We start from the raw sequence: 57671 nt of genomic DNA on the forward strand, positions 1-57671 counted from the left end.
CAGTTTAATGTATAGATATAAAAAATTGAAGTCCAGCTCTACAATATAATGTGTTCCTTCGGAACTTTGAAAGAGCCTTCGGCTCGAACTATATTGTAGAGCTGGATTTTAATCCAGTTAATGTATAGATATAAAAACCTGAAGTCCAGCTCTACAATACAATATGTTCCTTCAGAGCCTTGAAGAGCCTTCGGCTCGAACTATATTGTAGGGCCGGATTTTAATCCGGTTTAATGTATAGATATAAAAACAAACCCGATAACTTTTAGAAAGTTGTCGGGTTTAAATTTAATTATAAAAAAAAGCTGTCGAAAAAATCGACAGCTTTAGTTATTTATTATTCCTCAATAGGTTTCATTTTGAAAGTATCCATAAATGCAGTTGTATAATCCCCTGCAATATATTTTGGATCATCCATTAATTGTCTGTGGAAAGGGATTGTAGTTTTCACACCTTCAATTACAAATTCGTCAAGAGCTCTACGCATTTTGCTGATTGCTTCTTCACGAGATTGCGCTGTTGTAATTAACTTAGCAATCATTGAATCATAATTTGGTGGAATGCTATATCCTGAGTAAACGTGAGTATCTAAACGAACTCCGTGTCCTCCTGGCATATGAAGCGTAGTAATTTTTCCTGGTGAAGGACGAAAATCGTTATAAGGATCTTCTGCATTAATACGACATTCAATAGCATGTAATTCTGGTAAATAGTTTTTTCCAGAAATTGGAATTCCGGCAGCAACCATAATTTGTTCACGAATTAAATCGTAATCAATTACTTGTTCAGTAATTGGGTGCTCAACCTGAATACGAGTATTCATTTCCATGAAATAGAAGTTTCTGTGTTTGTCTACAAGAAATTCTACAGTTCCAGCTCCTTCGTATTTAATGAATTCAGCAGCTTTTACAGCAGCTTCTCCCATTCTTGTACGCAAGTCATCTGTCATGAAAGGCGAAGGTGTTTCTTCAGTAAGTTTTTGGTGACGACGCTGCACAGAGCAATCTCTTTCAGAAAGGTGACACGCTTTTCCGTAAGAATCTCCAACAACCTGAATTTCGATATGACGTGGTTCTTCAATAAGTTTCTCCATGTACATTCCGTCATTTCCAAAAGCGGCAGCAGCTTCCTGACGTGCACTTTCCCAAGCTTTTAAAAGCTCTTCTTCTTTCCAGATTGCACGCATTCCTTTTCCACCACCACCAGCAGTAGCTTTCATCATAACTGGGTAACCAATTTCAGCTGCTGTTTTTTGTGCGTGTTCATAAGAATCAAGTAATCCGTCTGAACCTGGTACACATGGTACTCCTGCAGCTTTCATTGTAGCTTTTGCAGAAGCTTTATCTCCCATTCTGTCGATCATTTCAGGAGCCGCACCAATAAATTTGATTCCGTGCTCTTGACAAATTTTTGAGAATTTAGCATTCTCAGAAAGGAAACCGTATCCTGGGTGTATTGCGTCTGCATTTGTAATTTCTGCAGCAGCAATAATATTTGACATTTTTAAATACGATAAGTTACTTGGAGGAGGTCCAATACAAACCGCTTCGTCAGCAAATTTAACATGTAGACTTTCTGCATCGGCTGTAGAGTAAACTGCTACAGTTTTGATTCCCATTTCTTTACATGTACGAATTACACGAAGTGCAATTTCTCCTCTATTCGCAATTAATATTTTTTTAAACATCTTATTTTAATTAGATAATTAGACAATTTGATAATTAGATAATTTTAGATGGTTAAGAAAATTTTCGAACCATTCTAAAATCTAAAATCTAAAATCTAAATTTATTTATGATGGATCTACTAAGAATAAAGGTTGATCAAATTCAACTGGAGACATATCGTCAACAAGAATTTTTACAATTTTACCTGAAATTTCTGATTCGATTTCGTTGAATAATTTCATTGCTTCAATTACACAAAGAACATCTCCTTTTGCAATAGTGCTTCCTACTTCAGTGAAAACTGGCTTATCTGGAGATGGTTTTCTATAGAATGTTCCAATGATTGGAGATTTTATAGTAACATATTTAGAATCTGCAGCAGCAGGCGCCTGAGTTTCAGCAGCAGTATTAACAACTATTGGAGCTGTAACTTGCGGTGTAGCTTGTGGCAATGCAGCCTGAGCTGGTAATTGCTGTACATAAGTAGTCTCAGTAACATTTCCTTCTAAAGTTGTTCTAATAGTGATTTTTACATCATCCATTTCTAACTTTACTTCCGCAACTCCCGAATTTGCTACAAATTTGATTAGGTTTTGAATTTCTTTTAAATCCATAATGATTCGTTTTTAGTTTTAATTTATTTTTTATCGTAAGCCCATTTTAAGTAAATAGATCCCCAAGTGAATCCACCACCAAATGCAGCAAAAATAACATTATCTCCTTTTTTAAGCTTATCTTCAAAGTCAGCTAATACTAATGGTAAAGTTCCAGAAGTAGTATTTCCATATCTTTCGATATTAACTAATACTTTAGATTCTTCTAATTCTAGTCTTCCGGCTGTAGCATCAATAATACGCTTATTAGCCTGATGCGGCACTAACCAATCAACATCCTGATTTGTTAAATTGTTTCTTTGCAGAATCAATTCGCTTGCATCGGCCATATTAGTAACAGCAAATTTGAAAACTGTTTTCCCGTCTTGCATAATATTGTGCTGTCTGTTTTTTACAGTTTCTTCGCTTGGCGGAATCAAAGAGCCTCCAGCAGGAATTTTAAGAAAATCGCGTCCTACACCATCACTTCTTAAATATTCATCCTGTAAACCTAAACCTTCATAATTTGGTTCAAATAATACTGCTCCAGCTCCATCACCAAAAATAATACAAGTTGCTCTGTCTGTATAATCTACAATTGATGACATTTTATCGGCACCAATTAACAATACTTTTTTGTATCTCCCAGATTGTACATAAGCCGCAGCAGTCGACATTCCGTATAAGAAACTTGAACAAGCTGCCTGCAAATCGTATGCGAATGCGTTTGTAGCTCCAATGTGTGTTGCAACATAAACTCCTGTAGAAGCCACCATCATATCTGGTGTTGCAGTTGCCATTATAACCATATCAATTTCTAAAGGATCGATATTAGCTTTTGCTATTAAATCCTTTGCTGCTTGTATGGCAAGGTACGACGTTCCTTTGTCAGCATCTTTAAGAATTCTTCTTTCTTTAATTCCTGTACGAGTGGTAATCCATTCGTCATTGGTATCTACCATTGTTTCCAATACTTTGTTAGAAAGTACAAAGTCTGGAACGTAGCCTCCAACAGCGGTAATTGCGGCTGTGATTGTATTCATTATATTCTATTATTTCCTTTCAAATATTATTATTTGAAAAATTTTTAAAAGACTTGAAAATTACAAAAAAAAACGAAGCGAATTTGCCTGTATTTTCTTAAAAAACGAAAATTATAACCAACAAAAAAAACTCTCACTATGTGAGAGTTCCAGTATAATTTACAAAAACGTATTAAGCAACCGCTTCAGATTTATCGATAACAACTTGCCCTCTGTAGTACATTTTACCTTCATGCCAGTAAGCTCTGTGGTATAAATGTGCCTCACCAGTAATAGGACATGTAGCGATTTGAGCTACAGTAGCTTTATAATGTGTTCTTCTCTTATCTCTTCTTGTTTTCGAGGTTTTTCTCTTAGGATGTGCCATTTTACTATATTATTTATCCGTTAATAGTTTCTTTAATTTTTCCCAACGCGGGTCAATATCTTCTTCTTTATTACTCTCTTCCTTCTGTTCTTTTACACTTAATTCATTCAATTTTGTCAAAGCTTCGGTTTGTAATGTACCGTCTTTAACGCCAGGATGAATTCTTTTTTGAGGCACCGAAAGTGCAATCATTTCATAAATGTATTGTGACACATCTAATTCATGTTCTCCATGCGGCAAAATCAACAATTCTTCATTATCATTATTGAACTCATCTCCAAAACGAACAATTAACTTCATTTTCCCTTTAATAGGTAAATCAAAATCTTCGCCGGTTAAATCACAAGGTACATTTACAGTCCCTTTGTGTTTGAATTCTAACTCTAACATTGTGCTTTTCTTATCGAAAACCAAATTCACTTTAATATCTGAACTTTGAAACTCTTCGTAGTCAAAGTCCTTAAAGAACGTGTTATTTATTTGATACTCAAAATGGTGTTTTCCCAGCTTTAACCCTATAAAAGGAATTAAAAATTCTTTTGATTTGCTCATTTCAACATCAATTTGTTTAATTCAAATACAAAACTACATATCTGAATTGGGGTGCAAAGATATAAAATTATTATAAATCTAATAATCTTATTCGCCTTTTTTTGTTTATAACTGTTTTTCTTTTATTTTAAGAGGTTTTTCGCTAATCTCCTCATACTGATTACGCGAGCGAAAAATATCAAGTGCAAGGTAAACTGCTTCTTTAAACGAATTAAAATCTGCCATGTCTTTTCCAGCAATATCATATGCTGTGCCGTGATCTGGCGAGGTTCTAACCTTATTTAAACCTGCTGTGTAATTAACTCCTTTTCCAAACGAAAGCGTTTTAAACGGAATTAATCCCTGATCGTGATATGTTGCTACAATAGCATCATATTTTTCATATTGACCGCTTCCAAAAAATCCATCGGCAGAAAATGGGCCAAAAACCATCGTACCACTGTCAAATATTTTCTTCAAAACTGGTTTTAAAATCAAATCTTCTTCTTTTCCAATAACTCCGCCGTCGCCGCTATGCGGATTTAACCCTAAAACTGCAATTTTTGGTTTTACTATACTAAAATCCTGAATAAGAGATTTTCTGATGGTTTCGATTTTTCTGGTAATTAATTCTTCTGTTAAATGAGATGAAACTTCATTTAACGGCACATGATCTGTCAACAAACCAACTCTTAAACTATCCTGAACCATCATCATCAGTGCATTTCCTTCTAATTCCTGATCTAAATAATCTGTATGTCCCGGAAATTTAAAATCTTCTGACTGAATATTATATTTATTAATTGGTGCTGTAACCAAAACATCAATCAAACCTTCTTTTAAAGCTTTAGTCGCCGCTACAAAAGATTTTATTGCATACTCACCAATTTTTTCATTATTAGAACCTAAATTAATATCTACTCCTTCTCTCCAAAGATTTAAAACATTTACTTTCCCCGGAATTACCTGATCTAATTTATCTACACCGTGAAACTGCACAGTCGAAGTAAAACTTTTTTTAACGAAAGAAAGAATTTTAGCATTTGCAAAAATAACAGGTGTACACAATTCTAACATTCGGGAATCTTCGAATGTTTTTAGTATAACTTCGCTTCCAATACCGTTTAAATCTCCAACTGAAATTCCAACAATTATATTTTCTGCTTTTTTATTCATGAGCTCAGCTTATTTATTACTAATTTTGATGTGCAAATTTAGTAAAATAAAACTACAATGTTTACAGGAATTATTGAAACCCTTGGAAGAATCCACGAAATACAAAAAGACAAAAACAATCTGCATGTTACTGTTGAGTCATCAATCACTAATGAATTAAAAATTGACCAAAGCGTTTCGCATAACGGAATATGCCTTACAGTTGTTGCTATAAAAGATTCTCACTATACCGTTACTGCTATTGAAGAAACGATTTTAAAAACCAATATTGGCGACTGGAAAGCTAATGATATTGTAAATTTAGAAAGAGGAATGAAACTTGGCGACCGCCTTGACGGACATATTGTTCAGGGTCACGTAGACCAAACGGGAACATGCATCAAAATCGAAGAAGCAAACGGAAGCTGGAATTATACTTTTGAATACGATCAAACCTTAAACAATATTACTATTGAAAAAGGATCGATTACCGTAAACGGAGTCAGCTTAACGGTTGTAAATTCTAAAACAAACGAATTTAGCGTTTCGATAATCCCTTATACTTTTGAAAATACCAATTTTAAAGATTTCAAAGTGGGCACTAAAATAAATTTAGAGTTTGATGTTGTTGGAAAATACATTTCAAGACTTTACGCTATAAACAAATAAGCAAGAAAAGTTATCGCATAAAAAAAGCTTCAATTTAAATTGAAGCTTTTTTTATTTTGTTTCGATATATAATTGTCATTCCTAAAACGAATCCTGCTGCAATTAGATACGGTATATGATCATTAATTGGCAAACCTGGAGGCGTTATATCATCATCATCAGCTGTTCCTGATGTTTTAGCTGCTTGCGGCGGCGGTGGAGGTGTGTTGTCAGCTAAAGTAACCGACACACTCGATACAATTAAAAAAAGTGCTAATAATATATTCCTTATCTTCATAGGTTAAACGTGCTGAAATTCAATAAATAATACTAGGGGCAAATATTTTTATAGAGATACATCACAAAAATGTTATCTACACGGAAATTCTTTGGCAAAAGTATACGATTTTTACAAAAAAACAACTTTAAAATCAATTAAGTGATGTAAAAATAATATACGTATTATGATGTAATTTGGATTTTAAGGCAAATAAGTTCAAATTTAAAACATCGATTAAATACTTAATTCATCGATCAACTGTAGCAAACAATACAATTATCAAACGCTGACTTTCAATTGTTTATTATAAAAAGCATTTCTTTTTTGCATCATGTATGGCTTTCTACAAATTTTCAAGGTCACAAGAATATTCTTATGCAATAATTTTTTAGAAAACATGCTCTAAATTTCAATAAGTCAGAAAGAACTGTAATTTATAAAAACACAATTACGTACTTGTTTTAATTCTGAGACAGTAAATATTTCCTAATTAATATATTTGCATGAAAAGAAAAGCAAAAGAACTTTTTAAAATACAATTGAAAAATTAGTTAATGAAAAATAAATATACAGTTGGAAGTTTGTATGCAGGCGTAGGCGGTATATGTTTAGGTTTTGAAAAAGCTGGTTTTGATTTAAAATGGGCCAATGAATTTGACAAAAAAGCCTGTGTTACGTATAGAAACAATTTCAAACATAATCTTATTGAAGGCGATGTTATGGATCTTGACGTAACAACTCTCGAACAAGTAGATATTTTAACTGCCGGTTTTCCTTGTCAGCCTTTTTCACTCGCCGGTCACCGAAAAGGTTTTGACGACAGAAGGGGGAATCACTTTTTTAAGATTCTGGATTTCATCGATGAAATTAGACCCAAAGTGGTTTTCCTTGAAAATGTAAAAAACCTAAAAGGGCACGATAAAGGAAATACATTAAAAGTTATAAAGAGTGAAATAAAAAAACGCAACTATACTTTTGACAGTTCTATTTTAAATACCAAAGATTTTGGAAATACTCCGCATAACAGAGAAAGACTTTTCATGATTGCTTTTGATAAAGACTTCCTAAATAATAAAAGTTTTAAGTTTAAATTCCCCGAAAAGGAGCAATTAACGAAGTCTATTAAAGATTTAATTATTACAGAAAAAGTTTCTGATAAATTTTATTATGGCGAAGAGAAGTATATGTACAATAAATTGAAGGAAGCGGTTGTAAACAAGAACCACATCTATCAATTTAGAAGACAATATGTTAGAGAAAACAAATCTGGTTTATGCCCCACTCTAACGGCCAATATGGGAACGGGTGGACACAACGTTCCGATTATTACAACCGATTTTGGCTTTAGAAAACTGACTCCTAGAGAATGTTTTAGACTTCAGGGTTTTCCTGATGATTATAAACTGCCTCCTATTTCCAATTCAAGTTTATACAAACAAGCGGGAAATTCGGTTAGCATGCCGGTTATTCAAAGACTGGCTGAAGAAATTTTTAAGGTGATTGAAAAAGTCGAAGCAAAAGCAAAGAAGAAAGAAAAAGTATAAAATTTCAACTCTTTTTTTCTTCTGTTTTTATTTTTGAGGATTCAATTTCTTCCCGAATTTTTGCGACACAAGTATCTAATTCTTTTTGAACTTCTTTACTCCAAAACCGAATTACTTTCCATTTTTTAGCAATTAAAAAAGCGTTGACCTCAACATCCCGTTTCATATTCCGTTCGATTTTCGGAATCCAATAATCACGATTTGATTTAATACGCAATTGCTGCGTTTCCCAATCTTTGCCGTGAAAAAATTCGCTGTCTATAAAAATGGCGATTTTATACTTTGCAAAAGTCAAATCCGGTTTACCGAATATTTTTTTATTATTCTTTCGATAGCGATAACCCGATTCCCACAAAGCTTTGGCAAGCCTGACTTCTTGCGTAGTTGCCGTGCTTTTTATAGCCTGCATATTTTTTCTCCGTTGTTCGGGAGTTAAATTATCCATCTGAAGATTAAATTTGTTTCTAACAGATAAAGTTAGGTATTTATGGAATATGGAAGTTTAATTATTCGAGCTTAGAAATTTCATTTTTCACAGCTAAAAACAAAAAAGCCTCTACATTTCTGTAAAGGCTTTTTATTTCTAAAGAAGTGGTCCCACCTGGGCTCGAACCAGGGACCACCTGATTATGAGTCAGGTGCTCTAACCAGCTGAGCTATAGGACCGGTTTAGAGGATGCAATATTACTACTATTTTTCGTTCACTCCAAATATTTTAAGACATGATTTGCATTTAATTTCAATTCAAAGTCGCAGTATTCAAAACAAGATTGATTTTCAAGACCTTATTTAAAAACAAAAAGTGATATTTTTTATTTAATTTCCTGACAAAGCTCGACCAAAACGCCATTTGTGTTCTTCGGATGCAGGAAAACTACCAATTTATTGTCGGCGCCTTTCTTCGGAACTTCGTTTATCAGCACAAAACCTTCGCTTTTTAAACGGGAAATTTCGGCATGAATATCTTCAACATCAAAAGCGATGTGATGGATTCCTTCCCCTTTTTTTTCCAGAAACTTTGCAATTGGACTTTCGGGATTTGTCGCCACTAAAAGTTCAATCTTGTTATTTCCTGTTTGAAAAAATGAAGTCAAAACACCTTCACTTTCTACCGCTTCCATTTTATAAGATGGAACACCAAGCATTTTTTCGAACAATACATTTGCATCATCCATATTTTTTACCGCGATTCCGATATGTTCTATTTTATTAACCATGATTTTCTATTATTGATTAATGTAAGTATTAAAATAACCGCATTCAGCAATTACGTCTTTATAGTATTGAGTGTCTGAATAATCCTTTTTCAACGTTTTAAAACCGTTCCAGGCAATAAAATTAATTTTATCGTCTTCAACACTCCACCAATTTGTAACATTGTTATATTTATTATTGTAATATTCGTTTCGCTCGCATTTCGCAATCAAATAAACACATTTTGCTTTTTGCTCTTTTGTTGTTGCAGCCAGCAGTGCTTTTTGATAATACCCTTTAGAAACATCACAATTGGTAATCATTTTTTTCATCGAGTCTCTAAACGAATACGGACTTGAACCGTAACCAACAATACTAATTTCATAAAAAGTTCTTCCGTTTCCAAAATGCGAAATATTGTAAAATGCATTTCCAAGCAATAAACTATTCGTATAAACATCTTCTTTTTGAGCCAGTTTATCCTGCATTTCTTTTACTGTATTTAGGAAATCAATAAAAGTATATTTTCTTTTTTGATACGCCGCATGATCACAATCGTGACAATCTTTAATACTTCCGTTAAACGGATTTCCCAAAAATTTATAATACTGAACAGAATCTGTTTCCTTCATAAAAGTAATCGCTTCAGGAATTTTATTTTTAAAAGTTGCCTGAACCGCTTGGAAATTGCTAATATCTTTCAATTTCAAACTATAAATTCCAGCACCAATTTTCTCGATTTCGGTTTTATTTGGCTTTGCCAAAAATGTTTTTATATCCAGCAGATTTTTTTCATTGTCATAAAAAGCATTTCCGTCATTCCAGTAACTGTAACGCGATTCTCCAAAAATCTCTGCCATTACCGGATCTGATTTTCCTTTATAAAGTGATGAAAGATAACTTCTGCTCCAAGAAGAAGCATTTTGATAACGAAACTCTCCTTCTTTATATGTTTTAGGAAGTTCATAATACAGCCAGTTTAAATCGGCTAGAATTGTTTTCTCGTTTTTATCTGTCAGTTTATCAATTTTATTCAAATTATTTACAAAGCGTAACAAACGAAGCTGCATTCCCGCCAATTCTGTTTTCGGAAGCGTTTTGACCGCTTTATCAAAACTTTTATCCGCATTTGCATAATCGCCTTTTAAAGTCTGTAAATAACCCAAAGACAAATCCCATAAATAAGGTCTTGCTGTATTATCGGCAGCCGAAATTTTGGCAACTAAATCAAAAGCACTTTTATCTATTTTAGATTGATTTTCAGTTTTATTCTCCGCAACCGTTTGGTTTTTCACCGGCTGATTTTCTTCTGCTTTTTGCTGAAATGAATTATTAAGCGCCTGTTCTTGCTTGTTTACCAATCGAGTTGCCAGATAATTTAAGTGTTCACTTTTTGGATCTAACTCATAAATTTTTTCAATAGCTTGTTTTTCATCTTTATAAAATCCGTGAATCGCCCAAAGCGCCGCTTTCTCTTTATTATTTTTTGCCATTGCCAACGATTTTGTCCAGTCAGTCTCATTTTTTGGATGAAAACTATACGCCGTTACAATTCTCAGTTCCGGACATTTGTCAAAAACCTGTGCATACAAATAATTAGAAACTGCATATTTTTTCTGCTGATAATTGATTCCGGCAACATATGAAAGTGCACGATAATACAATACATTTTTAGGAACAGAACTTTCGGTTTTATTAAAAAAGTCAATTGCTTTTTGTTTGCTGTTGCTGTAAAAACGAGCTTTCATCGTTAGAAACCAATATCTGTTTTTCAAAAATGGATCGGCAGTCGTGTTGTAAACATTTTCGATCGACTGGATCATTTGCAAATCCTTAAAAGTTTTGGCCACAACAGGATCATAACTCCAATAATCTTCGCCAATTGAAACGGTTTCTATTTTTTGTGCCAAATACAAAAACTCAACAAAGCTTTTCACTTTTGCGTCTTTCAATGCCATTTTTTTACCCCATTTTATGGATGAAGGATTTTGCTTTTTGTTTTTATAAAAAACATGAAGATCTGTAATTTCTTCTTTGTTTTTAATGGTATTTTTTTCATCCGAATAATATCTTGGCTTATCATCTCCAATTAAAAAATAATTGACAGTCGTAGTGTCAACAACACCTTTTAGATAAGTTCCCCAATCTGATTTTATGTTTTCGTTGAAACGCGAATTGTGTTTAGTGTCAAAACCAACTCCGTAAAAGATATCTCCGGCCAAAAACAATGGCGAATACGATTTATCTGCAAAAGTTTCGGGCGTGAAATTAGAATTGTAGCCGAAAAAACCCCAGTCATCTCCGCCGCCGCAGGCATATAGTATTCCGTAAGCCGAAAGTATCGTGACACTAGAAACAAGAAACAACTTGCTCAAAAATATTCTTTTCATAACTTTTTAAATTGAATTCGTCTAAATCGTAAAATATAATTTCTTTTGGGGCTTTCGCCGAGTTTTCGCTCAAATCTTCCCCCATTTCTTTTAAATCTTCGGCAGAAATGGATTCTATTTTAAGGAGATCATTTTCTTCATAATAAACACCATTTTTATAATTTGATTGTCTGGCTTTAAAAAAAACAGAATTTATCTGAACAAAATTTGTATCCTTTTTGAGTTCGCTGAAATTCAGTTTTGAACGGAGTCCAACAACTTTTTGATTTCTGATATGAACCGCCCAAGAATATATTGGTAATGCATAATCAAGATTGAGCGGATATTTCTTTAAACTCTTTAAATAATTGGCCGAGATTTTTTGGCTGTAAATAGAATTTAACGAATCTGGCGCAATAGTTCCCATATTGTAAAACATCAAAACGCCGTGATCTACATTTGGGATTTTTGTTTTTCTGAAATATTTTACCTGATGAAGCCTGATTGTTGCCGAGAGTTTTTTCTGTGAAAGCTTTTTAATCTGTTCAATAAACTTCAAATAATTGTCTTTGCTGTTTAATGTCCAATCGCAGTCAATTTGAATTTCAGTATGATTGATTTTATTATTTGTATTGATTTCATCAATTAAATGAATCGTCTTTTTGGCCAAATCTTCAATATCAAGATTGGTTTGCAGCATTACTTTATTCTGAATAAAAACCACGGGAACAATTTCAAAATTTTGAGTATTTTCCTGAAAATGAATTGGACTTATGGGAATTGGAGACTGCGTTTCAGGATGAAGTCCGATGTCAAAATAACGAACATACAATTTGTGAACGTCATTATCTTTTAAAACTTCCTTTTCTGTTTGAGAGAACTTCAAATTGGTTTTCCAATAATAAAAAGCAATTACAGGTTTGTCATTTTTACTGCAGGCAGAAAACAAAACAACCATTACAACCAAAAAAATTCTTTTTATCAAAACCGGAGGAAATTATATTTGAACTCAAAAGTAAGAAATTATAGCCTATTGTTTATTTCTTATTCAAAAAAAGAAGTAAATCTAAAAGCTGTAAATCCTAATAAATGGCCAAAAAATTTCAATTAAAGCAAATATAATTGTTATTTTGTGCAATCAAATTTAAAAACCGCTATGTTTAAAAGCAAACTCAAATACATTTCATTTTTATTGGTATTATTAATGATGAGCTGCGCCAAAAGAGGCAGTATAACTGGCGGATTAAAAGATACTTTGGCTCCTGTTTTGGTTTCGAGTGTTCCTAAAAATTTCAGTACTGATTTTAAAGGAAACGAAATTACATTGGTTTTTGATGAATACGTAAAGTTGAAAAACCTCAACAAACAGCTTGTTATTTCACCTCCAATGAAAAATGAGCCGTTGATTTATCCAACTGGTGTTAGTAAATTTTTAAACATAAAAATTAAAGATACTTTACAGCCTAACACAACGTATAGTTTTAATTTTGGACAAAGTATTACGGATAATAATGAAGGAAATGCGATAAACCAATTTAAATATGTTTTTTCGACAGGACCTTATATTGATTCGCTAAAACTTAGAGGAAGTATTAAGGATTCGTATGAAAAAAAGGTAGATAATTTTGTTTCTGTAATGTTGTATGAAGCAAATGATAAATACAAAGACTCTGTTATTTACAAAGATTTTCCGCGTTACGTTACCAATACTTTAGACAGTTTAAGAACTTTTGAATTTGAAAATTTAAAAGCCGGAAAATATCTTTTGGTTGCTTTAAAAGATAAATCAAGCAATAATAAATACAACCCAAAAGATGATAAAATCGGGTTTATCAAACATTTTATTACGGTGCCAAATGACACTGTTTTTGACTTGGAATTATTTAAGGAAACACTTCCGTTAAAGGCTGTAAAACCAATTCAGGCGTCTGGAAACAGATTACTTTTACCTTACGAAGGAAAACAAAATTTCAAGATCAACAAACCAACTATTGTCCTTAAAAACAACGATCAGGTTCTTGAAACCATTATAACGCAGTTTCCTAAAAAAGATTCGCTTCAGGTTTGGTATAAACCTTTAAAAGCCGATTCTTTATCTTTAGAAGTTAGTCGAGATACCTATAAAAAGAGGTTTACTTTTAGGGTAAAAGACCAGAAAAAGGACACGATGAATATTAAAGCGGTTCAAAACGGTATAATCAATTTTAGAGAAAGATTTACTTTAGAAACCGAAACGCCTTTGGTGAAATTCGATAAAACGAAAATTAAATTAGTCAATAAAGATTCGACAGCTGTTGATTTTACTACAGAATATGACGAATTCAATCAGAAACTGTATGTTGATTTCAAAAAAGAACCTCAGGAAAAATACAATTTTACATTTTTCCCGGGCGCGTTGACTGATTTCTATGAAAAAACAAACGATACTTTATCATATAAACTATCCACAAAAGAAGCTGCCGATTACGGAAATTTAGTTTTGAATTTGAAAAACGTAAAACGTTTCCCAATCATTGTTGAAATAACAAACAAAAAAGGCGATGAAGTTTTGGCCAGCGAATATTCTGAAGGAAATACTAAAATTGAATTCAATTTATTAGTTCCAACTCAGTTTACGGTTAGGATTATTTACGACGATAATAAAAACAAAATGTACGATGCCGGAAGTTTTCTCGACAAGCGTTATGCCGAAGAAGTTTTTTATTATCAGCAGGAAGTCGATGTCCGCAGCAATTGGGATGTTGATCAAAGCGTGGATTTAAGTATTCCGTATAGTCCCGAAATAGAGAAAAAAGAAGACGAGAAAAAGAAGAAAAAAGAGGAAAAACAACGAAAAGCTTTCTAGATTTTAATCTCAAAAATATCTTTGTCGCTTAAAAAGTCGAGCTTTTTTCGGGTTTCCAGCATTTCATTTTTATCTAAATCAACTACAAAAACACCTTCTGTTTCTTGTGGTTCTAAAATGTAATTTCCTAAAAAGTCAACAACCTGCGAATGTCCTGTATGTTCGTAGTTGTTGGCGTCAAGCCCAATTCTGTTTACACCCACAACATAACTTAGGTTTTCAATCGCGCGCGCTTTAAGCAAAGCGTCCCAAGCGTTGGTGCGTACCTTTGGCCAATTGGCCACATATAAAAGTAAATCGTAATTTTCGACATTGCGCACGAAAACCGGGAAACGTAAATCGTAGCAAACCTGCAGGCAGATTTTCCATCCTAAATAATCAACCATTACTTTTTGAGTTCCGGCAGTGTAGAATTTGTCTTCGCCGGCTAATGAAAATAAATGTCGTTTGTCATAATACTGTATCTCTCCTGACGGAAAAACAAAAAACATTCTGTTATAATAATTGCCATTTTCGGTAATTACAACACTTCCGGTAACGGCACTATTTTTTTCTTTCGCAATAAATTTCATCCACAAAACAGTTTCCCCTTCCATCGTTTCTGCAACTGCCGACGGATTCATAGTAAATCCTGTCGAAAACATCTCAGGCAAAACAATCAAATTGACCTGCTGATCGATCTGTTTTATTTTCGATTCAAAGTTTTTTCTGTTTGCAGAAGCTTCTTCCCAAACCAATTCTGATTGAATAAGTGCGATTTTCATTTTTCAAAAATACGAATTTTCAGCCAAAATTATTTTTTTAATGAAAAAGCTCATTTTGCAAAATTTTCTCAGAACACCTTTAAAAATCAAATGTTTTTAAGATTAAAAAAATACTTGGAGAAATTTTATTGCAAAAAAAATGCAGTTATTGCAAAAAAAATGCAAATGTTTAAAATTAATCTATATATTTGATTTGCCAATAAAAAACCAAAAGAAAAACATGAAAACCAAACTATTATGAAAACAAAGCTTATTTCATTAGTGTTTATTGGAGGAATCATCTTCTCCACAAACGCCAAAGAGATTGCAATAAAAAAGCATCTTTTTGAACAACAAAGCAATCAAGTTGAAATTTCGGGCCAGATTTTAGGTCAGGATGATGGAATGCCAATTGCCGGAGCTACTATTTATGCCGAGAGCAATAATAAAATAGCAACAATATCTGATGAAAACGGAAAATTCAAATTAAAAGTTCCGGAAAACGAAGTTCATATTATTATAAGTTACATGGGCTATGAAACTTTATCATTTGCCTTACTTAAAACGTCAGATTTAACGATTCGATTAAAACCTGCCGAAAATGTTCTGGAACAAGTTTTAGTTACCGCATTGGGAGTTAAAAAAAGTACTAAATCTGTTGCTTATGCTGTTACTGAATTAAAAGGAACAGAATTTACAAAAGCAAAAGAAACTAATATTTCGAATGCATTGGTTGGAAAAATTGCCGGAGTAAACGTGAGCAGTACCTCAACCGGAGCAAATGGTTCAACGAGAGTTGTAATTCGTGGAAACGGATCTTTAAACGGAAATAACCAGCCGATGTATGTGGTTAACGATTTACCTATTGATAATACACAGCTTAATTTACCGGGAATTGGAAACGGTGCTGGTTCAACGAGAATAAATGTGGATCGTGGTGACGGAACTTCTGTTATCAATGCCGATGATATTAAAACGATTACGGTTTTAAAAGGTGGAACGGCTGCCGCCCTTTATGGTGCAAATGCTGCAAACGGTGTAATTTTGATTCAAACAAAAAGAGGTTCTGCCCAAAAAGGAATTGGAGTTGAATATAATTCTTCATTTACATTCGAAACGCCTTCCATTATTCCAGACTGGCAATATGAATATGGTTCTGGAGCAAACGGAAAAAAACCAACCACGCAGGCAGAAGCTGTTGCAGCCGGACGCTGGTCTTGGGGTGCTAAAATTGACGGAAGCAACGTAGTTCAGTTTGACGGTGTTTCAAGACCTTATGTGGCGCAAAAAAATAACATTAAAAATTTCTACGAAACAGGAACTACATTTATTAACTCTCTTGCTTTATCTGGAGGAAACGAAAAAGCTACGGGACGCCTTTCGTTCTCGAATATGGATAATCAAAGTGTGGTTCCAAATTCTGATTTTAACCGAAAAAGCATCAACATTGCGAGTAATGTGAACTTAACAAACTGGTTAAAATTTGATGTCGTAGCACAATATAATTTAGAAAAATCAAACAACAGAGTAACGGTTTCTGATGCGGAGGCAAATCCAAACTGGGGGACTTACATGATTGGTAATACTGTTGACATTCGAAATCTTGCCCCAGGTTATGATGCAAACGGAATTGAAGAAGCATGGAATCCTGTTGCGGTAGCAACAAACCCTTATTTTGTTGTCAATAAAATTAAAAACAAAGACACTAAAAATCGTTTCATCGGGATGTTGAACGTAAAGGTAAATTTCACTCCGGAATTATTCCTTCAAGGTAGAATTGGACAAGATTATACGGATTATGATTTCTTCGGATACATTCCAAAAACAACTTTAAACAATCCGGTTGGATATGCGCAGGGTTCAAAAATGAAATTATCCAATCTAAATTCTGAAGCAATTCTTAATTATACTAAAAAGAATTTTTATAATGATTTCTCTTTAAATGCTTTAGTTGGAGTTAACTCTCGTACTACATTGAGAGACGAAACCAGAGTCGAAGGTTCAAATTTTGTATTAAATGATTTTTATGCTTTAAGCAATTTATCTACACTGGCTTATAGTTATCCTTACGGAAAAACTAAAACCAACTCGGTTTACGGTGCTGCCGATTTTGATTATAAAAACATCGTGTTTTTAAACGTAACAGGTCGTCAGGATTGGTTTTCTACGCTATCAAAAGAAAACAATACCGTATTTTATCCTTCTGTTGGAACGAGTATAATTGTTTCAGACATTTTTACAATGCCGGAATTTGTTTCGTTTGCCAAACTTAGAAGTTCATGGGCACAAGTGGGAGGCGCAACGCCAGATCCTTATGCATTGAACCAATCATACTCAATGATTCAGGGCGGACATAACGGTCAGCAGGTTCAAGGACCAACAAGTTCAAGAGTTCCAAATGCAACTTTAAGTCCGCTGACTTCTACAACATTTGAAATTGGAACAGATTTAGGATTTTTCAACAATCGTTTAAATCTTGATTTTGCTTGGTACAACCGTGCCACTACAAATGATATTGTCGAAACTACAATTTCTACAGCTTCTGGAGCTAATACTGCTTTATTGAATTTAGGAAAAATGAGAAACAGAGGGGTTGAGTTTTTAGTAAGCGGTAAAATCATCAATTCTGATAAGTTCTCTTGGGATGCAAGTTTCAACGGATCTTATAATGAAAATAAAGTTGAAGCACTTACAGATCAGTTAAACTCGATTACAATGGCAACTTCTGTAAATGGATATGTAACGATTACAAGTGATGTTGGACGTCCGTACAGTATTATAAAAGGGTACAGACCTCGTAAAGATGCTAACGGAAATACGGTTTATAATGTAAGCGGCGGATCTGCAACTATTGCGCAGGGACCACTTGAAGAATTAGGTCAGGGCGTTCATCCTTGGGCTGCGGGACTTACCAACGAATTCAAATACAAAAACATTTCATTGAGCTTTTTAATCGACGGGAAATTTGGCGGAAGCTTATATTCAGGAACTAACTTGTACGGAACTCGTATGGGATTGACAAAATTGACGCTTGAAGGTCGTGAAAGCGGTTTGCCAATTAAAGGTGTTGATGTTAACGGAAATCCGGTTGATATGGTTATTGCTCCGGAAAACCTTAGAACGTATTATGATGGTTTAAGAAACATTTCTTCTGAATTTGTTTATGATGCAAGTTTCATCAAATTAAGACAAGTAATTCTGGGTTACGATTTACCTATTGAGAAAATAAAAGGATTATCAAAACTTCAGGGTGCTTCTATTTCATTTGTAGCAAGAAACTTATTCATTCTTTACAAGAAAACACCAAACGTAGATCCGGAATCTGTATTTAGTGCCGGAAATGCTCAGGGTGTAGAACAATTTGGAGTACCAAAAACAAGAAGTTTCGGTTTAAACTTAAATGTCAAATTTTAAGCTTGCTTTATTTCTAATAATTAAATTAAAAGACATGAAAAAGATAACCCTTTTATATATCGCAGGCTTACTTTTAGGAAGTATGACAGCTTGTACCGATGATTTTGAAGAAATCAATACGAACCCTAATTCAGTTGAAAAACCAGATCCAAATTTTGTTTTCAGTAAAGCACAGCTTGACGGACTAAACAACAATTATTTTGCAACTAATATTTTAGAATGCGGCGGAATGTTGCAGCATTATGCAACTTACAAAGAAGCATCTGGAGCTGGTGATAAATATTTGAGTAATGAAGTTTATTATTCTGCTTATTTCAATCAGGCGTATCCAACTGCTTTAAATGAAACAGAAGTTGTAATCAATGAGGTAAAAAACAATCCAAACGAAAGCAATAAATTGAATATTGCAAGAATCTGGAAAGCTTATTTATACCACAGAATTACAGATTTATATGGAGATATTCCATATTCTGAAGCTGCAAAAGCAAACAGCACACAAATCTTTCTTCCTAAATATGATTCTCAGGAATTTATCTATAAAGATTTATTGAAAGAATTAGACGAAGCGGCTGCGGCATTAGATCCGGCAAAACCAAGTTTCGGCAAATCTGATTTTATTTATGATGGAGATGTTGCCAAATGGAAAAAGTTCTCTTATTCGTTAATGCTTCGTTTAGGATTACGATTAACAAAAGTTGATGCTGCATTGGCACAAACCTGGGTAACAAAAGCGATTGCCGGAGGCGTAATTTTAAATACTGCAGATAATGCAATCATGAAATACACGGATGGCCCAAATGATTTTAACCGAAATCCGGTTGGTTTCGACTCCAGAAAACAAGATTTTACAGCGGGTTCTTACGGTACAAAAAATGTGGAAGGCGGAAAATTAGCCAAAACATTTATCGATTTATTACAATCAACTGCCGATCCTAGAATTAGTGTTTATGCGGGAGTTTGGCAGGGAACAACTCAAAATACAGCGCTTGCCGTTCAAAAAGGTTTCCCTAACGGAACTAAAATTGCCCCAACTCCTACTGAACAAGCAACGTATTCTGAGCCTAACCAAAGTACCGTTTTTAAATACGATGCGCCGCTTGTATTGATCAGCAACGCCGAAACTAATTTATATTTAGCCGAAGCTGCTGCAAGAGGATGGTACGCTGCATCTGATAAAGATTTATATGAAAAAGGTGTTCAAGCTTCTTTCTTAAACATGGGAATTTATGGAGTAGCCTATACTATTCCAGATGCAACACCATATTTAACGGCAAATCCGTACAATGCAGCAGGATCTTTTGAGGCTAAAATGAATCAAATTCATACACAGGTTTATATTGCTCTATTTGTGGACGAGCAGGAAGTTTATGCTAACTGGAGAAGAACAGGTTATCCGGTTTTAGTTCCTGTAAACTTTCCGGGTAACGTTACAAACGGCACAATACCAAGACGTTTCAAATATCCAACCAGTGAATATTCAGTGAATTCAACTAACTTAGCAGAAGCGGTTAAGCGACAAGGTCAAGACCTTTTTACAACAAAAATCTGGTGGGATAAATAAACGAATCAAGAGTTGAAATGTGCCATAGGCACTTAATATCGGTAGAAAATTAGTTTCAAATCCATTGGCGTGCCGTAGGTACGCAACAAAACAACAATAATTGCGTACCTACGGCACGCTCGAGATATTCTAATTCATGTTTTCTACCGGTATTAAGTGCCTGACGGCACAAATTGAAGAATTTTAATCCTTAGACAGGGATAAAAATAATATTATACAAAAAGATAAATGAGCATTTTAATTCTTACGGCATGCATTGCGTTTTTAATCATACAAATAGCTTGGCTTAAAATCAATCCGTTTATTGCCTTTATCATAACAGCTTTATTAGCAGGTCTGTTTTTAGGCCTGCCAATAAGCACTTTATCACAAACCGTTCAAAAAGGTTTGGGCGAAATGTTAGGATCTATTACGCTGATTATTGTTTTCGGAACCTGTATTGGGAAACTTACCGTTTCATCAGGCGCCGCCAATGTTATTGCCAAAACAGTCATGGGATGGACGGGCAGAAAATACGTTCGACTCGGCTTAATGATTACCGGATTTATTGTTGGGATACCTCTATTTTATAGTGTTGGATTTGTTTTGTTAGTACCTCTAATCTTTTCAGTAGCCCATCAATTTAAACTGTCAAAAGTATATCTGGGAATTCCAATGCTGGCGTCGCTTTCAGTAGCACACGGTTTTTTGCCCCCACATCCGTCACCAATGGCTTTGAGCAGTATTTTAAATGCTGATATTGGACTTGTTTTAGTTTACGGAATAATAATCGCAATCCCGACTATTTTTATTGCCGGACTATTATTTTCTAATCTGCTTAAAAACATCAAAACCGAATCGGATCATGAAATTTTGAATGTCGAAGAAGTCGTAAACTACGGTAAACTTCCGAGTTTTTCGCTTAGTTTATTCTCGGCTTTATTTCCGGTTTTTGGTTTGACTATAACTTCAATATTGCCTTTAATTTCAACTAATGAAACGTTGATTGAGATTTGCAAAACAGTTGGAGAACCAAGTATGATTATGTTGATTTCTTTACTTCTTTGTACTTATACTCTAGGAATAAGAATGAACCGAAGCATCACATCTGTAATGGACGATTACGCCGTTGCGATAAAAGATGTCGCTTTGATTGTTTTAATTGTAGGCGGTGCCGGAAGTTTGAAAGAAGTTATGATTGTAAGCGGTGTAAACGAAACTATTGTTGCGGCCTTAACACAAATAAACATTCATCCGTATTTATTGGCCTGGATGATGGCAGCGATTATTCGCGTTTGTGTGGGTTCTGCAACCGCAGCCGGATTAATGACTGCGAGTGTTTTATTACCTTTGTTACAAACTACTGGTCTCGATCCCAATCTATTAGTTTTATCTGTTGGAGCCGGAAGCTTAATGTGCTCGCATGTAAACGATCCGGGTTTTTGGATGTTCAAAGAATATTTTAATATCAGCCTGAAAGACACGTTCAAATCATGGACGGTTATGGAATCTTTAGTATCTGTTTTAGGAATTGTTTTCGTATTTATTTTAAACTCAATTATACATTAATATCATGAATTTATTACCACAAGAAAAATTTGAAACCCTTGGCCTTTCATTACCGCCAGCACCTCAACCTCTTGGTATATATAAACCTTATTTAGTCGACGGAAAATACTTGTATCTTTCTGGTCATGGCCCTGTTCGCGACGATAAATCTTTAATCATTGGCCGAATTGGCGATGACATGGATATCGAAGAAGGAAAACTGGCCGCAAGACAAGTCGGCTTAACTATGCTTTCGACAATTGTAACCAATTTTGGAAGCCTGAACAAAGTAAAACGAGTGATAAAAGTCCTTGGAATGGTGAATTGCAATGGCGATTTCCTAAGACATCCGTATGTAATAAACGGCTGCAGTGAATTGTTTGCTGAAGTTTGGGGACAGGAAAACGGAATTGGAGTAAGAAGCGCCGTAGGAATGGGTTCTTTACCGGACAATATTCCTGTTGAAGTTGAAGCTGTTTTCGAATTATTCTAAAAAATAGGCCACAGACGATAACGATTAAAGAGCAATCTGAATTGGTTAAGAAAATACTTTGATTCTAAGTCTGTGGTTATGTAAAAAATATAGGCCACAGATTATATAGATTAAAAGGATTATTTTTTTTTCGCCACGAATTACACAAATTTTCACGAATTACTTTTTTTACTTCAAGCATATAAAAATTAGTGCAAATTCGTGTAATTCGTGGCGAAAAAATTAAACACATAGAAACATAGATTTTTACTTGAATACTAGGAGGAAGGAAAAAAAGCTAGCTTTTACACATAGCTATGTTTATTAATGCAAAGTGAAACGCCTTTTTCAACACTTTCATAAACTATGTTTCTATGTGTTTAAGAACTAACCGTTACGTTTATAAATCATTTTAATCTATATAATCTGTGGCAAAAAACAAAAAACATGAATACAAATATCCCACAAACAAGAATAGCAACATTTGGAGAATTATTACTTCGGATGAATGTTGCCAATGGAAACCGGTTTACACAGGCAGATGAAATAAAAATTCATGTGGGCGGTGCCGAAGCCAATGTTTGTGTTTTACTTTCCCAACTCGGAATCCAAACCGATTATATTACCCGAGTGCCTCAAAATGATTTGGCACAACTGGCTTTAAACGAACTTCAGAAATACAAAGTAAATACTTCAAAATGTGTTTATGGCGGAGAACGTTTGGGGTTATATTTTGTCGAATCCGGGAACCAAATCAGACAATCTCAGGTTATTTACGACCGAAGCAATTCGTCATTTGCAACCATTCAAAAAGATCAAATTAATTGGCATGAAGTTTTAGAAGATGTTACGCATTTTCATTGGTCAGGAATAAGTCCGGGAGTTTCTCATGAAGCTGGTTTAGCTTGCAAAGAAGCGATTTTGACAGCACATAAAAAAGGCTTACCCATTTCTTCTGATTTTAATTACAGATCAAAATTATGGCAGTACGGAAAACATCCGTCGGAAATTATGCCCGATTTATTACAATACAGCACAATTACGGTTGCTGATCTAGATGCGATTGAAATTTATTTCGGAATCAAAACCGATAAAAACGAATCCGATGAAAATCGTTTTCAAAAAACCTTCGAATTATTAAAAGTAAAAATGCCTTTTCTAAAAACATTGGCAATGAGTTTTAGAAAATCAGACGGGCCGGCGCATTTATACAAAGGTTTATTGATACACGAAGATAATTTTTACCAAACGCCAGAACACAAAATACATGTTGTAACCGACCAAATTGGTTCTGGAGACGCTTTCAACGCAGGATTATTATATGGATTATCTAATAAATTATCCGGACAGGAATGCATTGAATGGGCAACAGCCTGCGGCGTAATCAAACAAAGCATTCACGGAGATTTCGCGATAAGCAATCTCAACGAAATAAGTCATTTTATTAAAAACGGCTCAAGCAATAGAATTAATAGATAAATAAAGAATATGTACAGCATTTTAAAAACGCAAGGTGTACTTCCGTTAGTAACCCAAATCAACATTGAAACAGCCCAAATAGTATTGCAATCAGCGGCTGATGCTGGCATAAAAATTATCGAGTTTGCTGCTCGCGCCAATGATGCAAAAGAAGTTTTTACTCAAATGACAGCCTTTAAAAAAGCAAATAATCTGGATGTTAAAATAGCCGTTGGCTCTATTTTGTCTGTTGATGAAGCAGCAATATACCATCAATTAGGGGCAGACTGCATTGTTTGTCCGCACACTGACCCGGAAATTGGAGCGTACTGCCTTAAGAATAATATTTACTGGATTCCCGGGGCTGCTACTTTAAATGAAATATTACACGCCAATAAATTAGGTGCCGAAGTTGTAAAACTTTTTCCGGCTGATAAAATTGGCGGTCCCGGATATGTAAAAGCGATAAGAGCGCCTTTTCCAAATTTAAAAATAATGCCAACCGGAGGCGTAACACTCGAAGAAAGCAATTTAAAATCGTGGTTTAAATCTGGAGTGGTATGCGTGGGAATTGGTTCTAATTTATTTTCGAAAGAAATGCTTTTGAATTTAAATTACGAGCAGGCATTGCAGGCTTTTCAAAATTTAATTGAAGTTGTAGAAAAAACAAGAAACTAAATTATGCAGGAAAATTGGTGGAAAATTAAATCTGATATCAACATTGATACGCCATTTTTAGCCGCTTACGAAGATCGTATCCGGTTTAATCTTGAACGCCTTATTGGTTCAGTAAATGGTGACACACAAAAATTAAGGCCTCATATTAAAACCCATAAAATTGGTGAAATTCTGGAGTTGTTTAAAATTTACAACATCAAAAAAATAAAATGCGCCACAATTGCCGAAGCCGAACTTGCGGCAATTCACGAAATTCCAGATGTTTTTCTCGCCTATCAGCCTGTTGGAATTAAAAAAGAAAGATGGATTTCGTTAATTCAAAAATATCCGAATACTAATTTCTCAACAATTACAGACAATCTGGATTCGGCGAAAGCCTTAAATGAAATTGCTAAAGAAAATGATTTAAAACTGAACATTTATCTGGATTTAAATACCGGAATGAACAGAACTGGGTTTTCAATTTCGCAAGATTGGACGAATTTAATTGATAAAATTATTAAATTAAAAAACCTTCATTTTGAAGGAATCCATATTTACGACGGTCATTTAAAAGGCAGTGTCGAAGAACGAACGAATACGGCTTCAAATTCATTTTCTGAAATAAAAGAAAAAACAGAAGCAATCGAACAAAAATTGGGTTACGAATTAAAAATTGTTGCCGGTGGTTCTAATACTTTTCCATTTTATGCCACGCAGGAAAATGTTGAATGCAGTCCGGGAACATTTGTTTTTTGGGATTCTAATTATCAGATTCATCTGCCTGAACAAAAATTCAAACCTGCTTTGGTTATCGTTGGAACCATAATTTCAAAACCAACAAATGCAACACTTTGTATAGATATTGGCTACAAAGCTGTTGCTTCAGAAAATCCAATTGAGAAACGATTAGTGATTTTAAATGATGAAAACCTAATCCCAACATCACATTCTGAAGAACATTTGATTTTAGAAAATAAAGGGAAAAACGAGTATAAAATTGGCGATACTATTTATGCACTTCCATATCACGTATGCCCTACCTGTGCACTTTACGATACAGTTCAGGTTGTAAATAAAGGACATCAAATTTGTGATCAATGGAAGGTTGCCGCCCGAAGCAGAGAAATTAATATATAAAATTTAAGTCAAAATATATGTTTATAATAGACGCCCATTTAGACCTGAGCATGAATGCAATGGAATGGAACCGTGATTTAAGAAATGATGTTCCCACGCTGCGTAGTTTAGAAAAAGGAATGACGGACAAACCAGATCGCGAACGTGCGACAGTTTCGTTTCCTGATTTGCGACGCGGTAATATCGGAATTGTTGTGGCAACACAAATTGCAAGATTTGTAAAACCGGGCAGTATTATTCCGGGTTGGAATTCTCCTGAACAAGCTTGGGCACAAACGCAAGGGCAATTAACTTGGTACAAAGCCATGGAAGAAGCTGGAGAAATAACACCAATTACTGATAAAAAATCACTCCAAAAACAACTTGATTTATGGAACGACGGTACTCCAAACGATAAAAAACCTATTGGGTATATTTTGAGTTTAGAAGGCGCTGATTCTATAATTGATATTTCTTATTTAGAAAAAGCATACAATTACGGTTTACGAGCGATTGGCCCTGCACATTACGGCCCCGGACGTTACGCAAACGGAACAGACGCAACCGGAAAAATGAATCAAAACGGTCTTGATTTATTAAAAGAAATGGAACGTTTGAATATTATTCTGGATGCAACGCATTTGTGCGACGATGCTTTTTGGCAGGCTTTAGATCATTATAACGGGCCGGTTTGGGCAAGTCATAACAATTGCAGAAGTTTGGTTGATCATAATCGTCAATACAGCGATGAAATGATAAAAGCTTTGATTTCTAGAGGAGCTGTTATTGGAGGCGCTTTAGATGCTTGGATGTTAGTTCCGAATTGGCAGAGAGGTATTTCGATGCCATTAAAAATGAATTGTGATTTAGAAACGGTTTTTAAACACATGGATCATATTTGCCAGCTTGCCGGAAATGCGAACCACATTGGTGTAGGTTCAGATTTAGACGGCGCTTTTGGTACAGAACAATCTCCGTATGATTTAAATACGATTGCTGACTTGCAAAAATTGGTTCTGATTTTTAAAAACCACGGATATTCTGATGAAGATTTAGATAAAATCTTTCACCAAAACTGGATCAACTTTTTAATGAAAAATTGGGATTAAATAAAAACTAAACTTGGAACTGCCTTCTTATACGATTGTAATTTTTCGTCGCTTGGATCAACTTCCGTCACAACGTAATCTACCTCAGATAAGTTGGCAATTTTCATTTTTAGAACCGTATCCAGTTTTTCAGAAATCGTAAGAATCGCTGTTTTTTCTGAAGCCTGAATCATTGCTTTTTTAACCTGAACCGTTTCCCAGTCAGAATCTGAGAAACCGCCTTCAATATCTAAAGCATTGGTTCCTAATATTAGTAAATCGACTTTAATATTAGCAAGCTGATTGTAAACATCGCCGCTCACACACATTTGGCTGTAGGATGAAATGCTGCCGCCAATCATGATAATTTTAACGTTGGGTTTATCCAAAAGTTCAACCGCAGATAAAACGGTAACCGTAAAAATAGTTAAACTTAAATCATTAGGAATTAAACGAATGAATTCTCTAATTGTCGTTCCGCCGCCAATTAATAAAACCATTCCGTCATGAAGAAGGCCTAACGTTTTTTGCGCAATAATTTGTTTGGATTCGCCCGCATAAGTTTGATTAGAGGAAGAATGGTGATAGGCTTTTGTCATCGCCCCGCCTTTCACTTTAATCAATAAAGATTCTGACTCAAGTTCATTTATATCACGTCTTACAGTATCTTCTGAAACAAATAATTTAGCCGAAAGGGTTTCAAAACTTACACGAGTATGCAAGTTAATCTCTTTTAAAATAAGATTTTTACGTTCTTCTTTAGTGTAATTAACCACTTCATTATCATTATTCATGCAAATTCGTTTTTTGTAAGGACAAATGTAAACAATAAATGCAATATTCTTGCGAAACAAATTATAACACAACGTAATTAAAAAGTTAATTACGCTATTTTAAAGACATTTAAACGCCAATACCTTTTGCAAAAAAAATGCAGACTAATTTTACAAACCTTAAATTTGATTCACAAAACAAAAAAGTAACCATGCAAAAAAGTATATTTCTCTTTTTGATTTTCTGTTTTTCTTTCGGAAATGCACAAAGTACTTCAGATAATATTTCGATTATTCCCGCTCCCAATTTTTATAAATCAACCGGAGACAGCATTCGCATAAGCGGAAAAATTAAAATTGTATTTGATAAAAATAAATACAGCGCAAAAGAATTGAAAACAGCACAGATTTTTGAGTCGGCTATAAACTCAAATACGTCAAATAAAAAAAGCAATATTGAAGTTTTGTTTATTGCCGAAAAACCATCTGCAGTTTCAAAAAAAGAGGCTTACAAAATCAATATTTCTTCCAAAAAAATAACCGTAACCGGAAGTGAAGAAGGATTATTCTATGCGGTTCAGAGTTTATTGCAGCTTTTGCCGAATCAACCCAAAAATCAGGAAGTAAAATTACCTTGCATTTCTATTGAAGACCAGCCCAGATACGACTACCGCGGGCTTCACCTTGATGTTTGCCGTCATTTTTTCTCTGTTGATGTTATAAAAGATTTTATTGCACAAATGTCATGTTATAAATTAAATAATTTCCATTGGCATTTAACAGATGATCAGGGCTGGAGAATTGAGATAAAAAAATATCCAAAACTGACCGAAGTCGGTTCGAAAAGAGCGCAGACTTTAGTAGGCAATAAATTTGAAAGATTTCCTTATTTTTTTGACGGAAATCCATACGGCGGTTTTTATACTCAGGAAGAAATTAAAGACATTGTAAAATTTGCCGAAGACCATTATGTAAATATTATTCCCGAAATCGAAATGCCGGGTCATGCAACAGCGGCGGTAACAGCTTACCCAAATTTATCCTGTTTTCCGGATCGAAATTATAAAGTGGTAGAATCATGGGGCGTTTTTGAAGATATTTTTTGTGCCGGAAAAGAAGAAACTTTTACTTTTTTAGAAGATGTTCTAACTGAAGTTATGGCTTTATTTCCGAGTAAATACATTCATATTGGCGGAGACGAATGTCCAAAAGCAAGATGGAAAGAATGTCCGAATTGTCAAAAGAGAATTAAGGACTTAGGTTTAAAAAATGAACATGAATTACAAAGTTACCTCACAACCCGAATTGAGAAATTCTTAAACGCACACGGAAGACAAATTTTAGGCTGGGACGAAATGCTGGAAGGCGGACTTGCTCCAAATGCAGCTGTGATGTCTTGGCGAGGTGAATCTGGCGGAATCAGCGCTGCAAGACAAAAACATTTTGTAATCATGAATCCTGAACAGGTTTTATATTTAGATTACAATCAAGGTTATTCTCCACAGGAACCTTTAACAATTGGACGATTAACAACGGTTGAAAAAATCTACAAGTACAACCCAACTCCTGTAGACAGCTTAACGATTGAGGAGCAAAAATATATTATGGGCGTGCAGTCGAATCTTTGGTCTGAATATTTGATAAGTCCGGCGAAATTAAATTATATGATTTATCCGCGCGTATTTGCTTTGGCAGAAATTGCCTGGACAGAACCTCAGAATAAAAACTACAACAATTTTATTTTGAACAGAATTCCGCATCATTTAGAAAAACTGGAAGCACAAAAAAGAATGTATAAAGTTCCAATTCCTTTTGGAGCCGAAGAAACAGCTTTAATTGGATCAAAATATATTCTGGATTTAAAACCAACAATTAAAAACGGGCAGATTTTTTATACCATTGATGGTTATAATCCGGATGAAACGGCAGAACTTTATACTAAACCTGTAACGATAAATATCCCAAAAGGCGAATTCCGAATTATAAAAACGGTTCAAATTAGCCCAAGCGGTAGAAAAAGTTCGATCAGTAAAATATTGGTTAGAAATCCAGAGCTGAAATCAGCTTTAGCGGTAAAACCAACAAAAAAAGGATTAAAATTTGATTATTTTACTGGAGCATTGTTTCAGCAGGTTCAGGATTTAGAATTGGCAAAACCTGTCAATTCCGGTATTTTTGAAGGCAAAATAAGCAGTGAAAGATGGAAATCGAAAATAGAGCGTTATATCGGCTTAAAATTCGACGGATACATCTTTATTCCAGAAACGGCAAATTATACAATTTCGACCCTTTCAGACGACGGATCGAAGCTTTTTATAGATAATGAATTAGTTGCAAATAACGATGGCATTCATTGGCTCAATGAAGCTTACGGAGTGGTTAAACTTGAAAAAGGGTTTCATAAAATCAACATTGGTTATTTTGATCAAATTGGAGGAACTACTTTAACTTGTTTTATTCAGCAGGAAGGAAAAGAAAAACAGGAAATAAGTGCTTCGCAATTATATTACGAATAAAACATAAAAAACGCATTCACTAACCAAATGAATGCGTTTTTACTTTCTACTATTTATTAACTATTGCTCTTTATTTTTAGTGTTCGGTATTCCGTTTTCTCTCTTTTCTCTTTGTTCTTTTCTCTTTATTTTCTCACTTAAAAACATCAAAAGCAACATCATAAGTTTTACCATCAAAAACTTCTCTCATTTCAAGTTTTGTACTGTTTAAATTGCTTATTTCTAATTCTACCTCGCCATCTTTATCTAAAACCCAAAGCGGGTATTTCAATTGAGTAATTATTATTTTAGTTTCTCCAGCATCTTTCCATTGCCATTTACCAAATTCCAGATAACTTCCTTTGTTTTGAGAAGTAATGCTGAAATTGGTAAAACACGTTCCTGCTTTCGAAAAATTCACTAAACTGACCGTATCCTGAATTGGCTCTTTTTTGATACGTTTCCAGGTATTGTCACATAACAAATCTGTTTTGGGCGTACTGGTAAACTCAGCAGCTTTTACAACTTTTAGCTCATAAGTATACGTATCAGATCCTTCATATTTGATTGAAAACTTAATGTTGCTGGGATCGCTGTCGTCAAATTTCATTGAACCGAAATTAGAAAGCAATAAAATATCTGTATCTAAAACTTCATAAGTGCCAAAAACAAAAATTTCGGCGTTCTTTTTTGACGTTTTACTGATTTCATTTTTTATGATGATATAGTTTCCGTTTTTATCAAACTCAACCGATTGGAATTCTGTTGAATTTTGCACTATCCATTTTTTACTGATGCTTTCTTTTTGGATATTTTCTTTTTCTGTATTTTCTTCCTGAGCGCAGGAAAACAAACTAATTAATACTAATAAAGAAACTATTATTCGGATGGTTTTGTACATTTTTAAATCTATTATAATAAGATCAAATTTATCGCGTCTTATTTAAACCTGCATCACTATTTATAATGATTTAATAATTTGAAATCTCTTCATAAAAGATGTTTTATCTGCTAAAACTTCCGGATTATAATTTTCAGGACTTTTATTAAAACAGAAACAAATATCAAAAAGGGTAAAAAATAACCAGGAAGTAAAAGTATGATCCAGCCATCTCCATTATGAGGTTTTCCATAGTGTCCGCAAATAAAAATCAGCAAGGTCCAAAAAAGAAATTGAGCCATCGACAGCAAAAACCAATGCAGTAAAAACTGCCAGTAATGATCTATAAAAAATGAAATCAAAAAGCTTATAATAATGCTTCCGGCAAACACATAAGAACCATATTCAATTACAAATGATTCTGAAAAACCGCCAATAAAAAACAGCAGCAGAAACAAAATACAAGTAAACAGTAATTGATAATACAAATAATTATCATTAGTAAAAAAAGGCATATTCATCGTAAACATATTTGTTCCTTTTACTGCTTTAAGAACAGTTGTTATAATGGAATCAAATTTATTTTGAACGCTTTAATTACACATCACTATTTCTAATGAAATAAAAAAAACGCATTCAAATTAATGAATGCGTTCTTCTTTTATCTTAAAAAATTATTTACCGCTAATGGCTTTGCTAATTTTTTCAAAGTCATTATCCTTTAAATTATACGTTGCCGCTCCATAAAAATAATATACCGGATCGCCTGTTTTAGCATTAACAACCTGCAAATATTTATTTGCATTCATGCTTACATATCTTAAATAATAAATCTCTTCATTATTTAAAATCTTCTTTTCTAAATCCTCATCTTTTATAAATTCATACTTATATTTATAATCTTCTAAAAGTTCTTTAAGATCTTTTTCGTCTCTCTCTTTTTCTGATATTCTCCAAGGGCTAAACTCCAGTTTATAAGCTTCAGGAATATACAATGTATTATCTTTTAGATTTTTAATTTCGGGAGTAACAAAATCGTCATAAAGTCCGATGTTTTCTCCTTTAGTAAGCATTTTATTTATTTGCTGAAAGTAGTTTTTCAGCATTCCTAAATTGGTATTTGTAAACGATTTTTCGGTATACATTCTATCATAAAGAAGACTTGCTTTTTCATCTGATCTTGCAACCATTGCATCTGCTAAAAATTTAGAATTAACAGAAAGCGGGGCTCTTGCAACAAACGATAAATTTTCATTAAAAAGACTTTTCAGTTTTCTGCTATACTTTTTATCATCTGATTTAAGCTTTGCAAAACCTTTCTCAAATTTTTCCTGATCTAAAAGTTGTATTCCAAAGTTAGTATGAACATAAACAGTACCTTTTCCTGTTACTCTTATATCTCCAAAAAGCTCTGCAAATGAATAGGCATCGTCAGCATAACCTGTTATATTAAAATCTTTAAACTCAACTAATTTGTAAGGAGTTACAGTCCAGACTTCTTTTAAAATTTTTTCGTAATCTTCTTTTTGATTTATTTGAGGCAGTACAAAAATGGTAGTTGTAGCCTTAAATTTTTCTAACTCTCCTTTTTCAAATTTTTCGTTTGCTCCTCTGTCAGACGGAGAAACCGAAACCTGAGAATAGTTTTTAACGCTGAAAACCAGCATTACAAATAGTAAAATTCTTTTCATTAAATGATTTTGTTTTTGGTTATTATTTATGGAATAAATGTAGTACAAAAAAAACGCATTCAAATTAATGAATGCGTTTTTTAAATATACTAAATTGTTGTATTCTCTTATCCTTTCAAGCTTGCTGCTAAATACTCACGGTTCATACGTGCGATATTTTCCAGCGAAATTCCTTTTGGACATTCGATTTCACAAGCTCCTGTATTTGTACAGTTTCCGAAACCTTCTAAATCCATTTGGTGAACCATGTTTAATACACGGTCAACTGCTTCAACTTTACCTTGCGGTAATAATGCATATTGAGAAACTTTTGCAGAAACGAATAACATTGCCGATGAGTTTTTACAAGTTGCAACACAAGCTCCGCAACCAATACAAGCTGCAGCATCAAATGATTTATCTGCATCGTGTTTGTTGATTGGAATTGTATTCGCATCAATTGTATTTCCTGAAGTATTTACAGAGATAAATCCTCCTGCATGTTGAATTCTGTCAAAAGAACTTCTGTCAACAACTAAATCTTTAATTACAGGGAAAGCTTTTGCTCTAAATGGCTCGATAAAAATCGTATCACCATCTTTAAACATACGCATGTGTAACTGACAAGTTGTAACACCTCTGTCTGGTCCGTGTGCTTCACCGTTGATGAATAAAGAACACATTCCGCAGATTCCTTCACGACAATCGTGGTCAAATGCTACTGGCTCTTCTCCTCTATTGATTAATTGTTCGTTAAGAACATCAAGCATTTCAAGGAAAGACATGTCTGGTTCAATTCCATCAATAGGATATTCTACAATCCCTCCTTTATCTTGGGCGTTTTTTTGACGCCATATTTTTAATGTAAGTTTCATACCTTTTTCGTTTGAAAGTCATAAAGTCGAAAGTCGAAAGTCGCTTGGCACATTTTGCCTTTTGACTTTAAGACTTTGGGCTTTCGACCAAATTCTTATTTATAACTTCTTTGAACTAATTTAATGTTTTCGTAATTAAGAGGTTCTTTGTGTAATACTGCATCACTTGGTTTTCCTTTGTATTCCCAAGCTGCAACGTATGCAAAGTTATCATCATCACGAAGTGCTTCTCCTTCTTCTGTTTGGTATTCCTCACGGAAGTGGCCACCACAAGATTCATTACGGTGTAAAGCATCTTTCGCGAACAACTCTCCTAATTCTAAGAAATCGGCAACACGAGTTGCTTTTTCTAATTCCTGATTAAATTCGTAAGCGCTTCCAGGAACTTTTACATCTTTATAAAACTCTTCACGTAAAGCAGCAATTTCTTCGATAGCTTCAGTTAAACCTTTAGCATTACGAGCCATACCTACTTTATCCCACATGATTTTTCCTAATTTTTTGTGGAAATAATCTACAGAATGAGTTCCGTTATTATTGATAAATTTATTAATTTGATCAACAACCGCTTTCTCAGCTTCAACGAATTCTGGTAAGTCTGTAGAAATTTCTCCCATTTTAATATCCGGAGCTAAATAATCTCCAATAGTATATGGCAATACGAAATATCCATCAGCTAAACCTTGCATTAAAGCAGAAGCTCCAAGTCTGTTTGCTCCGTGATCAGAGAAGTTAGATTCTCCAATTGAGAAACATCCAGGAATTGTAGTCATTAAGTTATAATCAACCCAAGTTCCACCCATTGTGTAGTGAACCGCAGGGTAAATCATCATTGGTGTTGTATAAGGATCTTCATCAACGATTTTATAGTACATCTGGAATAAGTTTCCGTATTTACTTTTCACGATTGCAGCTCCTAATTTAGTTATCAAAGCAGCATCTTTATCATCTAAACCTTTTACGTAAGCGTCTTCAGTTCCGTAACGCTTAATTGCTGCTGCGAAATCTAAGTAAACTGCTTCTCCAGTTTTGTTAACTCCAAAACCAGCATCACATCTTTCTTTAGCCGCACGAGACGCAACGTCACGAGGAACTAAGTTACCAAACGCTGGGTATCTTCTTTCTAAGAAATAATCTCTTTCTTCTTCAGATAAATCTGTTGCTTTTTTCTTTCCTTCACGGATTGCTTTTGCATCTTCCAAGTTTTTCGGTACCCAAATACGACCATCATTACGTAATGATTCAGACATCAAAGTCAGTTTTGACTGGTGATCTCCTGAAACCGGGATACATGTTGGGTGAATTTGTGTGTAACAAGGATTTGCAAAAAACGCTCCTTTTTTATGAATTTTCCAAGCTGCTGTTGCGTTACTTCCCATAGCATTTGTTGAAAGGAAAAATACGTTTCCGTATCCTCCAGAACCAACTACTACCGCGTGAGCAGAATGTCTTTCTATTTCTCCAGTGATTAAGTTACGAGCGATAATACCTCTCGCTTTTCCGTTCACGATTACAATGTCAAGCATTTCGTGACGGTTGTACATTTTAATTTTTCCACGACCAATTTGACGGTTCATTGCAGAATAAGCTCCTAACAATAATTGTTGTCCTGTTTGTCCTTGTGCGTAAAATGTACGAGAAACCAAAGTTCCTCCAAAAGAACGGTTATCAAGAAGTCCGCCATATTCACGAGCCAATGGCACCCCTTGAGCCACACACTGGTCAATAATATTTGCAGAAACTTCAGCCAAACGGTGAACGTTTGCCTCACGTGCGCGGTAGTCACCACCTTTTACAGTATCGTAGAACAATCTGTAAACTGAGTCACCGTCACCTTTATAATTTTTTGCAGCATTAATACCTCCTTGCGCAGCAATAGAGTGCGCACGACGAGGTGAATCCTGAAAACAAAATGCTTTTACGTTATACCCTAACTCAGCTAAAGTAGCCGCAGCAGAACCTCCAGCTAAACCTGTACCAACTACAATAATATCTAAATTACGTTTGTTAGCAGGGTTTACTAAATTAATATGATCTTTATAATTTGTCCATTTGTCCGCTATAGGACCACTAGGAATTTTTGAATCTAATGCCATTATAATTGATATTAATTATTGAAATGATGAAATAATGCGATAATTACGAAAGCGGCTGGTACTACAACTGCAAACCATAAACCAACTTTACTTAAGAATCGAGAATATTTGTTGTGCATTCCCACTGATTGAAGTGAAGAAGCAAATCCGTGCCATAAGTGAAATCCTAAAAGGATAAAAGATACACAGTATAATCCTGTACGTATCGGGCTGTGAAATTTATGAACTAACTCTCCATAATATCTTGTAGCATCTGGAGCTGTACCTGCTATATATTTGTAGCCAAGTTCAGGAAACCAGAAATCATAAAAATGCAATCCTAAGAAAGCCAAAATAACCAATCCAGAAATAATCATATTTCTAGAACTCCAAGAAGCATTTGCAGCTCCGTTGTATTTTGCATAAGCAATTGGTCTTGCTGCGCTGTTTTGAGCAGTAAGAATGAATCCCATTACGAAGTGCAAAATTACTCCGAATGCCAAAACTGGCTGCATTACATATTGTATCAACGGATTGTAACCCATAAAATGAGAGACTTCGTTGAAAACGTTTTCACTCAAAATAGAAATAAAATTTAGGGTAACATGCAGCGCTAAAAACGTGATTAAGAATATTCCCGAAAGAGCCATAGCCACTTTCTTTAAGATGGAAGCATTCAACTGTGCAGATTGTGCCATAAGTGTTTAAGTAGTTTGTTTTAAAAAATTAGACAAAAATAACTCAATTACAAAAGAACTACAACCATTTCGTTGTTATTTATAATGATTTTAAAATAGGCTACGTATACGTATTTTTACGTATAAATTTATTTTTAATAATAAATAATTTAGTATAGAAAAGCTTAAAAAACTGCTTTAGAGTCATTTCAGTCTAATTTCAATACTTAAGAGTTTCCTAAAAATTATGATATTGATATTTTATTCAAAGTTTTGATTTGTTTTCTTCAAAAGTGCCAGCTGCACATAATTTTATGTAAGCAAAAAATTGTCATTCCATTACATAGTTTTACCTTTATCGGCTTCAAAAAATAACAGAATGAAAACAGGAATTGATGCCATCTCTTTTGATGTTGCAAACATACACTTACCCATAAAAACTTTGGCAAACGCCAGAAATATTGAACCTGAAAAATTAGAAAAAGGTCTTGGATTACTTAAAATGACTTTTCCGGATGTTCATCAGGATGCGGTTGTTTTTGGAGCAAATGCTTTAACCAAACTTATTACTGATAATAAAATCAACTTAAACGAAATAAGCCGAATTTATGTTGGTACCGAAAGCGGCATCGACAGTTCGAAACCAATTGCTTCTTATTTAATTAATTTGATGGAGCAAAAATTTGGCGAAGATTCATTGGCAGAATGTGATGTTGTAGATTTTACTTTTGCTTGTATTGGCGGTGTTGACGCTTTGCAAAACTGTCTTGATTTTGTAAAATTAAATCCGACTAAAAAAGCAATTGTAGTTACAACTGATTTTGCAAAATACGATTTAAATTCTGGCGGAGAATATACACAGGGCGCTGGGGCTGTTGCGATGCTGATTACGGCAGATCCAAAAATTATTGCTTTTGATGATAATTGGGCAACGAGTACAAAAGGTGTTTTTGATTTCTTTAAACCGTACAGAACTGTTTCTAAAGAAGAAATCACAAAAAATACCAACAACGATTCTTGGTTTGACAATTTAGAAGCCGAAATCGAAATCCACAAAGATCAGCCGGTTTTTGACGGTCAATATTCCAACCAATGTTATATGGATCGTACGCGAAATGCTTACTTTTCATTCAAAAAATTAAAAAATACTACCGAAACGTTATATAATACTTGGCATAGTATTGTAATGCACTTGCCATATTCTTTCCAAGGTAGAAGAATGTTATCTGAAATCTATGCTTTAGACAGTGCCGAAAAAATTATTGCCGATAATATTGCACCTGCAGATTATCAGACAAAAATTAAAGAAGTAGCAAAATCTGAGGATTACAGAAGTTTTGTAACCGAGAAATTACAGCCTGCAGAATTGGCTTCTTCATTAATTGGAAATCTATATACAGGTTCTATTTTCATGGGATTATTATCGACTTTGGCTCATTTTTATGATACGAATAAAGACGTTTCAGGAACTAAATTTGGTTTCTTAGCTTACGGAAGCGGATCGAAATCAAAAGTTTTTGAAGGAACAATTCAGCCAGAATGGAAGTTGGCTTTAGAGAATGTAAAACTTTTTGAAAATTTGGCCGAAAGCGTAGAAATTGATTTCAACACTTATGAAAGTCTTCATAAAAAAGAACAAAAACAAAGTGTAAGAACTCCAAAAAACGAATGGGTTTTAGACCGAATTGAAAAAGAGATTCCGGTTTTGATTGGGGCGAGATATTATAAATGGGTGGATTAATAAAATTTCAATAAAGAAACTCCAAATTCCAAAACTGGAGTTTCTATAAAAAAAACCGAAGCCTTCGCTTCGGTTTTTTTATTCACTCATTTTCTTTTCCTTCGTAATGTTCTTTTATTTTTACCAAAATATCGTAAGTAACACCTATATTTCTTTCTTTATTTCGTCTTGCCCAGAAACTATAAATCCATACTGTGGTTAACTGAGTACTGTATAGGCTTTCTCCATTTCTATCAGCATTTTTCTTGATTAACTGTAAAGCTGCTGGTGATACATAAGGTTTAATCTTTGGAAAATAAACCATAGGATATTTTCTGGAAGAAGCCATAATATCATAAATATTCTCCAGAGCATTCATATCTGGATCTAATGCATCAATATCATCATAACTTTTAATAAGAGCGTCAACTAATAAATTTAGATTAGAGTCAAAATACATTTTGTTAGATATAAATGCATAAACCAAAGGACTATAATTATTAAATGCATCTTCAAGATCTCTTGAATTATATCGAACCATTTTAATTTTATCAAGAATTCCATGAGAATTATTTAAGCGAAGTCCCATCTGAATCGATCTTCTAATTTCCATAAAAGACTGATCTTTTCTCAGCTTCAAAAAATTTGACAAGAAAAACCTAAGATAATCCTGTGTTTCATTCCAATTATCATCATTAAATATTCCTTTAGAATCAATTTCTTTCTCTATTTCAGGATAACTAAAATCTTTAATACCGTAATAATCATCTTCGTAATTTCTTAACTCTTCGAATCCTTCATAAATAGCTACACTATCTATCGCGAAACTGTCTATAACTGCATAGGCTGTATCAGTTCTCATTTCAGTCGTTTCATCTACTTCAGGGATTGTCTTTAAAGTGTCTACCACTTCATTTGTAGAATACTGCAACGTCAACAGATTGTTTAAACCGATAAATAAAGAACCTCCAAAAATAAGTACTGAAAGAAAAATCATTAAGCCTCCAAGCAACGGACTCACTTCATTGACAGAATCTTTTATCTTAAAAAAAAGACCTACAAGCAAACTTGCAATAAATACAATTCCTAAAAAAACAGAAAATCGTATTCCGAAACCTTCATAACCTTTTATACCAATTTTAAAACTCAGAATCACACAAACAAGAGAAGACAGAAATACAATGGTACTGAAAACTACATTTGTAAAGAAAGAATTGCGCCAAAATTTATCTTCGTCATTTTCTGAATTATCAGCAGAATCAGAATTAATAATTGCTGCTATTAATCGCTGAATTAATATTGAAATTCCTAATACAAGAAAAAGAGAAAAGCCAATTAACAATAAAGGAATTTTTGAAATAACTGCAAAGTCAATACCGTATTGTATATTATAAAATAAAAAAGCAACTACAATTATTACGAAAAACTGAACTATTAAAATTGTTTTATAAGATTTTATCATTCTTACTTAAGATATTTATTTGTAATGCTCTTTAATTTCTTTTAAAATTGATACTGCTTCATTTACGCTCCCGTCTTTGTTTCTTCTTGCCCAAAAACTGTAAAACCAAACAACATCAGAACTATGGGCACAAAAAACTTTATCACGCCTCAGTTCTCTAAGTGCATAAGGAGAACAATATTTCTCCAGCCCTGGCAAATATCCTGCAATACTATAAGTGCCTGATTTTTCAGGGTCACTTTGCATAACTTTGTAAATTTCATTCAGTTTTTCACTATCTGTGCCTACATCATCATAAGCCATTAATAATCCGTCTACAATTTCATCTAAATGTTTGTCTTGGTAAGTTTCTTTAGAAAGGGTATTATAGAGAATTGATTTATAGCTTTCAAATGCAGATTGAAGTTCCTTGGGACGGTCTTTTAGATTCTCAATATAATTGAACAAATAAAAATAGCTATCTTCTGAATCTGAACCTAATTGGCTAGATATAAACCATCTTACATCCACAAAATAATCCTGCCAAAATTCTTTAACATTAACCTGCCAAGCTTCTTTTTCTCCAAACAACTTCTGCGTTATCGCCTCACATGAAGCTTCAAGTCTCGACTTATCTATTTCTATAGGTTCTTGAACTTCTTCGCTTTCTTGATAATCACCTTCTTCACTTTCCTCGTAACTATCATCACCATCATAATCGCCAAACTGTTCTTCTCCCTCTGCCGGTATTCTTTTTTCGTTTTTAGCGATTTTATAGCTTTCAGATGCCTCATGAAATTTTCCCATAAAAAGAATATCTCCAAAAACCGAAGCGCCTATTATTAAAAAGCTGAAAATTAAAATGAAAACTGCAAGTGTTTTGCTTTCTTTCCAATTGATTCCGGCTGCCAGAAAAAATGAAGCTGTTACCAGACTTATCACAACAACAAGTAAAGCTCTTGAAATTATTGAACCGTAAAATAGTACTGGATCGTCGACAATAATAGAATCTTCTTGAGAAATTATTACCGAAAAAATGGCAATAACAGCTAAGAAGAAAACATTACAATAAAAGGCAAATTTCCAGAAATTCTGCTGGCGTTTTATTTTCAAAATCTCCGCTTCATCATCTTGTGGAATATTTTCCTGTTTTGAAAACAAACTAAAGAGTGCGAGAACCAAACCAATACCAAAAACCAACAGCGGAATCGCATATCCATAATTAAATTCGTATGGATGAAGCTGTCTAATTCTAAGCGTTTTTTGTTCTCTGAAATTTGACAGGATTAAAATGCCCAGTAAAAGAATAGGAATAAATTGAAGCAGCAAAACGTTTTTAAAAAACTTGGTTTTTTTATTCATAAGAGGAGTAATAGCGCGTATAGGAATCTATCCAAAACTATTAAAAATAAATTAACATTTTGTTACTGAAATTATTTTTTTTAACATTGAAAAACAAGCCTAAAGCTCACATTTATAATTTCAATAAAAAGACTTGAACAACAATATCGTGTAAAAACCTTTGTCAAAGTTTAAAACTTTGACAAAGGTCGCCGTATAAAAAAGCAATCAATCCTTTTTATGCTGCTCTGTATAATTTTGATTTCCTTTAATTCGCGCATCTTCGGTATGCATTCCGTTTGCCATTCCTAACATAAAGGCTGTAATTATAATGATAAATTTTCTTTTTATCCGATGAAGAACTGGTCGCTTAGATTGTTCCAAGCGAGATTTTTTATTTTGTTTATACATTTTAAAAATGATAAATGATTAGACATTATTGTATCATCTTATGCTTTGAGATTGCATAAATCTTAAGAAATAATTTTTCTTAAGCGTTGTATAAACTTTTACTGAAGTGATTTGAAATGATTATTTCATTTATAAAAACAGCGTGATTTATAAATGAATTTATTTTTTGATGAAGCAGATTTTGTAGTTTCAACAGTTTCTTGATTTGAAAAGAAAAAACATTTTCGGCTTTAAGAAAATTTAAAACAATAGAAAATCTTGTTTTATTGCAAGAAGCGACTTGCCCAAACTTATATAAACGAGAATTTTTAAGATTTAATTCTCCTTTTAAAATTACAAACGAAGATTGGTAATATTCTGCCGATTTTGATTGAGAATATAAAGTACCATCGCCCGCAATCACGACAAAAGCCAGAAAGAGTGCAATTAGGTATTTTATATGTTTTTTCAAATCTGTTTATTATTAAAGTTTCATTTCCATAACGGGCATGAAACGGTTTTTTATTGAAGTTTCGAATTCTCCAATTTTTACAAATCCCATTTTGGAATAAAATTCCTCAGCATTTGGCTCTGAATCGAGTGTTATCTTTTCGATTTTAGCTTCCTTCATTCTGTTTAAAAAATCGAGAAGCAGATATTTTCCAAATCCTTTTCCAATATATTCGGGCAAGATAAATAAATTATCCATTGTAACATTCTTTTCGTTTTGAAAAATATAAGAATAATAACCTATAATTAGATTGTCATTTATCAATTTGTAAACATGATTTTCTTTTATATAATCCTGCGAAATGGTTAAATTTTTATCCCATTTTTGAATTTGCTCTTCAGAATATCCCCAATAAGCTTTTGATTTTTTGGTTATTTCCGTCAGGATTTCGTTGTCGGTTATATTAGCTTTTTGAATTATCATTGCTTTGAAAAAAATATGTGAAATTAAAATTGATCGAATCTTTATCAAAGTTTAAAACTTTGGCAAAGATCACAACATACAAATTAATTGCCTCCTGCTTTAGCTGAAGGTCCAAGAAAGTCTTCAATATAAATGGCTTTAGCCTAAATATTTATTTTTGGCTAAAGCCCTCGTCGGTTTTCTCAATATTATCCCCAGTTAAAACTGGGGGCTATTGAAATATTTGAGAATGATTACTTATAAATCGTAAACTTATTATGACTCAAAGCAAATCCCAGATTTTCATAAATCGCCACGTTTTCTAATCGTTTTTTATTTGTAGTTACTTCGATGCTTTTCAAATTATTTTGATCTGCAAAATTTAAAATCTCATTTATTAATAAACGTCCAACGCCCTGACCTCGATATTTTTGATGAATAAAAAATTCCTGAATTTCACCAACTAATCCGCAATGATGGAGGAGATTTTGGGTGTGAAAACTAATAAATCCTAAACCTTCATTTTCGTTTTCGGCAATTAGATAAAGGTTTTTTGGGTTTGAGATGTTTTCATTGAAAATTTCTTCGAAAGTTTTAAAATCTAAAACTTCATTTTCGAGTTCGCAGATTGCTTTGTAAACGAAGTCTAGATCTTGGTTTTGTGCTTTTCTTATTTTGATTTCTTTTCCCATAATCTAATAGCATTATTAAGATTCTAAATTACTAAGATTTTCCACAATCTTGTCATTTCGACGAAGGAGAAATCTCCACAAGTAACTCGACAAAGATTGGCGATTTTGATTGCGGAGCTACTTGTGGAGATTTCTCCTTCGTCGAAATGACAAAAACAATACAAACGCTATATTTTAAAATCAATAATAGTCAGAAAAATTGTATTTTTGATTAACTGAAAATAATTCACAATTTGTATCTCACAAACAAAAACTTGTTTTCTACACAAACCAAAAAAGATAAAAAAATTTTGAATATCTTTGAACTATGAGCACAGCAAAACCAAAACATATTGGCCGAAACATAAGCCGAATTAGAGAACTGAGAGACATGAAGCAAGAAGCGCTTGCGCTGGCAATTGGCACAACTCAGCAATCTATCTCTATTATTGAAGGAAGCGAAAGCGTTGACGACGAAAAATTAAAAACTATTGCTGATGCATTAGGAGTTTCAACTGAAGCTATTAAAAATTTTTCTGAAGATGCTGTTTTTAATATTATTGGAAATACTTATAATGACGACTCTTCTTCTATAAAAAACTATAATTGCACTTTTAATCCATTAGATAAACTTCTTGAAGCTATTGATAAAAATGAACAACTTTATGAAAGATTGATTCAGGTTGAAAAAGATAAAGCATCTTATTTAGAAAAATTACTTAAAGAAAAATAATTACCAAAAAGATTTAACTCTAAGTAATAAAAAACCGAAGCTGGATTGGCTTCGGTTTTTTTATTATAAATGAATTATAATATATTACTAACTTTTTTAATATAGATATAATATTCCTTATTGTCGTTTCCACCTTAAAATTGCCCAATCGGCCAATATTTTATTTCTTTGTTTAATTGATTCTTCATTCCAAATAACATAATCTTCTGCTAATCTCCTTCCTGTTGCATACATAGAATCCTTTGAAATTGTCGATTTCTTAACATCATATATATTTTGAGATAAGCTTTGATTCATTTGAGAACTTAAGGGAATCAAATTACCCCATGTATGAACATATTTTTCATGCTCTTCCTTTGTAAAGATTTTCGCCCAATCTTGATTTAACTTTTGTGGCAAAATATGTTCAATCCATGGATCTGCTATTTCTGGAAAATCCGCATTTAAAGATTTTTCATATTGTAAAATCACATATTTAGCAATATGCCCTGAATAAATTGATCGAGACTGAATCGAGTTGATTAATTTTTCATTATCTGGCCACTCTATTGTTGACCTTTTATTAATTACATTAAACAACTCTTGTTTAGTTGGATTATGTTTTATTGTATTCCATAAAGTTCGAAACATTACTAGTAAACCTGTGGGTTCAATACCACATAATGCACGTCGAACTAAAAACGACTCAATCCCATCCAGAATATCAACAACTTGACTAAAACTCAACCTTTCCTTCTTATACTCCTTTAATACTTTCATAAGAAAAGGAAATGTAGAACTAGGATTATTTGCAGATCTTAAATCTTTTAATTTTGTGACTACCTTTTTATCATAACTATCTGGGTAACGATTTGAGCACAGTGCTAAATATTCTTCCGAATATTCGTCTAATTTGTCAATTATGTCTTTTGGATCATGATCATCTCCTTTCCAAATTTTTTGAAGTTCCAGGAACAAATCCGCATTCTTAGTTGCTGGCTCATAGATAATGGAAAATGGAAAAAAGTAATTATCAAAATAATCTCCCAATTTAGTTCTAAATGGAAGCCAATAATCTCTATGGATTGAAAAAGCCTCTTCTGGTTTTTCCGAAACTTTTGAAAAAACTTCATTTCTAATCAAATCACCTATACCAATTGGTATACCTGGATCATTTAGACCTTTAAAAACGGTTGTTGCATTTGAAGGATCTCTTAGTAAAATAAAAACAAAAGTTAATTTTGTTGTTGCGGCTTCAACTAAATTCTGTATATGTTCAACACCAAAATCTTTATATCTTTTTTGCAGAATTTTTCGAATACGATCAAATTGATTAGTCAATTTTCCTGAATCTTTTCCTGATCTTTCTGGTAACTTTGTTTTTACGCTAAGCCAATCAGATAATTTGCCTGCATTAAATAAATGACTAAAAACAATGTTTAATTGAGCTCTATCAGAATATGAAGGGACTAATTTTGTATTGGAACCATTTTGCCACCATGTCAAAACAAGGCTTGTATTAACTAAACCAGATGCGTAATCATCGTCTCCATTTTTAGCAGATACGTAAGCCGCTGCAACAACTAAAAGATATAATGTTGTAAGTCTTTGTTGCCCATCAACTAACTCAAATATTTGTGGAGCAGCAGGATTTGAAGCTCTTCTTACACCAATTACTGCTCCCAAAAATCTATTCGCATCCTCGCCATCAATAACAGCATCAAGCTCATTCAACATTCTTGTTAATTGCTTGTCAGTCCATACGTACTCTCTTTGAAAAAGTGGAATTTGAAGCTGAGCTGATTGAGAAAGCAATTCATGAAAACTCATTTCATGTGTATTATCAGTTACTTTTGTTAAGTTCATATTAAAAAGTTAGTTAGATATGCAATTTACATATAATTGATTTTAATTAAATTAAAATCAATTATGAGTTTTCAACAAATTATTTTATAACAATGCTCTTAAAACATGCTTAATCAATACTTTTTAAAAAAATCAGCAATCTTATAATTAATTAAACAAATAAGAAAACTTTAATAAATCAATTTCATGCTGTTTGCTGAAAAAACGTAATTTTGAAATTCGAAGTTCAAAAACTAAGTTATTATGAAATATCATCAAATAAACAGCGCTCTTTTTGTAAAAAACCGCAAAAAATTCACGGCAGAAATGAAACCTAATTCGGTTGCCGTTTTCAACTCAAATGACATTTATCCAATTAGTGCCGACAGTACTTTGCCGTTTGCGCAACACAGAGATATTTTTTATCTAAGCGGTGTAGATCAGGAAGAAAGTATTTTGCTTTTGTTTCCGGATGCGCCTTATGAAAGCCAAAAAGAAATTCTTTTCCTGAAAGAAACCAACGATCATATTGCGGTTTGGGAAGGTGAAAAACTTAGTAAAGAACGTGCTTTTCAGGTTTCGGGAATTAGAACCGTTTATTGGTTACAGGATTTTCATAAAGTTTTGAACGAAATGATGACGTACGCCGATACAATGTACATCAATACAAATGAACATTATCGTGCAACTGTTGAAGTAGAAACTCGCGAAGCGCGTTTTGTAAAATGGTGGAAAGAACGTTATCCAGCACATAATGTTGCGAAAAGTAATCCCATTTTGCAGCGCATTCGTTCTGTAAAAGAAAGCGAAGAAATCGATTTGATTCAACAAGCTTGCGATATTACAGAAAAAGGTTTCCGCAGATTACTTTCGTTCGTGAAACCAAATGTTACCGAATATGAAATCGAAGCTGAATTGGCTCACGAATTTATCCGTAACCGTTCTAAAGGTTTTGCTTATACGCCAATTATTGCTTCTGGAAATAATGCGAATGTTTTGCATTATATCGAAAACAATCAGCAATGTAAAGCCGGAGATTTAATTTTATTAGACGTTGCGGCAGAATATGCGAATTATTCTAGCGATATGACGAGAACGATTCCGGTTTCGGGACGTTTTTCTGATCGTCAAAAAGCAGTTTACAATGCGGTTTTAAGAGTTAAAAATGAAGCTACAAAAATGCTTACTCCGGGAACGCTTTGGAAACAATATCATATTGAAGTGGGTAAAATCATGACTTCGGAATTAATTGGTTTAGGTCTAATTTCTAAAGCCGATGTTCAGAACGAAAATCCAGAATGGCCTGCTTACAAAAAATATTTCATGCACGGAACTTCTCACCACATGGGATTGGACACACATGATTATGGTTTGCTTCACGAACCAATGAAAGCGAATATGGTTTTTACGGTTGAACCTGGAATTTATATTCCGGATGAAAAATTCGGAATTCGTTTGGAAGATAATGTTGTAGTTCAGGAAAAAGGAGAACCTTTTAACTTAATGCGCAATATTCCAGTTGAAGTGGACGAAATCGAAACTTTGATGAATTCTTAATTCACGATGAAAAAGGTTTTTCTACTTGGATTTTTATTGTTTTTGGGAAACATTTTTGCCCAGACAGAAGGCTATGCAGTTAACACTGATGGAAGTAAAACCTATTACAAAACTTTTGGAAAAGGCGAACCGCTTTTAATTATAAACGGCGGCCCGGGAATGAACAGCAATGGTTTTGAAGATATGGCGAAAACGCTGGGCGAAAATCAGCAAACGATTATTTACGACCAAAGAGGAACCGGAAAATCTAAACTTTCAAAATTAGACGCTAAGACCATTTCGATGAAAATAATGGCTGATGATATTGAATCGTTACGAAAACATCTTAAAATCAAAAAATGGAATATTCTGGGGCATTCTTTTGGCGGAATGTTAGGTTCATATTATGCGACGGTTTATCCAAGTAGTATCGATAAATTAGTTTTATCATCATCTGGCGGCGTTGATTTGACTTTATTAAAAAGTCCGAATTTAATTGAAGCCGGTTTAAGCAAAGCCGAAAAAGATTCTCTAGATTACTGGAATGACAAGATTGAAAAAGGCGATACATCCCACAAAGCAAGACTTGGACGCGGAAGAGCGATGGCTCCGGCTTATGTTTACGATCAAAAATTTGTTCCGATAATTGCCGAAAGGTTAACGCAGGGAAATTCGACAATAAATGGTTTGTTATGGTCTGATATGCAGAAAATGAATTTTGACTGCAAAGACAAGCTAAAAACCTTTAAAAATCCGGTTTTAATTATTCAAGGAAAAGAAGATATTATCAGTAATGAAATTGGAGAATTGGCACATCGAACTTTTCCAAATTCTAAACTGATTTTATTAGAACATTCAAAACATTACGGATGGCTTGATGCGAGAGAAAAATACTTCTCAGATATTAATTCATTTTTAAAATCATAAAAAATATAAAAAAACAAAGCCCTTAATTATTAAGGGCTTTGTTTTTTATATAAATCGTTTATTATCCAATTTTTGAAATCTGAATATCCAATTGAAATTTGCCGTCAGCTTCATTTCCGTTGATTAATTCAAAAAGCTCTAAAGCTCTTCTTGCATTTTTCTCTTCTTCTCTTTGCTCAGCCACATACCACATCATAAAATCCTCTGTAGCATAATCATTCTCAGCTCTACATTTTGCGATTACTTTATTGATTGCCTGAGTAACTGCAATTTCGTTTTGCAAAGCAATTTCAAATACTTCTCTAAAAGAAGCAAATTCCTGCTGCACTTCTGGAACAGATGGCGTAACTGCAATCCCTCCCATGTCTGTAATATATTTGAAAACTTTTAGAAAATGCTCTCTTTCTTCTTCGGCTTGCTTGTACATATAAGATGCTGTATTTGCATAACCATTTCTATCTAACCACGCAGCCATAGCTAAATATTTATTAGAAGCATCGCTTTCTATTTTTGCCTGTAAGTTCAATATATTTTCTATTCCTTCAACTAATGAAGTACTTGTTCTTAGTAAATCTTTCATAACCTTTAATTTTTAGTATGTGTAAAATTACTAAAATTAAAGGAGGCAGCCCTAAATGCCTGAAAATTTGGATTTAATCTAAGTAAGAATCTAAATAAGCTCTACGTTAACCGTATTACAAAGCATAGAATGTAAAGCGAGGGTGAATTTTGTTCCGTTTAATAAATCTCTCAACTGCACTATTTCGCAGATAGTAAGATTTCTGGAAAAATTTCTTTTAGTAGTTTCAATCAGCTGTGCGTCTGACTGATCAGATAAATCATAAAGCATATTGAGAATGTCAACGCTATTAACCTTTCTTTGAAAAATCAAAAAATCATGAATTTTATAACTTGACACAGTATCAACAAAATTGATAATTATACTATTAGTCAAATCACATTGATAACTGTATCCTTTTTCGGTTTCAAATAATACTTTGGTGGTCAAATCACTAATTAATGCCATTCTGATAAAATATAATAACGATGCAAAAATATAGAATTTAAAGCAATAAAAAGCATAATTAAGACTAATTTAAAATAACAAAATCATTTAATGCTCTTAAAAAAAGCTCAAGTACACTCAAAGACTGCAATATTCTGCATTATTATTTATCTAATTTTAAAAATAAGAACGGCTTTCAAAAATGAAAGCCGTTTCTTTTTATCGCTTGTAAATATTATTGTTTTAAGACTTTAAAAGTTTGTGTTTTATTACCTGCTTTAATTTTTACAAAATACAATCCCTGACTGCCATTTATTGTTAAATCAAGTTTTGATAAATCAACTGCTTTTTCTTCGCTTATTTTTTTTCCGTTTGCATCGTAGATCTGTACGCTTGCATTTCCATCATAATTTTTTAAATCGACTGAAATCTTACCCGAAGTCGGATTAGGGTAAATAACAGCATTTGAAGTTTTTGTAAAATCCTCTGTTGATAATGTATTTTCATATTTAACCAAAGCACAGTTTTCTGTAAAATGCGATACAGATCCATCAATACCATTCGTATTAATCAAATCACCAAAGGTTTTAAAATTAGTTGCTTGTAAATTTCTACTAATATAAAAAGAATCATTTTCGGCTTTAAAAACACCCGTTATCTGATTCAAAAGAACATTGCTTTGGTCATCACTTTCTCCTGTAATGACTTTTTTCAGGTTCCCCTGCAAGTCATACGTTGCCATAAAGAAATTATCCACATTCAGCGTTAAATCATAATTTTTACCATCTGCACTAACCAATGTTGAAGTAGTTACACTTCCGCTATTACCTAGATATCCCAGTACATGCAGCAGATTTTCATCTTTAATAATTTTTGCTCCTGAACTATTGGTGGTATGCTGATCGCCCATAATCCACTCACAGGTTCCGGCTACATTCACCTTTGCTACATAATAAGCGCCAATACTCGTTTGTGTGAAAGATCCGTCAACATTTTCAAAATACTGAACAGCCGTTGCGGTATCACATCCATTTCCGCCTGTGAGGTAACTATTTCCGTTGTCATCAGTAACCATTGACGCAACACCTACCCCGTTAAAAAAGGCATCTTTGGTACCACTTTTCATCTTCCATTGCAAAGCACCATCTTTATTATATTTTGCTAGAAAAACAAAAGAATCATATTGCCCGTTACCCATAAAAGTCTCTGGTGTGGTCGTATTTCCGGCTGAGTAAAAATCAATTTGATTTTCGTAAACACCGGTTAGGTATACATTATTAGCATTGTCAAAACCAACATCAATAATTCCAGATCCGTTAACATGTCTGATATTGATACCTGTATACCATAAAACAGCACCTGTTGGGGCAATTTTAAGTACCGTTAAATTGTCTGCCTGAGAGGTTATCATATTTTGATTGATAACTGTAGTCGCTACGCCATTAAAATACAATTGATGTTGATTTGAATACAAATAATTCAAAATACCGGTTGAAATCAAATTATTCTCCTTATCCAGAAAAATATTTATAGGACTGTACCCATCATAAGTACTGCTTAAAGTCCAGATTACTTTTCCATTTTTATCCAATTTTACAATGTAACCCGATGTACTGTAATTGCCCAATAACGGATTTACATCAATTAAAGTTCCGGTGTTATCAATAAGATCTCCTGAGGTAATACCGCAGATATAAATATTTCCATCGGCATCTACTACTGATGAGAGAATATTATCTCTCTCTCTTTCAGTTGGGCTTGGCAGGGTATAAATCATCCATTTTAGAGCTCCTTTACGATCATGTTTGGCCAGAAAACCTCCTTTTTTATCTGTTAAATCATATTTCAGACCAATTTTTGAATCAAATAACTGACTGTTAAATCCACCAAAGGTTAAAAAGCCGTCTGCTGTTGGCGTTATTCCTTTTGTAGCTTCAAATTCATAACCATTCCACGGTGAATCAACTCCGTTGTTCACCATAGTCCAGCATTCCTTAGGGTTATCAGATTCATTATAAATAAAAGGGCCTTCTTTTTCAATTTGATCGTAACAGCCATTATCTGACCACACTTCAAGATTGACTGTTGTTGCTCCCTCTTTAGAAAAACCAACCTCTTGTATGGCTTGACCCGGTGTACTTACTGATGCTCCAGCTGAGAAATCCCATTTATAATTTTGTGCATCAGTTCCTTTTTGGTAAAACGTAGCAGTTTCATTGGCTGTGGCATTTAACAAATCCGTATGAAATGCTGCTTTTGTATGCTCTACGGTAATAGGAAACCTATCTGAAAAACTTGCCGTACATGTAGCATTAATGTTTTTAGCTTCCAGAAAATAATCTCCTGATGCTGTTAAGTCATTACTTGTAAAAGAAATGGTTTGCCCATTTCCTACTCCGCTTGTACCAAAACGGGAACTACCACTTCGCAATGTATATACAACATCCGGTTCTGAGTTTTGAATTTGAATTGTTATCGGTTCGCTTTTGCACAGAATATTATCACTGATGGTTATTGGCAGGTTAATTTTCGGGATTGGCGTTACAAAAATGGTTTTAACATCTGAAGATTCAACGTCAGAATAATTTGTAACAGTGTATTTAATTTCATAAGTTCCAACATTTTGAAACAGATAAGACAAATTACCACATACTGAACCAACCTGAACATTATTTACAAACCATTTACAGCTTTTAACCGTTCCTGTTATTCCATTTAGGGTTAAATAATTTCCGGCGCAAACGCCTTCCAGTTTTGAAATATTTACATAAGGAACCCTAGCGCTTAGGCCGGTTGCATTTTTTAATATAACACCCGAATTACCACAGGCATAATACACCGGATTTGCTGCCTGTTTCCAAAAGCAATTTATACTGTAATTTGAAGAGGTCGATTCCCATTCAAGAACCTGACTATTTGAAACAAAATAAATCCCGTGATCTGTTCCAACATGTTCATTATCTGTACTGGCCAAAATGCATTTTGCATTTAAGGTACCTCCATAATAATTCGTATGACTGCTAATTAAATCATTATAAATGCTGTAAGATGAAAATCGGTTTCCGGCAGAAAAAGTTCTTCCGTTACTAAAAGTTCCTGAACCATACACTACTGTTTTATTGTCTGCATTTGGTGTTAGTACTTCTGTAAAATTATAATTGGCATCCAGATATTCCGTATACAATATTTTGCCTGTCGTTCCTATTTTACATCTACTGTTATAAAAGGTGATCGATGAAAAATTATCAGTACCCAAATTTTTAACTCTTGAAACCCCCGCTTGTGTAAAACTAACAAGTAGTCCGTTTTCGCCTACTGCATAATACCCGCCATAGTATGAAGAAAATGCAATTTGATTTAATTTTGAATTTACTTCGCCTGTATATAGAATGGTATACTGCAGTGACGGAAGATCAATTTTTATTATAATTGCCTGTTTTGTTACTGTATTTTGCCCACAGGCAAAAGCAGTTCCCGTTGAGGCTGAACCCACTGTACTTGAAACACAATGTGTAAAAGTGGTGTTTGCATACACTGCAGCATTTTCAGCATTGTCTGTTATCTCAAACCTGCTCCAACTTGATGCTCCTTCTCCTCCATTTGAAGTGTAGTAAAGTCCTTTTTTTCCAGAAACTAAACCATTATTACCAAAAAAAACAACACCAGTCAAATCGTCTGTCAAACCAGTATTTAAGTTCTCCCATTGACAAAAGGCAAACTGAACATTAAGTAAAAATAAAACATAGAGTAAAGTTGATCTCATATAATTTAATAGGTTAATTATTAAAAATTGTAGTAAAACTAGTCATTTTTTAACACTTTACACGTCAATAAAAATGTTTTGTTAAAAACTGAAAACAATTTATTAGAGAACCTTATCAGTGCTTAAAATTTGCAGGCATATTCACCGCGCTTTCACTCAAAAAAATCCTATTGAGACAATATTGGTCAATTAAAATTCAAAAGGTTATTTTTGTAAAAATTATGATGATGAAAAATATTCTATATAAAAACACCAAAGTATCTTTTACTGATTCTGGAGAAGGAAACGCAATTGTATTACTTCATGGCTTTTTGGAAAACAAAAAAATGTGGGCAGAATATGTTGAATTGTTTTCAGAAAAATATCGTGTCATTACAATCGATTTATTAGGTCATGGAGAATCTGATTCTTTAGGTTACGTTCATGAAATGGAAGACAATGCAAGTGTTGTTTACGAAGTTTTAGAATCTTTAAAAATTGAAAAAGCAACTATTTTAGGTCATTCTATGGGCGGTTATGTTGCTTTGGCTTTCGCCGAATTATTTCCGAAAAACATTAAAAAACTAGTCCTGCTAAATTCAACTTCTAAAGAAGACAGCGCCGAGAAAAAACTAAACAGAACGCGTGCTATTAAAGCCGTAAAACAAAACTATGTAAACTTTGTAAGCTTAGCGATTGCGAATTTATTCAGCGAAAATAACAGAACTCGCTTAGCTGCCGAAATTGAAAAAGTACGAGAACAAGCTTTAAAAACACCTTTGCAGGGAATTGTAGCTTCGCTGGAAGGAATGAAAATACGAAAAGACAGAGAATGGCTTTTGCAGGAAAACCGCTTTCCGGTTTTATTGATTCTTGGAAGAAAAGATCCCGTTTTAAACTACGAGGAAAGTCTTGCTCAAATTGAAGACACAACGGCAGAATTGGTTTCGTTTGAAGATGGACATATGAGCCACATCGAAAATAAAGAAGAACTAAAACCGATCTTGTTAGATTTCTTCAACTAAAATAAAAAGGTAATAAAAGCAAAAAAGGCCATTCGAAATTCGAAATGGCCTTTTCTTTATTTTAGCATCAAAACTTTATAATTTTGAAATAATGTCTTTTTTGAATTTTCCTAAAGTCGCTCTTGTTAATCCAAGATTGGCTTTTTTAGCATCAACAGCTAAATAAATAAAATACTGCCCGTCTTCAGAAACATCTATAATATGTATTTGATCTGTTAATGTAATTAAAATATCGTTTATTTTTTGGTCTAATCCTAAAGCTTTAATGGCGTTTAATTTTGCTTTTACAACTTCTAAATTATAAGCAGATGCTAGTTCCGGATCGAAATCTGGATTTACAGAAAGTGAGCAATAAGACATTCCTGTCTCAACCTCAGTTACTGAAACTGCAATAAATCCGCTAACATTCTCTCTTAAATCATTTTGAAAATTCTGTAAAAAATCTGACATGTTTTTATATATATTGGTTTAAATTAATTATTGAAAACGGTATCCATTCTTCTAAGCAGCAGACCCATTTTACTTATATCTTTAGAAAGCAAAGCAACGCAATTATCGTCCTGATCTTTATTTGCAACCACGATACCGTCATTGTTTTTGATCATAACTTGTTTTAAGTCACCATTATTAACATCTTCAGACATTTCTAAACACATTTTCAAAATCATTCCAATCATTGCGGCAACATTTCCGTCATATTCAAGGTTAACAGATTCTAATAAAATTCCGTCGATATTAAAGGTAATTCCAGACTCAGCGCCAGTTTCTTCAACCAATGTATTTAAATCAATCATAATGTTAAAATGTTTAAGAATGTCAAAGTTATTTTTAATAAACAGAATTGTTTGATGAACACTTGTTAAAAAAACAGAACAGCCAACTGTCTGACTCACTTTTATTTATAGTATAATTTAACTCGATCTTTAAAAGAAAATCTTCAAAAATATTTAACAGAAAAAAGAGATTTACTCAAAAATGAAACATTTTAGTTCAGAAAATTCAAAACATAGGTTTGATAAGTACAGATAATCAGTTTAATAGAAGTTTTTCTTAAATTTGCTAAAAATTATTCCAATGAAAACAGTTGATGAATTACGCTTTGATTTAAATGTAAAACTGATGAAGTTTAGAAGATTTCGCTTTGAAAATGGACCAATAAATACCCCGAATTCAAAAGAATCTGAAAAGAAAGGTTTCTTCAAAAAAATATTTAGTTAAAAACTACTTACAAAAAGCCGCGATTATTATTAAATAATAATCGCGGCTTTTTCCTTTATGCTGTGAAGCTTACATTTTATTTTTAAAAAACAATCCTTTTTCATCAGGATTACATTTTCAAAATTGTCCTAAATAAGACTTATTCTTCTCTTTTCATTTTTTGGGTTTTCAAATTTAATCTCTAAATTTTAAACAATTTACTTGAGAAATTCTTTTAGGAAGTCAATTTAAAAGTATTGAAAAACGAATTTTTAATTGGAGATAAAGGTTTTTTATTCTGAAATCTTATTTTCTCTTTTCATTTCAAATTACCCCAATAAACCGGCAAATGTTAAAAACAGAGTAATTTTGTTTAGCGATAGATAATTTGAGATTTTCTGAATGATCTAGTAATTGAGAATATATTAATTTTGAGGTTAAAAACGTTGTAAGTAACTAGTTACACTTTTTCTTCAAAAGGAATATTGCTGTCAAATATTTCATTTAACAATACAACTATTTCTTCTACATAACTATTCAAAATTGCCTTACTTACTGTTATATCCAGATCTTTTTCTTCTTTAAATCCAAAAGGTAAAAATCCTGATTTTAAATTTTTAAAAGAAATAATTCCAACTTCTATTGGAGTATCTCCCGCATGTTCTTCAAACATAAATGCATAAGCTAAAACCTGAATAATTTTATCGTTTTTAAGCTCTTGTGTTAATCCGTTCCACGATTTAAGTATAACGCTTGTTTTTTCGACTTTTCCGGTCTTATAATCAATGATTCTTATTTTTCCGTTACGAAGTTCAATTCTATCAACATTTCCTTTAATTAAAACCGGAAATGATAAATCAGGGTGAGTAAGATTTCGTTGAAAAGTTTGTTCCAAAGCAATAATCTTAACCGCATCTCCATTTTTGATCAATTCTAATTCCATTTTCAAGAAATTAGACACATTTCGCTTTGAAACTTCAAAGGCTAAAAGATTACGTCCTTTTTTAATTTCACCTTCTTTATACACCAATTTAAATTGTTTCAGCACTTCATCATCCAACAATTTAAAACAGTTTAATAAATCAGCTTCTGAAATAAACTTTCCAATAAAAGGTTCGTACAGTGTTTTTAATGTTTCGTGAATAATTGTTCCGAGTGTATTTAAAGCGATGTTCTCCTCTACTTCTTCGACTTCGCGAATACGCAGGATTTTTTGAAAATAAAACTCAATTGGATTTCGAATGTAACTCGTCAACGCCGATGGAGAAAAACCAGCAGTGGCAATTTCTTTTAAACGTTCCATAACTGCTTTTGATTTCGGAATTACCATTGGTTGATATGCCGTAGTTGGTAATACCGGATTATAAATATCAAAAGTCAAATTATGCTTTGATTTTTTTTCTACTTCAAGCTGAGTTATAAAACGGCTGCGTTCGCCGGCGTCTAATCCGTCATTTTCTGTATTATAAATTAGATAGATGTTTTTTGCACGCTGTAATAAATGATAAAAGTGATAGGTATAAATAGCGTCTTTTTCTTTAAAAGTCGGCAGACCTAATTCTCTTTTTACATCATAAGGAATGAATGAATTCTGAGATTTTCCCGCTGGAAATTTACCCTCATTCATTGAAGTGACAATTACGGTTTCAAAATCAAGAACACGACTTTCAAGGACTCCCATAATTTGCAATCCACGCAAAGGTTCACCTTCAAAAGAAACTTCAGCTACGTCAATAATCTGTTTATAAATCGCATGAAGTGTATCAATATTATCAATGTGTTTATGCTGCGAATAATAATTTATGAGTTTATTAATCACTTTAAAAACAGCATACACAAAAGTTTTAGCGATTTTTTCTTCTTCATTATCATTGCTAAAATTCTGTTTTATCAAAAGTAATATTGCCGAGATATTTTCAAGAACCGCTACAGATCCGTTTTCCCATTTTTGAAACAATAAAGAAAATAATTCAGATGGGTTTTGATTGAGTTCTAAAATCTTATTGAGTGTAATAAAAGTGTAGTTGTTCTCTTTGATTATTCTAACAATATGATTCGTCTTCGCATACGGCTCAACTAAAGGATGCGTCAGAATATCCAGAACATCTTTATAATAAAAAACATAACTGCCGCCAGCACGCGAAAGTGCATTGGTATGCATTTTGAAAAACTTAGCTACCAATATCTGCGAAGGATTATTCTTTCCTGAATATCCCATTGTAATATTTAAAGCCCCAACCGAAGAAGGCAGAGAATACAGAACCGGAATTAAAAGATTTTCTTCTCCCAGCACAATTGCAACCTTGTCTAGAGAAGCGGCTGGATTTTCATTAATTAAATTCTCAATAATGCTTCCGGCTAATTTAGCTTGCCCAATTGTTTTTGGAGTACCAATAACCTGAATGTTTTTCGTTTGAGAAAAATCGTCTACAATCCATTCAAAAGGGTGGGATTTATAATGCTTCCAACTTTCTTTAAAACGCCGAACAAAAAGCCCCGCATCGTGAAAAGGATCATTTAAAAAAGCCTGGTCTACATCCCAGTAAATTTTGGCCTGATCAAGTGCTAAAAGATGCTGCACAATTTTTTCTTCCGCGGCATTTAAGGCATTGAATCCGGCAAAAATAAAATTACGATTCGAAATAGTATTTGAAAAATGATTCAGATTATTTACTGCTTCTCTATAAATCAGACCTTGATAACCAATTGATTTATTTAAGAGATGATTGTATAGTGAATCGTAATATAGAGGCAGAAGTTTCCAAAAGTCAATATAATTTTCTAAAAGTTTAGTTTTATTTTCGACTTCTATTCCCCATTTTTTAATGTCTTCGATATCTTTTAAATAAGACAAAACATGATTCGGCTCCAGAAGGTAACGATCAATTTCGTTAAAGTCCTGCAAGAGTGTTTTTGCCCAATTAGCAAACAACTCAAAAGATTGCTGGTGCTGTTTTTCAGTAACTGATAAATAAACTTCATAAAACTCAAACAGCAACTCAATTGAATCTACAGATCTAATTGAAGCAACATCTTGCACAAAATCTTCAATACTTATAATTTCAGGAGAAAGAATTGTTTTTGAGGTTTCTTTTTTAAGCGCTTCAATTAAAAAAACTTTAGCCCTTTTGTTCGGTAAAACAATAGTAGTTTCTGCAAGTTTATCTGAATAATCCTGTATTACGACAGCTGCAATTTTTTCTAAGAAAGAAGTATTTATCATTGTATAAAAATAAAAAAAGCCATTCAATTAAGAATGGCTTTTCAATATTATTTACAAAAGTAAATTATAGCTTACCTTGGTATTTAGAACCTACGTGTTTAATTTCAGTTCTTCTGTTTTGTGCTTTACCTGCAGCAGTTTTGTTACTTGCAACTGGTTGAGAAGATCCAAATCCTTTAGCTTCTAAGTTTTCAGCGTTAACACCTCTTTCAACTAAAGCGTTTAATACCGCGTTAGCTCTGTCTTGAGATAATTTATCATT

51 protein-coding genes and 1 tRNA gene (1 of these 52 only partly in view) are annotated in these 57671 nt (G+C 33.4%); 18 read left to right on the forward strand and 34 right to left on the reverse strand.

Annotated features, from left to right (window positions below; translation table 11 throughout):
- Positions 1 to 337 precede the first annotated feature (337 nt).
- The 6 genes from accC to pdxA form a co-directional block, all read right to left on the reverse strand.
- Positions 338 to 1687: an acetyl-CoA carboxylase biotin carboxylase subunit gene (gene accC / locus B3C18_RS12355; protein WP_073485519.1), complete on the reverse strand. Its 1350-nt coding sequence runs from the start codon at positions 1685 to 1687 to the stop codon at positions 338 to 340.
- A 105-nt stretch (positions 1688 to 1792) separates the two neighbouring features.
- Complete coding sequence (gene accB / locus B3C18_RS12360) at positions 1793 to 2281, reverse strand: acetyl-CoA carboxylase biotin carboxyl carrier protein (protein ID WP_291147107.1); 489 nt, start codon at positions 2279 to 2281, stop codon at positions 1793 to 1795.
- Positions 2282 to 2304: 23 nt separating this feature from the next.
- Positions 2305 to 3303 carry a beta-ketoacyl-ACP synthase III gene (locus tag B3C18_RS12365; RefSeq protein ID WP_053473305.1) on the reverse strand — a complete coding sequence of 333 codons (999 nt, stop codon included), beginning with the start codon at positions 3301 to 3303 and terminating at the stop codon, positions 2305 to 2307.
- Between the two features lie 172 nt (positions 3304 to 3475).
- The gene (gene rpmF, locus B3C18_RS12370; RefSeq protein ID WP_008465217.1) at positions 3476 to 3670 is read right to left on the reverse strand and encodes a 50S ribosomal protein L32; all 195 of its coding nucleotides are present in this window, start codon (positions 3668 to 3670) and stop codon (positions 3476 to 3478) included.
- Positions 3671 to 3679: 9 nt separating this feature from the next.
- A complete protein-coding gene (locus B3C18_RS12375; RefSeq protein ID WP_056208581.1) occupies positions 3680 to 4222 on the reverse strand; it encodes a YceD family protein in 543 nt (180 codons plus the stop codon).
- Positions 4223 to 4327: 105 nt separating this feature from the next.
- A complete protein-coding gene (gene pdxA / locus B3C18_RS12380; RefSeq protein ID WP_291147109.1) occupies positions 4328 to 5377 on the reverse strand; it encodes a 4-hydroxythreonine-4-phosphate dehydrogenase PdxA in 1050 nt (349 codons plus the stop codon).
- A 57-nt stretch (positions 5378 to 5434) separates the two neighbouring features.
- On the opposite strand from pdxA, the gene B3C18_RS12385 reads away from it, so the two are divergent.
- Positions 5435 to 6025, forward strand: coding sequence for a riboflavin synthase (locus B3C18_RS12385; RefSeq protein ID WP_291147111.1), 591 nt, complete (start codon positions 5435 to 5437; stop codon positions 6023 to 6025).
- Positions 6026 to 6059: 34 nt separating this feature from the next.
- Here B3C18_RS12385 and B3C18_RS12390 read toward each other — a convergent pair whose 3' ends face one another.
- Positions 6060 to 6302 (reverse strand): hypothetical protein, encoded by a 243-nt coding sequence (locus B3C18_RS12390; RefSeq protein WP_291147113.1) that lies wholly within the window; start codon positions 6300 to 6302, stop codon positions 6060 to 6062.
- A gap of 536 nt (positions 6303 to 6838) precedes the next feature.
- Here B3C18_RS12390 and dcm point away from each other — a divergent pair.
- A complete protein-coding gene (gene dcm, locus B3C18_RS12395) occupies positions 6839 to 7828 on the forward strand; it encodes a DNA (cytosine-5-)-methyltransferase (protein ID WP_291147115.1) in 990 nt (329 codons plus the stop codon).
- Between the two features lie 4 nt (positions 7829 to 7832).
- On the opposite strand, the gene B3C18_RS12400 is transcribed toward dcm, so the two are convergent.
- The 5 genes from B3C18_RS12400 to B3C18_RS12420 all read right to left on the reverse strand — a co-directional run bounded on the left by B3C18_RS12400 (position 7833) and on the right by B3C18_RS12420 (position 12376).
- Complete coding sequence (locus B3C18_RS12400; RefSeq protein ID WP_291147117.1) at positions 7833 to 8273, reverse strand: very short patch repair endonuclease; 441 nt, start codon at positions 8271 to 8273, stop codon at positions 7833 to 7835.
- Between the two features lie 147 nt (positions 8274 to 8420).
- Positions 8421 to 8494, reverse strand: a tRNA-Ile gene (locus tag B3C18_RS12405).
- 146 nt (positions 8495 to 8640) lie between these two features.
- Entirely contained in the window at positions 8641 to 9045 is a 405-nt protein-coding gene (mce, locus tag B3C18_RS12410) for a methylmalonyl-CoA epimerase (protein WP_291147119.1), read from the reverse strand.
- A gap of 9 nt (positions 9046 to 9054) precedes the next feature.
- On the reverse strand, positions 9055 to 11412 hold the full coding sequence (locus B3C18_RS12415; RefSeq protein ID WP_291147120.1) for a hypothetical protein: 2358 nt from the start codon (positions 11410 to 11412) through the stop codon (positions 9055 to 9057).
- On the reverse strand, positions 11372 to 12376 hold the full coding sequence (locus tag B3C18_RS12420; protein WP_291147122.1) for a hypothetical protein: 1005 nt from the start codon (positions 12374 to 12376) through the stop codon (positions 11372 to 11374). Before B3C18_RS12420 ends, B3C18_RS12415 begins: the two co-directional genes overlap by 41 nt.
- 171 nt (positions 12377 to 12547) lie before the next feature.
- Here B3C18_RS12420 and B3C18_RS12425 point away from each other — a divergent pair, with 171 nt between their 5' ends.
- Positions 12548 to 14236 (forward strand): Ig-like domain-containing protein, encoded by a 1689-nt coding sequence (locus B3C18_RS12425; RefSeq protein ID WP_291147124.1) that lies wholly within the window; start codon positions 12548 to 12550, stop codon positions 14234 to 14236.
- Here B3C18_RS12425 and B3C18_RS12430 read toward each other — a convergent pair.
- The gene (locus B3C18_RS12430; protein WP_291147126.1) at positions 14233 to 15000 is read right to left on the reverse strand and encodes an amidohydrolase; all 768 of its coding nucleotides are present in this window, start codon (positions 14998 to 15000) and stop codon (positions 14233 to 14235) included. The two genes, B3C18_RS12425 and B3C18_RS12430, sit on opposite strands and share 4 nt — an antisense overlap.
- A gap of 237 nt (positions 15001 to 15237) precedes the next feature.
- Between B3C18_RS12430 and B3C18_RS12435 the strand changes: the two genes are divergently transcribed.
- From B3C18_RS12435 to B3C18_RS12470, 8 genes are all read left to right on the forward strand, one after another.
- Positions 15238 to 18393 carry a SusC/RagA family TonB-linked outer membrane protein gene (locus B3C18_RS12435; protein ID WP_291147129.1) on the forward strand — a complete coding sequence of 1052 codons (3156 nt, stop codon included), beginning with the start codon at positions 15238 to 15240 and terminating at the stop codon, positions 18391 to 18393.
- A gap of 34 nt (positions 18394 to 18427) precedes the next feature.
- Entirely contained in the window at positions 18428 to 19954 is a 1527-nt protein-coding gene (locus tag B3C18_RS12440) for a SusD/RagB family nutrient-binding outer membrane lipoprotein (RefSeq protein WP_291147132.1), read from the forward strand.
- A 228-nt stretch (positions 19955 to 20182) separates the two neighbouring features.
- The gene (locus B3C18_RS12445) at positions 20183 to 21502 is read left to right on the forward strand and encodes a GntP family permease (RefSeq protein WP_291147135.1); all 1320 of its coding nucleotides are present in this window, start codon (positions 20183 to 20185) and stop codon (positions 21500 to 21502) included.
- A 4-nt stretch (positions 21503 to 21506) separates the two neighbouring features.
- Complete coding sequence (locus tag B3C18_RS12450; RefSeq protein ID WP_053473321.1) at positions 21507 to 21974, forward strand: RidA family protein; 468 nt, start codon at positions 21507 to 21509, stop codon at positions 21972 to 21974.
- A 426-nt stretch (positions 21975 to 22400) separates the two neighbouring features.
- Complete coding sequence (locus tag B3C18_RS12455) at positions 22401 to 23432, forward strand: sugar kinase (protein ID WP_291147142.1); 1032 nt, start codon at positions 22401 to 22403, stop codon at positions 23430 to 23432.
- Positions 23433 to 23441: 9 nt separating this feature from the next.
- Entirely contained in the window at positions 23442 to 24089 is a 648-nt protein-coding gene (locus tag B3C18_RS12460; protein ID WP_291147146.1) for an aldolase, read from the forward strand.
- Between the two features lie 3 nt (positions 24090 to 24092).
- Positions 24093 to 25208 (forward strand): D-TA family PLP-dependent enzyme, encoded by a 1116-nt coding sequence (locus B3C18_RS12465; RefSeq protein WP_291147149.1) that lies wholly within the window; start codon positions 24093 to 24095, stop codon positions 25206 to 25208.
- Positions 25209 to 25225: 17 nt separating this feature from the next.
- Entirely contained in the window at positions 25226 to 26296 is a 1071-nt protein-coding gene (locus tag B3C18_RS12470; protein ID WP_291147152.1) for a dipeptidase, read from the forward strand.
- Here B3C18_RS12470 and B3C18_RS12475 read toward each other — a convergent pair.
- On the reverse strand, positions 26293 to 27069 hold the full coding sequence (locus B3C18_RS12475) for a DeoR/GlpR family DNA-binding transcription regulator (protein ID WP_053473326.1): 777 nt from the start codon (positions 27067 to 27069) through the stop codon (positions 26293 to 26295). The genes B3C18_RS12470 and B3C18_RS12475 overlap by 4 nt on opposite strands.
- Before the next feature lie 191 nt (positions 27070 to 27260).
- Between B3C18_RS12475 and B3C18_RS12480 the strand changes: the two genes are divergently transcribed.
- A complete protein-coding gene (locus B3C18_RS12480; protein ID WP_291147157.1) occupies positions 27261 to 29564 on the forward strand; it encodes a family 20 glycosylhydrolase in 2304 nt (767 codons plus the stop codon).
- A 133-nt stretch (positions 29565 to 29697) separates the two neighbouring features.
- Here B3C18_RS12480 and B3C18_RS12485 read toward each other — a convergent pair whose 3' ends face one another.
- From B3C18_RS12485 to B3C18_RS12510, 6 genes are all read right to left on the reverse strand, one after another.
- A complete protein-coding gene (locus tag B3C18_RS12485) occupies positions 29698 to 30444 on the reverse strand; it encodes a hypothetical protein (RefSeq protein ID WP_291147160.1) in 747 nt (248 codons plus the stop codon).
- A 110-nt stretch (positions 30445 to 30554) separates the two neighbouring features.
- The gene (locus B3C18_RS12490; protein WP_291147163.1) at positions 30555 to 30953 is read right to left on the reverse strand and encodes a hypothetical protein; all 399 of its coding nucleotides are present in this window, start codon (positions 30951 to 30953) and stop codon (positions 30555 to 30557) included.
- Between the two features lie 144 nt (positions 30954 to 31097).
- Positions 31098 to 32114, reverse strand: a complete 1017-nt coding sequence (locus tag B3C18_RS12495; RefSeq protein ID WP_291147166.1) for a hypothetical protein — start codon at positions 32112 to 32114, stop codon at positions 31098 to 31100.
- A 107-nt stretch (positions 32115 to 32221) separates the two neighbouring features.
- Positions 32222 to 32968, reverse strand: coding sequence for a succinate dehydrogenase/fumarate reductase iron-sulfur subunit (locus B3C18_RS12500; protein ID WP_053473331.1), 747 nt, complete (start codon positions 32966 to 32968; stop codon positions 32222 to 32224).
- A gap of 95 nt (positions 32969 to 33063) precedes the next feature.
- Positions 33064 to 35064, reverse strand: coding sequence for a fumarate reductase/succinate dehydrogenase flavoprotein subunit (locus B3C18_RS12505; RefSeq protein ID WP_291147170.1), 2001 nt, complete (start codon positions 35062 to 35064; stop codon positions 33064 to 33066).
- Between the two features lie 11 nt (positions 35065 to 35075).
- Positions 35076 to 35741, reverse strand: a complete 666-nt coding sequence (locus B3C18_RS12510; RefSeq protein ID WP_291147173.1) for a succinate dehydrogenase cytochrome b subunit — start codon at positions 35739 to 35741, stop codon at positions 35076 to 35078.
- Between the two features lie 358 nt (positions 35742 to 36099).
- Between B3C18_RS12510 and B3C18_RS12515 the strand changes: the two genes are divergently transcribed.
- Complete coding sequence (locus B3C18_RS12515; RefSeq protein WP_291147176.1) at positions 36100 to 37461, forward strand: hydroxymethylglutaryl-CoA synthase family protein; 1362 nt, start codon at positions 36100 to 36102, stop codon at positions 37459 to 37461.
- Positions 37462 to 37543: 82 nt separating this feature from the next.
- Here the strand turns inward: B3C18_RS12515 and B3C18_RS12520 are convergent, their stop codons facing one another.
- The 6 genes from B3C18_RS12520 to B3C18_RS12545 form a co-directional block, all read right to left on the reverse strand.
- Complete coding sequence (locus B3C18_RS12520; RefSeq protein WP_291147179.1) at positions 37544 to 38902, reverse strand: hypothetical protein; 1359 nt, start codon at positions 38900 to 38902, stop codon at positions 37544 to 37546.
- Between the two features lie 15 nt (positions 38903 to 38917).
- The gene (locus B3C18_RS12525) at positions 38918 to 40243 is read right to left on the reverse strand and encodes a hypothetical protein (RefSeq protein ID WP_291147182.1); all 1326 of its coding nucleotides are present in this window, start codon (positions 40241 to 40243) and stop codon (positions 38918 to 38920) included.
- A 207-nt stretch (positions 40244 to 40450) separates the two neighbouring features.
- Positions 40451 to 40606, reverse strand: coding sequence for a hypothetical protein (locus B3C18_RS12530; RefSeq protein ID WP_349680579.1), 156 nt, complete (start codon positions 40604 to 40606; stop codon positions 40451 to 40453).
- A 106-nt stretch (positions 40607 to 40712) separates the two neighbouring features.
- Complete coding sequence (locus tag B3C18_RS12535) at positions 40713 to 41084, reverse strand: hypothetical protein (RefSeq protein ID WP_291147188.1); 372 nt, start codon at positions 41082 to 41084, stop codon at positions 40713 to 40715.
- A gap of 12 nt (positions 41085 to 41096) precedes the next feature.
- The gene (locus tag B3C18_RS12540) at positions 41097 to 41546 is read right to left on the reverse strand and encodes a GNAT family N-acetyltransferase (RefSeq protein WP_291147191.1); all 450 of its coding nucleotides are present in this window, start codon (positions 41544 to 41546) and stop codon (positions 41097 to 41099) included.
- 233 nt (positions 41547 to 41779) lie between these two features.
- The gene (locus tag B3C18_RS12545) at positions 41780 to 42217 is read right to left on the reverse strand and encodes a GNAT family N-acetyltransferase (RefSeq protein ID WP_291147194.1); all 438 of its coding nucleotides are present in this window, start codon (positions 42215 to 42217) and stop codon (positions 41780 to 41782) included.
- Positions 42218 to 42524: 307 nt separating this feature from the next.
- Here B3C18_RS12545 and B3C18_RS12550 point away from each other — a divergent pair, with 307 nt between their 5' ends.
- On the forward strand, positions 42525 to 42929 hold the full coding sequence (locus B3C18_RS12550; protein ID WP_291147197.1) for a helix-turn-helix domain-containing protein: 405 nt from the start codon (positions 42525 to 42527) through the stop codon (positions 42927 to 42929).
- 117 nt (positions 42930 to 43046) lie between these two features.
- Here B3C18_RS12550 and B3C18_RS12555 read toward each other — a convergent pair whose 3' ends face one another.
- The gene (locus B3C18_RS12555; protein WP_291147200.1) at positions 43047 to 44774 is read right to left on the reverse strand and encodes a DUF262 domain-containing protein; all 1728 of its coding nucleotides are present in this window, start codon (positions 44772 to 44774) and stop codon (positions 43047 to 43049) included.
- A 243-nt stretch (positions 44775 to 45017) separates the two neighbouring features.
- Here B3C18_RS12555 and B3C18_RS12560 point away from each other — a divergent pair, with 243 nt between their 5' ends.
- Together B3C18_RS12560 and B3C18_RS12565 are read left to right on the forward strand one after the other, a co-directional pair.
- Entirely contained in the window at positions 45018 to 46310 is a 1293-nt protein-coding gene (locus tag B3C18_RS12560) for an aminopeptidase P family protein (protein ID WP_291147203.1), read from the forward strand.
- Between the two features lie 6 nt (positions 46311 to 46316).
- Positions 46317 to 47216 (forward strand): alpha/beta fold hydrolase, encoded by a 900-nt coding sequence (locus B3C18_RS12565; RefSeq protein ID WP_291147205.1) that lies wholly within the window; start codon positions 46317 to 46319, stop codon positions 47214 to 47216.
- Positions 47217 to 47277: 61 nt separating this feature from the next.
- Here the strand turns inward: B3C18_RS12565 and B3C18_RS12570 are convergent, their stop codons facing one another.
- From B3C18_RS12570 to B3C18_RS12580, 3 genes are all read right to left on the reverse strand, one after another.
- Positions 47278 to 47796 carry a ferritin gene (locus B3C18_RS12570; protein ID WP_291147207.1) on the reverse strand — a complete coding sequence of 173 codons (519 nt, stop codon included), beginning with the start codon at positions 47794 to 47796 and terminating at the stop codon, positions 47278 to 47280.
- 90 nt (positions 47797 to 47886) lie between these two features.
- On the reverse strand, positions 47887 to 48243 hold the full coding sequence (locus tag B3C18_RS12575; protein ID WP_291147210.1) for a hypothetical protein: 357 nt from the start codon (positions 48241 to 48243) through the stop codon (positions 47887 to 47889).
- A gap of 214 nt (positions 48244 to 48457) precedes the next feature.
- Positions 48458 to 51985 (reverse strand): T9SS type A sorting domain-containing protein, encoded by a 3528-nt coding sequence (locus B3C18_RS12580; RefSeq protein ID WP_291147213.1) that lies wholly within the window; start codon positions 51983 to 51985, stop codon positions 48458 to 48460.
- Positions 51986 to 52212: 227 nt separating this feature from the next.
- On the opposite strand from B3C18_RS12580, the gene B3C18_RS12585 reads away from it, so the two are divergent.
- Positions 52213 to 52989: an alpha/beta fold hydrolase gene (locus B3C18_RS12585; protein WP_291147216.1), complete on the forward strand. Its 777-nt coding sequence runs from the start codon at positions 52213 to 52215 to the stop codon at positions 52987 to 52989.
- Between the two features lie 75 nt (positions 52990 to 53064).
- On the opposite strand, the gene B3C18_RS12590 is transcribed toward B3C18_RS12585, so the two are convergent.
- Both B3C18_RS12590 and B3C18_RS12595 read right to left on the reverse strand, forming a co-directional pair.
- Positions 53065 to 53439, reverse strand: a complete 375-nt coding sequence (locus B3C18_RS12590; RefSeq protein WP_291147219.1) for a hypothetical protein — start codon at positions 53437 to 53439, stop codon at positions 53065 to 53067.
- A 23-nt stretch (positions 53440 to 53462) separates the two neighbouring features.
- Complete coding sequence (locus tag B3C18_RS12595; protein ID WP_291147222.1) at positions 53463 to 53783, reverse strand: roadblock/LC7 domain-containing protein; 321 nt, start codon at positions 53781 to 53783, stop codon at positions 53463 to 53465.
- Between the two features lie 280 nt (positions 53784 to 54063).
- On the opposite strand from B3C18_RS12595, the gene B3C18_RS12600 reads away from it, so the two are divergent.
- Complete coding sequence (locus tag B3C18_RS12600; protein ID WP_291147225.1) at positions 54064 to 54207, forward strand: hypothetical protein; 144 nt, start codon at positions 54064 to 54066, stop codon at positions 54205 to 54207.
- Positions 54208 to 54646: 439 nt separating this feature from the next.
- On the opposite strand, the gene B3C18_RS12605 is transcribed toward B3C18_RS12600, so the two are convergent.
- On the reverse strand, positions 54647 to 57409 hold the full coding sequence (locus tag B3C18_RS12605) for a PD-(D/E)XK nuclease family protein (RefSeq protein WP_291147230.1): 2763 nt from the start codon (positions 57407 to 57409) through the stop codon (positions 54647 to 54649).
- 64 nt (positions 57410 to 57473) lie between these two features.
- Positions 57474 to 57671, reverse strand: partial view of an OmpA family protein gene (locus tag B3C18_RS12610; protein ID WP_291147233.1) — the end only. Its footprint extends 1269 nt past the window's final position; the window shows 198 of its 1467 coding nt (coding positions 1270–1467); the start codon falls outside the window, past its right edge; it ends in the stop codon at positions 57474 to 57476.

The organism is Flavobacterium sp. UBA7680 (assembly GCF_002482975.1).
Classification (GTDB): domain Bacteria; phylum Bacteroidota; class Bacteroidia; order Flavobacteriales; family Flavobacteriaceae; genus Flavobacterium.

What these genes read in the sequence shown, in the direction of transcription:
- B3C18_RS12585 (WP_291147216.1), top strand. Translation starts at nt 52,213, where the DNA reads ATGAAAAATATTCTATATAAAAACACCAAAGTATCTTTTACTGATTCT.
- B3C18_RS12500 (WP_053473331.1), bottom strand. Translation starts at nt 32,968, where the DNA reads ATGAAACTTACATTAAAAATATGGCGTCAAAAAAACGCCCAAGATAAA.
- B3C18_RS12605 (WP_291147230.1), bottom strand. Translation starts at nt 57,409, where the DNA reads ATGATAAATACTTCTTTCTTAGAAAAAATTGCAGCTGTCGTAATACAG.
- B3C18_RS12435 (WP_291147129.1), top strand. Translation starts at nt 15,238, where the DNA reads ATGAAAACAAAGCTTATTTCATTAGTGTTTATTGGAGGAATCATCTTC.
- B3C18_RS12450 (WP_053473321.1), top strand. Translation starts at nt 21,507, where the DNA reads ATGAATTTATTACCACAAGAAAAATTTGAAACCCTTGGCCTTTCATTA.
- B3C18_RS12595 (WP_291147222.1), bottom strand. Translation starts at nt 53,783, where the DNA reads ATGATTGATTTAAATACATTGGTTGAAGAAACTGGCGCTGAGTCTGGA.
- B3C18_RS12555 (WP_291147200.1), bottom strand. Translation starts at nt 44,774, where the DNA reads ATGAACTTAACAAAAGTAACTGATAATACACATGAAATGAGTTTTCAT.
- B3C18_RS12455 (WP_291147142.1), top strand. Translation starts at nt 22,401, where the DNA reads ATGAATACAAATATCCCACAAACAAGAATAGCAACATTTGGAGAATTA.
- dcm (WP_291147115.1), top strand. Translation starts at nt 6,839, where the DNA reads ATGAAAAATAAATATACAGTTGGAAGTTTGTATGCAGGCGTAGGCGGT.
- B3C18_RS12600 (WP_291147225.1), top strand. Translation starts at nt 54,064, where the DNA reads ATGAAAACAGTTGATGAATTACGCTTTGATTTAAATGTAAAACTGATG.
- B3C18_RS12575 (WP_291147210.1), bottom strand. Translation starts at nt 48,243, where the DNA reads ATGGCATTAATTAGTGATTTGACCACCAAAGTATTATTTGAAACCGAA.
- B3C18_RS12515 (WP_291147176.1), top strand. Translation starts at nt 36,100, where the DNA reads ATGAAAACAGGAATTGATGCCATCTCTTTTGATGTTGCAAACATACAC.
- B3C18_RS12540 (WP_291147191.1), bottom strand. Translation starts at nt 41,546, where the DNA reads ATGATAATTCAAAAAGCTAATATAACCGACAACGAAATCCTGACGGAA.
- B3C18_RS12565 (WP_291147205.1), top strand. Translation starts at nt 46,317, where the DNA reads ATGAAAAAGGTTTTTCTACTTGGATTTTTATTGTTTTTGGGAAACATT.
- B3C18_RS12430 (WP_291147126.1), bottom strand. Translation starts at nt 15,000, where the DNA reads ATGAAAATCGCACTTATTCAATCAGAATTGGTTTGGGAAGAAGCTTCT.
- B3C18_RS12365 (WP_053473305.1), bottom strand. Translation starts at nt 3,303, where the DNA reads ATGAATACAATCACAGCCGCAATTACCGCTGTTGGAGGCTACGTTCCA.
- B3C18_RS12510 (WP_291147173.1), bottom strand. Translation starts at nt 35,741, where the DNA reads ATGGCACAATCTGCACAGTTGAATGCTTCCATCTTAAAGAAAGTGGCT.
- B3C18_RS12475 (WP_053473326.1), bottom strand. Translation starts at nt 27,069, where the DNA reads ATGAATAATGATAATGAAGTGGTTAATTACACTAAAGAAGAACGTAAA.
- B3C18_RS12400 (WP_291147117.1), bottom strand. Translation starts at nt 8,273, where the DNA reads ATGGATAATTTAACTCCCGAACAACGGAGAAAAAATATGCAGGCTATA.
- B3C18_RS12545 (WP_291147194.1), bottom strand. Translation starts at nt 42,217, where the DNA reads ATGGGAAAAGAAATCAAAATAAGAAAAGCACAAAACCAAGATCTAGAC.
- B3C18_RS12465 (WP_291147149.1), top strand. Translation starts at nt 24,093, where the DNA reads ATGCAGGAAAATTGGTGGAAAATTAAATCTGATATCAACATTGATACG.
- B3C18_RS12470 (WP_291147152.1), top strand. Translation starts at nt 25,226, where the DNA reads ATGTTTATAATAGACGCCCATTTAGACCTGAGCATGAATGCAATGGAA.
- B3C18_RS12445 (WP_291147135.1), top strand. Translation starts at nt 20,183, where the DNA reads ATGAGCATTTTAATTCTTACGGCATGCATTGCGTTTTTAATCATACAA.
- B3C18_RS12425 (WP_291147124.1), top strand. Translation starts at nt 12,548, where the DNA reads ATGTTTAAAAGCAAACTCAAATACATTTCATTTTTATTGGTATTATTA.
- B3C18_RS12525 (WP_291147182.1), bottom strand. Translation starts at nt 40,243, where the DNA reads ATGAATAAAAAAACCAAGTTTTTTAAAAACGTTTTGCTGCTTCAATTT.
- B3C18_RS12480 (WP_291147157.1), top strand. Translation starts at nt 27,261, where the DNA reads ATGCAAAAAAGTATATTTCTCTTTTTGATTTTCTGTTTTTCTTTCGGA.
- rpmF (WP_008465217.1), bottom strand. Translation starts at nt 3,670, where the DNA reads ATGGCACATCCTAAGAGAAAAACCTCGAAAACAAGAAGAGATAAGAGA.
- B3C18_RS12570 (WP_291147207.1), bottom strand. Translation starts at nt 47,796, where the DNA reads ATGAAAGATTTACTAAGAACAAGTACTTCATTAGTTGAAGGAATAGAA.
- B3C18_RS12590 (WP_291147219.1), bottom strand. Translation starts at nt 53,439, where the DNA reads ATGTCAGATTTTTTACAGAATTTTCAAAATGATTTAAGAGAGAATGTT.
- B3C18_RS12375 (WP_056208581.1), bottom strand. Translation starts at nt 4,222, where the DNA reads ATGAGCAAATCAAAAGAATTTTTAATTCCTTTTATAGGGTTAAAGCTG.
- accC (WP_073485519.1), bottom strand. Translation starts at nt 1,687, where the DNA reads ATGTTTAAAAAAATATTAATTGCGAATAGAGGAGAAATTGCACTTCGT.
- mce (WP_291147119.1), bottom strand. Translation starts at nt 9,045, where the DNA reads ATGGTTAATAAAATAGAACATATCGGAATCGCGGTAAAAAATATGGAT.
- B3C18_RS12490 (WP_291147163.1), bottom strand. Translation starts at nt 30,953, where the DNA reads ATGTTTACGATGAATATGCCTTTTTTTACTAATGATAATTATTTGTAT.
- B3C18_RS12495 (WP_291147166.1), bottom strand. Translation starts at nt 32,114, where the DNA reads ATGAAAAGAATTTTACTATTTGTAATGCTGGTTTTCAGCGTTAAAAAC.
- B3C18_RS12415 (WP_291147120.1), bottom strand. Translation starts at nt 11,412, where the DNA reads ATGAAAAGAATATTTTTGAGCAAGTTGTTTCTTGTTTCTAGTGTCACG.
- B3C18_RS12505 (WP_291147170.1), bottom strand. Translation starts at nt 35,064, where the DNA reads ATGGCATTAGATTCAAAAATTCCTAGTGGTCCTATAGCGGACAAATGG.
- pdxA (WP_291147109.1), bottom strand. Translation starts at nt 5,377, where the DNA reads ATGAATAAAAAAGCAGAAAATATAATTGTTGGAATTTCAGTTGGAGAT.
- B3C18_RS12385 (WP_291147111.1), top strand. Translation starts at nt 5,435, where the DNA reads ATGTTTACAGGAATTATTGAAACCCTTGGAAGAATCCACGAAATACAA.
- B3C18_RS12520 (WP_291147179.1), bottom strand. Translation starts at nt 38,902, where the DNA reads ATGATAAAATCTTATAAAACAATTTTAATAGTTCAGTTTTTCGTAATA.
- B3C18_RS12390 (WP_291147113.1), bottom strand. Translation starts at nt 6,302, where the DNA reads ATGAAGATAAGGAATATATTATTAGCACTTTTTTTAATTGTATCGAGT.
- B3C18_RS12560 (WP_291147203.1), top strand. Translation starts at nt 45,018, where the DNA reads ATGAAATATCATCAAATAAACAGCGCTCTTTTTGTAAAAAACCGCAAA.
- B3C18_RS12485 (WP_291147160.1), bottom strand. Translation starts at nt 30,444, where the DNA reads ATGTACAAAACCATCCGAATAATAGTTTCTTTATTAGTATTAATTAGT.
- B3C18_RS12580 (WP_291147213.1), bottom strand. Translation starts at nt 51,985, where the DNA reads ATGAGATCAACTTTACTCTATGTTTTATTTTTACTTAATGTTCAGTTT.
- B3C18_RS12550 (WP_291147197.1), top strand. Translation starts at nt 42,525, where the DNA reads ATGAGCACAGCAAAACCAAAACATATTGGCCGAAACATAAGCCGAATT.
- B3C18_RS12440 (WP_291147132.1), top strand. Translation starts at nt 18,428, where the DNA reads ATGAAAAAGATAACCCTTTTATATATCGCAGGCTTACTTTTAGGAAGT.
- B3C18_RS12460 (WP_291147146.1), top strand. Translation starts at nt 23,442, where the DNA reads ATGTACAGCATTTTAAAAACGCAAGGTGTACTTCCGTTAGTAACCCAA.
- accB (WP_291147107.1), bottom strand. Translation starts at nt 2,281, where the DNA reads ATGGATTTAAAAGAAATTCAAAACCTAATCAAATTTGTAGCAAATTCG.